The organism is Serratia sp. DFXYC6 (genome assembly GCF_057196085.1).
The window spans coordinates 397,906-455,576 of record NZ_JBXUNV010000003.1; the positions used below are offsets into that span (position 1 = coordinate 397,906).

General features: G+C 60.7%; 46 protein-coding genes and 1 riboswitch (1 of these 47 running past the window's edge). Of the genes, 24 read left to right on the plus strand and 22 right to left on the minus strand.

The annotated features are described in order from the left end of the window. Positions 1-374: 374 nt before the first annotated feature. The 4 genes from carA to kefC all read left to right on the plus strand — a co-directional run bounded on the left by carA (position 375) and on the right by kefC (position 7,339). Positions 375-1,523 carry a glutamine-hydrolyzing carbamoyl-phosphate synthase small subunit gene (carA, locus tag AC2CGQ_RS18200; RefSeq protein WP_004932920.1) on the plus strand — a complete coding sequence of 383 codons (1,149 nt, stop codon included), beginning with the start codon at positions 375-377 and terminating at the stop codon, positions 1,521-1,523. 16 nt (positions 1,524-1,539) lie between these two features. Further along, complete coding sequence (gene carB / locus AC2CGQ_RS18205) at positions 1,540-4,764, plus strand: carbamoyl-phosphate synthase large subunit (RefSeq protein ID WP_021505359.1); 3,225 nt, start codon at positions 1,540-1,542, stop codon at positions 4,762-4,764. A gap of 171 nt (positions 4,765-4,935) precedes the next feature. Further along, positions 4,936-5,493 (plus strand): glutathione-regulated potassium-efflux system oxidoreductase KefF, encoded by a 558-nt coding sequence (kefF, locus tag AC2CGQ_RS18210; RefSeq protein ID WP_004932911.1) that lies wholly within the window; start codon positions 4,936-4,938, stop codon positions 5,491-5,493. Continuing rightward, positions 5,486-7,339 (plus strand): glutathione-regulated potassium-efflux system protein KefC, encoded by a 1,854-nt coding sequence (gene kefC / locus AC2CGQ_RS18215; RefSeq protein ID WP_021505358.1) that lies wholly within the window; start codon positions 5,486-5,488, stop codon positions 7,337-7,339. The genes kefF and kefC overlap by 8 nt, the downstream gene beginning before the upstream one ends. Positions 7,340-7,374: 35 nt before the next feature. Here the strand turns inward: kefC and AC2CGQ_RS18220 are convergent, their stop codons facing one another. After that, positions 7,375-7,989 (minus strand): LysE family translocator, encoded by a 615-nt coding sequence (locus AC2CGQ_RS18220; protein WP_015376619.1) that lies wholly within the window; start codon positions 7,987-7,989, stop codon positions 7,375-7,377. 128 nt (positions 7,990-8,117) lie between these two features. On the opposite strand from AC2CGQ_RS18220, the gene AC2CGQ_RS18225 reads away from it, so the two are divergent. From AC2CGQ_RS18225 to AC2CGQ_RS18240, 4 genes are all read left to right on the plus strand, one after another. Next, on the plus strand, positions 8,118-8,918 hold the full coding sequence (locus AC2CGQ_RS18225; protein ID WP_015376620.1) for a threonine/serine exporter family protein: 801 nt from the start codon (positions 8,118-8,120) through the stop codon (positions 8,916-8,918). Next, positions 8,915-9,379, plus strand: coding sequence for a threonine/serine exporter (locus tag AC2CGQ_RS18230; RefSeq protein WP_015376621.1), 465 nt, complete (start codon positions 8,915-8,917; stop codon positions 9,377-9,379). Before AC2CGQ_RS18225 ends, AC2CGQ_RS18230 begins: the two co-directional genes overlap by 4 nt. 143 nt (positions 9,380-9,522) lie before the next feature. Beyond that, positions 9,523-10,005: a type 3 dihydrofolate reductase gene (folA, locus tag AC2CGQ_RS18235; RefSeq protein ID WP_016929122.1), complete on the plus strand. Its 483-nt coding sequence runs from the start codon at positions 9,523-9,525 to the stop codon at positions 10,003-10,005. A gap of 180 nt (positions 10,006-10,185) precedes the next feature. After that, positions 10,186-12,075 (plus strand): PhoX family protein, encoded by a 1,890-nt coding sequence (locus AC2CGQ_RS18240; RefSeq protein WP_088381233.1) that lies wholly within the window; start codon positions 10,186-10,188, stop codon positions 12,073-12,075. A gap of 48 nt (positions 12,076-12,123) precedes the next feature. On the opposite strand, the gene apaH is transcribed toward AC2CGQ_RS18240, so the two are convergent. The 6 genes from apaH to lptD all read right to left on the minus strand — a co-directional run bounded on the left by apaH (position 12,124) and on the right by lptD (position 18,885). Further along, complete coding sequence (gene apaH / locus AC2CGQ_RS18245; protein WP_021505355.1) at positions 12,124-12,975, minus strand: bis(5'-nucleosyl)-tetraphosphatase (symmetrical) ApaH; 852 nt, start codon at positions 12,973-12,975, stop codon at positions 12,124-12,126. A 2-nt stretch (positions 12,976-12,977) separates the two neighbouring features. Next, complete coding sequence (gene apaG, locus AC2CGQ_RS18250; protein ID WP_015376624.1) at positions 12,978-13,355, minus strand: Co2+/Mg2+ efflux protein ApaG; 378 nt, start codon at positions 13,353-13,355, stop codon at positions 12,978-12,980. A 12-nt stretch (positions 13,356-13,367) separates the two neighbouring features. Next, entirely contained in the window at positions 13,368-14,186 is an 819-nt protein-coding gene (rsmA, locus tag AC2CGQ_RS18255; RefSeq protein WP_004932881.1) for a 16S rRNA (adenine(1518)-N(6)/adenine(1519)-N(6))-dimethyltransferase RsmA, read from the minus strand. Next, on the minus strand, positions 14,179-15,180 hold the full coding sequence (pdxA, locus tag AC2CGQ_RS18260) for a 4-hydroxythreonine-4-phosphate dehydrogenase PdxA (RefSeq protein WP_021505353.1): 1,002 nt from the start codon (positions 15,178-15,180) through the stop codon (positions 14,179-14,181). The genes rsmA and pdxA overlap by 8 nt, the downstream gene beginning before the upstream one ends. Next, a complete protein-coding gene (gene surA, locus AC2CGQ_RS18265) occupies positions 15,158-16,459 on the minus strand; it encodes a peptidylprolyl isomerase SurA (RefSeq protein ID WP_004932876.1) in 1,302 nt (433 codons plus the stop codon). The genes pdxA and surA overlap by 23 nt, the downstream gene beginning before the upstream one ends. A gap of 65 nt (positions 16,460-16,524) precedes the next feature. Continuing rightward, positions 16,525-18,885: an LPS assembly protein LptD gene (gene lptD, locus AC2CGQ_RS18270; RefSeq protein ID WP_021505352.1), complete on the minus strand. Its 2,361-nt coding sequence runs from the start codon at positions 18,883-18,885 to the stop codon at positions 16,525-16,527. A gap of 228 nt (positions 18,886-19,113) precedes the next feature. Here lptD and djlA point away from each other — a divergent pair, with 228 nt between their 5' ends. Continuing rightward, the gene (djlA, locus tag AC2CGQ_RS18275; RefSeq protein WP_015376627.1) at positions 19,114-19,935 is read left to right on the plus strand and encodes a co-chaperone DjlA; all 822 of its coding nucleotides are present in this window, start codon (positions 19,114-19,116) and stop codon (positions 19,933-19,935) included. Positions 19,936-20,078: 143 nt separating this feature from the next. On the opposite strand, the gene rluA is transcribed toward djlA, so the two are convergent. The 3 genes from rluA to AC2CGQ_RS18290 all read right to left on the minus strand — a co-directional run bounded on the left by rluA (position 20,079) and on the right by AC2CGQ_RS18290 (position 26,304). Then, the gene (gene rluA / locus AC2CGQ_RS18280; protein ID WP_004932866.1) at positions 20,079-20,729 is read right to left on the minus strand and encodes a bifunctional tRNA pseudouridine(32) synthase/23S rRNA pseudouridine(746) synthase RluA; all 651 of its coding nucleotides are present in this window, start codon (positions 20,727-20,729) and stop codon (positions 20,079-20,081) included. A 57-nt stretch (positions 20,730-20,786) separates the two neighbouring features. Continuing rightward, positions 20,787-23,693: an RNA polymerase-associated protein RapA gene (gene rapA, locus AC2CGQ_RS18285; protein ID WP_015376629.1), complete on the minus strand. Its 2,907-nt coding sequence runs from the start codon at positions 23,691-23,693 to the stop codon at positions 20,787-20,789. A 247-nt stretch (positions 23,694-23,940) separates the two neighbouring features. Next, on the minus strand, positions 23,941-26,304 hold the full coding sequence (locus AC2CGQ_RS18290; RefSeq protein ID WP_484593808.1) for a DNA polymerase II: 2,364 nt from the start codon (positions 26,302-26,304) through the stop codon (positions 23,941-23,943). A 214-nt stretch (positions 26,305-26,518) separates the two neighbouring features. Here AC2CGQ_RS18290 and AC2CGQ_RS18295 point away from each other — a divergent pair, with 214 nt between their 5' ends. Then, positions 26,519-27,289 (plus strand): DedA family protein, encoded by a 771-nt coding sequence (locus AC2CGQ_RS18295; protein ID WP_015376631.1) that lies wholly within the window; start codon positions 26,519-26,521, stop codon positions 27,287-27,289. A gap of 28 nt (positions 27,290-27,317) precedes the next feature. Here AC2CGQ_RS18295 and ilvN (AC2CGQ_RS18300) read toward each other — a convergent pair whose 3' ends face one another. The 7 genes from ilvN (AC2CGQ_RS18300) to sgrR form a co-directional block, all read right to left on the minus strand. Further along, the gene (gene ilvN, locus AC2CGQ_RS18300; protein ID WP_016929110.1) at positions 27,318-27,611 is read right to left on the minus strand and encodes an acetolactate synthase small subunit; all 294 of its coding nucleotides are present in this window, start codon (positions 27,609-27,611) and stop codon (positions 27,318-27,320) included. Between the two features lie 3 nt (positions 27,612-27,614). Continuing rightward, positions 27,615-29,309, minus strand: a complete 1,695-nt coding sequence (gene ilvB, locus AC2CGQ_RS18305) for an acetolactate synthase large subunit (protein ID WP_082997249.1) — start codon at positions 29,307-29,309, stop codon at positions 27,615-27,617. A gap of 111 nt (positions 29,310-29,420) precedes the next feature. Beyond that, positions 29,421-29,534: an ilvB operon leader peptide IvbL gene (gene ivbL / locus AC2CGQ_RS18310; protein WP_154747116.1), complete on the minus strand. Its 114-nt coding sequence runs from the start codon at positions 29,532-29,534 to the stop codon at positions 29,421-29,423. An 88-nt stretch (positions 29,535-29,622) separates the two neighbouring features. After that, positions 29,623-30,327, minus strand: a complete 705-nt coding sequence (gene thiQ / locus AC2CGQ_RS18315) for a thiamine ABC transporter ATP-binding protein ThiQ (RefSeq protein ID WP_082997250.1) — start codon at positions 30,325-30,327, stop codon at positions 29,623-29,625. Continuing rightward, positions 30,314-31,921, minus strand: a complete 1,608-nt coding sequence (thiP, locus tag AC2CGQ_RS18320) for a thiamine/thiamine pyrophosphate ABC transporter permease ThiP (RefSeq protein ID WP_350982476.1) — start codon at positions 31,919-31,921, stop codon at positions 30,314-30,316. The genes thiQ and thiP overlap by 14 nt, the downstream gene beginning before the upstream one ends. Continuing rightward, positions 31,897-32,883, minus strand: a complete 987-nt coding sequence (thiB, locus tag AC2CGQ_RS18325; RefSeq protein WP_261237294.1) for a thiamine ABC transporter substrate binding subunit — start codon at positions 32,881-32,883, stop codon at positions 31,897-31,899. Before thiB ends, thiP begins: the two co-directional genes overlap by 25 nt. A 57-nt stretch (positions 32,884-32,940) precedes the next feature. After that, positions 32,941-33,059, minus strand: a riboswitch (TPP riboswitch). Positions 33,060-33,096: 37 nt separating this feature from the next. After that, a complete protein-coding gene (gene sgrR, locus AC2CGQ_RS18330) occupies positions 33,097-34,758 on the minus strand; it encodes an HTH-type transcriptional regulator SgrR (RefSeq protein ID WP_484593809.1) in 1,662 nt (553 codons plus the stop codon). A 90-nt stretch (positions 34,759-34,848) separates the two neighbouring features. Between sgrR and sgrT the strand changes: the two genes are divergently transcribed. The 3 genes from sgrT (at position 34,849) to AC2CGQ_RS18345 (ending at position 37,990) form a co-directional block, all read left to right on the plus strand. Further along, positions 34,849-35,022, plus strand: a complete 174-nt coding sequence (sgrT, locus tag AC2CGQ_RS18335; RefSeq protein WP_004932838.1) for a glucose uptake inhibitor SgrT — start codon at positions 34,849-34,851, stop codon at positions 35,020-35,022. 154 nt (positions 35,023-35,176) lie between these two features. Further along, positions 35,177-36,373 (plus strand): MFS transporter, encoded by a 1,197-nt coding sequence (locus tag AC2CGQ_RS18340; RefSeq protein WP_033631778.1) that lies wholly within the window; start codon positions 35,177-35,179, stop codon positions 36,371-36,373. A gap of 144 nt (positions 36,374-36,517) precedes the next feature. Beyond that, positions 36,518-37,990, plus strand: a complete 1,473-nt coding sequence (locus AC2CGQ_RS18345; RefSeq protein WP_033631779.1) for a DASS family sodium-coupled anion symporter — start codon at positions 36,518-36,520, stop codon at positions 37,988-37,990. A 37-nt stretch (positions 37,991-38,027) separates the two neighbouring features. Here AC2CGQ_RS18345 and leuD read toward each other — a convergent pair whose 3' ends face one another. From leuD to leuA, 4 genes are read right to left on the minus strand one after another with little or no spacing between them, the layout of a single operon-like run. Beyond that, positions 38,028-38,630: a 3-isopropylmalate dehydratase small subunit gene (leuD, locus tag AC2CGQ_RS18350; protein ID WP_484593810.1), complete on the minus strand. Its 603-nt coding sequence runs from the start codon at positions 38,628-38,630 to the stop codon at positions 38,028-38,030. Positions 38,631-38,639: 9 nt separating this feature from the next. Next, the gene (gene leuC / locus AC2CGQ_RS18355; RefSeq protein WP_048326158.1) at positions 38,640-40,040 is read right to left on the minus strand and encodes a 3-isopropylmalate dehydratase large subunit; all 1,401 of its coding nucleotides are present in this window, start codon (positions 40,038-40,040) and stop codon (positions 38,640-38,642) included. A gap of 1 nt (position 40,041) precedes the next feature. After that, complete coding sequence (gene leuB / locus AC2CGQ_RS18360; protein ID WP_484593811.1) at positions 40,042-41,133, minus strand: 3-isopropylmalate dehydrogenase; 1,092 nt, start codon at positions 41,131-41,133, stop codon at positions 40,042-40,044. A gap of 2 nt (positions 41,134-41,135) precedes the next feature. Next, positions 41,136-42,710: a 2-isopropylmalate synthase gene (leuA, locus tag AC2CGQ_RS18365; RefSeq protein ID WP_004932820.1), complete on the minus strand. Its 1,575-nt coding sequence runs from the start codon at positions 42,708-42,710 to the stop codon at positions 41,136-41,138. An 873-nt stretch (positions 42,711-43,583) separates the two neighbouring features. Between leuA and leuO the strand changes: the two genes are divergently transcribed. From leuO to cra, 5 genes are all read left to right on the plus strand, one after another. Beyond that, positions 43,584-44,531 (plus strand): transcriptional regulator LeuO, encoded by a 948-nt coding sequence (gene leuO / locus AC2CGQ_RS18370; RefSeq protein ID WP_484593812.1) that lies wholly within the window; start codon positions 43,584-43,586, stop codon positions 44,529-44,531. Between the two features lie 465 nt (positions 44,532-44,996). Beyond that, on the plus strand, positions 44,997-46,805 hold the full coding sequence (locus AC2CGQ_RS18375) for an AMP-dependent synthetase/ligase (RefSeq protein ID WP_484593813.1): 1,809 nt from the start codon (positions 44,997-44,999) through the stop codon (positions 46,803-46,805). A gap of 316 nt (positions 46,806-47,121) precedes the next feature. After that, complete coding sequence (gene ilvI, locus AC2CGQ_RS18380; protein ID WP_033641254.1) at positions 47,122-48,840, plus strand: acetolactate synthase 3 large subunit; 1,719 nt, start codon at positions 47,122-47,124, stop codon at positions 48,838-48,840. Between the two features lie 2 nt (positions 48,841-48,842). Further along, positions 48,843-49,334: an acetolactate synthase small subunit gene (gene ilvN, locus AC2CGQ_RS18385; protein WP_004932806.1), complete on the plus strand. Its 492-nt coding sequence runs from the start codon at positions 48,843-48,845 to the stop codon at positions 49,332-49,334. A 217-nt stretch (positions 49,335-49,551) separates the two neighbouring features. Beyond that, complete coding sequence (gene cra / locus AC2CGQ_RS18390; RefSeq protein ID WP_004932801.1) at positions 49,552-50,556, plus strand: catabolite repressor/activator; 1,005 nt, start codon at positions 49,552-49,554, stop codon at positions 50,554-50,556. Between the two features lie 37 nt (positions 50,557-50,593). On the opposite strand, the gene AC2CGQ_RS18395 is transcribed toward cra, so the two are convergent. Continuing rightward, entirely contained in the window at positions 50,594-51,034 is a 441-nt protein-coding gene (locus AC2CGQ_RS18395) for an L-alanine exporter AlaE (protein ID WP_004932798.1), read from the minus strand. Between the two features lie 862 nt (positions 51,035-51,896). Between AC2CGQ_RS18395 and mraZ the strand changes: the two genes are divergently transcribed. The 6 genes in view from mraZ to murF are tightly spaced (at most 42 nt apart) and all read left to right on the plus strand, a layout consistent with a single transcriptional unit that may run on beyond the window. After that, positions 51,897-52,355: a division/cell wall cluster transcriptional repressor MraZ gene (gene mraZ, locus AC2CGQ_RS18400; RefSeq protein WP_031300396.1), complete on the plus strand. Its 459-nt coding sequence runs from the start codon at positions 51,897-51,899 to the stop codon at positions 52,353-52,355. Positions 52,356-52,357: 2 nt separating this feature from the next. Continuing rightward, positions 52,358-53,299 carry a 16S rRNA (cytosine(1402)-N(4))-methyltransferase RsmH gene (gene rsmH, locus AC2CGQ_RS18405; RefSeq protein ID WP_004932794.1) on the plus strand — a complete coding sequence of 314 codons (942 nt, stop codon included), beginning with the start codon at positions 52,358-52,360 and terminating at the stop codon, positions 53,297-53,299. After that, the gene (ftsL, locus tag AC2CGQ_RS18410; protein ID WP_015376645.1) at positions 53,296-53,616 is read left to right on the plus strand and encodes a cell division protein FtsL; all 321 of its coding nucleotides are present in this window, start codon (positions 53,296-53,298) and stop codon (positions 53,614-53,616) included. The genes rsmH and ftsL overlap by 4 nt, the downstream gene beginning before the upstream one ends. Before the next feature lie 42 nt (positions 53,617-53,658). Continuing rightward, entirely contained in the window at positions 53,659-55,422 is a 1,764-nt protein-coding gene (locus AC2CGQ_RS18415; protein ID WP_004932790.1) for a peptidoglycan glycosyltransferase FtsI, read from the plus strand. Next, positions 55,409-56,896 (plus strand): UDP-N-acetylmuramoyl-L-alanyl-D-glutamate--2,6-diaminopimelate ligase, encoded by a 1,488-nt coding sequence (murE, locus tag AC2CGQ_RS18420; RefSeq protein ID WP_015376646.1) that lies wholly within the window; start codon positions 55,409-55,411, stop codon positions 56,894-56,896. The genes AC2CGQ_RS18415 and murE overlap by 14 nt, the downstream gene beginning before the upstream one ends. Then, positions 56,893-57,671, plus strand: partial view of a UDP-N-acetylmuramoyl-tripeptide--D-alanyl-D-alanine ligase gene (murF, locus tag AC2CGQ_RS18425; protein WP_049277355.1) — the 5' portion only. 583 nt of this gene lie beyond the right edge of the window; the window shows 779 of its 1,362 coding nt (coding positions 1-779); its start codon is at positions 56,893-56,895; its stop codon lies off the right edge, out of view. Before murE ends, murF begins: the two co-directional genes overlap by 4 nt.

The following is a 57,671-nucleotide window of genomic DNA, read 5'->3' on the forward strand; positions in this document are numbered from 1 at the left end:
CATGTTGATTTTATTTCATTGCCAAAGCTGTTATTTGTCTGTGTTTACTTTGCTAATCATCTCCTTTTTTTCCACCCTCGGCTTTTTCAGCGTCTTTTTTGTCCCATTCCGGCGCTATTTTCCGTCATTCTTCCCCGCAACCGTTTTCCAGCCCCGGTTTTCTGTGTTTTTATCGCCGCTCAAGCCGCATGAGCGCCGAGAACTGCAAAAATAAAACAAAAAACGGCAGTTTGGGTAGACAAGCCAGGCACTCATCATTAAAATGCGCCCAATTTGCCAAAAATTGGCCTCGCGGACGGTTTTTGCATTGATTTAGATCGCGATATCTGAATTAATATGCAAATATTGTGATTGATTATTCCTTGGAGGGTGTTTTGATAAAGTCAGCGCTATTGGTTCTGGAAGACGGAACCCAATTCCACGGTCGGGCCATCGGGGCAGAGGGAACGGCAGTGGGGGAAGTGGTCTTCAATACGTCGATGACCGGTTATCAAGAAATCCTCACTGATCCTTCCTATTCCCGCCAGATCGTTACTCTTACTTATCCTCATATCGGCAATGTCGGCACCAATGCTTCCGACGAAGAATCCTCCGCAGTACACGCCCAAGGCCTCGTCATTCGTGACCTCCCGCTGATCGCCAGCAACTACCGCAATGAAGAAAGCCTGTCCGACTACCTCAAGCGTCACAACATCGTGGCGATCGCCGATATTGATACCCGTAAATTGACTCGCCTGCTGCGCGAAAAAGGCGCCCAGAACGGCTGCATCATCGCCGCCGATTCGCCGGACGCCGCGCTGGCCCTGGCCAAGGCGCAAGGTTTCCCGGGGTTGAAGGGCATGGATCTGGCGAAAGAGGTCACCACCCAAGAGGCCTACAGCTGGCAGCAAGGCAGCTGGACGCTTGAAGGCGACCTGCCCGAAGCCAAAACCGCCGCGGAACTGCCGTTCCACGTGGTGGCTTACGACTACGGCGCCAAGCGCAACATCCTGCGCATGCTGGTGGATCGCGGCTGCCGCCTGACCGTGGTGCCGGCGCAGACCCCGGCCGACGAGGTGCTGAAAATGAATCCGGACGGCATCTTCCTGTCCAACGGCCCGGGCGATCCGGAGCCGTGCGACTACGCCATCACCGCCATCAAACAGTTCCTGGAAACCGACATTCCGGTGTTTGGCATCTGCCTGGGCCACCAGCTGCTGGCGCTGGCCAGCGGGGCGAAAACCATGAAGATGAAGCTCGGCCACCACGGCGGCAACCACCCGGTGAAGGATCTGGACAACAACACCGTGATGATCACCGCGCAGAACCACGGCTTTGCGGTAGATGAGAACAATCTGCCGGCGAACCTGCGTGTGACGCACAAATCGCTGTTCGACCACACGGTGCAGGGCATTCACCGCACCGACAAAGCGGCGTTCAGCTTCCAGGGCCACCCGGAAGCCAGCCCAGGCCCGCACGACGCCGCGCCGCTGTTCGATCACTTTATCGAACTGATTGAGACTTACCGTTCTAACGCCAAATAATCAGGAGCAGTAAAAAATGCCAAAACGTACAGACATAAAAAGCATCCTGATCCTCGGCGCTGGCCCGATCGTTATCGGCCAGGCGTGTGAGTTCGACTACTCGGGTGCCCAGGCGTGTAAAGCGCTGCGCGAGGAGGGTTACCGCGTCATTCTGGTCAACTCCAACCCGGCGACCATCATGACCGACCCGGAAATGGCCGATGCGACCTACATCGAGCCGATCCACTGGGAAGTGGTGCGCAAGATCATCGAAAAAGAGCGCCCGGATGCGGTGCTGCCGACCATGGGCGGCCAGACGGCGCTGAACTGCGCGCTGGAACTGGAGCGTCAGGGCGTGCTGGCAGAGTTCGGCGTTACCATGATCGGCGCCACCGCCGATGCGATTGACAAGGCCGAAGACCGTCGCCGTTTCGACGTGGCGATGAAGAAAATCGGTCTGGATACCGCGCGTTCCGGCATCGCGCACACCATGGAAGAAGCGCTGGCGGTGGCCGCTGACGTCGGCTTCCCGTGCATCATCCGTCCTTCCTTTACCATGGGCGGCACCGGCGGCGGCATCGCCTACAACCGCGAAGAGTTCGAAGAGATCTGCGAACGCGGCCTGGATCTGTCGCCGACCAACGAGCTGCTGATCGATGAATCGCTGATCGGTTGGAAAGAGTACGAGATGGAAGTGGTGCGTGATAAGAACGACAACTGCATCATCGTCTGCTCCATCGAAAACTTCGACGCCATGGGCATCCACACCGGCGACTCGATCACCGTCGCGCCGGCCCAGACCCTGACCGACAAGGAATACCAAATCATGCGCAACGCCTCGATGGCGGTGCTGCGTGAGATCGGCGTCGAAACCGGCGGCTCCAACGTGCAGTTCTCGGTCAACCCGAAAACCGGCCGCCTGATCGTTATCGAAATGAATCCGCGCGTGTCGCGCTCTTCGGCGCTGGCGTCGAAAGCCACCGGCTTCCCGATCGCCAAGATTGCCGCCAAGCTGGCGGTGGGCTACACCCTCGATGAGCTGATGAACGACATCACCGGCGGCCGCACCCCGGCGTCGTTCGAGCCGTCCATCGACTACGTCGTGACCAAGATCCCGCGCTTCAACTTCGAGAAGTTCGCCGGCGCCAACGATCGCCTGACTACCCAGATGAAGTCGGTCGGTGAAGTGATGGCCATCGGCCGCACCCAGCAGGAGTCGCTGCAGAAAGCGCTGCGCGGCCTGGAAGTGGGCGCCACCGGTTTCGACCCGAAAGTGAGCCTGGACGATCCGGAAGCGCTGACCAAAATCCGCCGCGAGCTGAAAGACGCCGGTTCCGACCGCATCTGGTACATCGCCGACGCCTTCCGCGCCGGTTTGTCGGTAGACGGCGTGTTCAACCTGACCAACGTCGACCGCTGGTTCCTGGTGCAGATTGAAGAGCTGGTGCGCCTGGAAGAGCAGGTGGCCGACGCGGGCATCAACGGCCTGAACCAAGAGTTCCTGCGCACCCTGAAGCGCAAAGGCTTCGCCGATGCGCGTCTGGCCAAGCTGGCCGGCGTCGCCGAGAGCGAAATTCGCAAGCTGCGCCACAGCTACGGCCTGCATCCGGTCTACAAGCGCGTGGATACCTGCGCGGCGGAATTCGCCACCGACACCGCCTACATGTACTCCACCTATGAAGAAGAGTGCGAATCCAACCCGACCAACGACCGGCCGAAAGTGATGGTGCTGGGCGGCGGGCCGAACCGTATCGGCCAGGGCATCGAGTTCGACTACTGCTGCGTGCACGCCTCGCTGGCGCTGCGCGAAGACGGCTACGAGACCATCATGGTCAACTGTAACCCGGAAACCGTCTCCACCGACTACGACACCTCAGACCGCCTGTACTTTGAGCCGGTAACGCTGGAAGACGTGCTGGAAATCGTGCGCATCGAGAAGCCGAAGGGCGTGATCGTGCAGTATGGCGGCCAGACTCCGCTGAAGCTGGCGCGCGAGCTGGAAGCCGCAGGCGTGCCGGTTATCGGCACCAGTCCGGACGCCATCGACCGCGCCGAAGACCGCGAGCGCTTCCAGCAGGCGGTCAACCGTCTGGGCCTGAAGCAGCCGGCCAACGCCACCGTCACCGCCATCGAACAGGCGGTGGAGAAGGCGGCGGCCATCGGCTATCCGCTGGTGGTGCGTCCTTCCTACGTGCTGGGCGGCCGGGCGATGGAAATCGTTTACGACGAAACCGACCTGCGCCGCTACTTCCAGACTGCGGTCAGCGTATCCAACGATGCGCCGGTGCTGCTGGATCGCTTCCTGGACGATGCGGTGGAAGTGGACGTCGATGCCATCTGCGACGGCGAACGCGTGCTGATTGGCGGCATCATGGAGCACATCGAGCAGGCGGGCGTGCACTCCGGCGACTCCGCGTGTTCGCTGCCGGCGTACACCCTGAGCCAGGAAATTCAGGACGTGATGCGTCGCCAGGTGGAAAAACTGGCGTTCGAGCTGCAGGTGCGCGGCCTGATGAACGTGCAGTTCGCGGTGAAAGACAACGAAGTCTACCTGATTGAAGTCAACCCGCGCGCCGCGCGCACCGTGCCGTTCGTCTCCAAAGCGACCGGCGTGCCGCTGGCCAAAGTGGCCGCGCGCGTGATGGCGGGCAAAACGCTGGCCGAGCAGGGCGTGACCGAAGAGATCATCCCGCCGTACTATTCGGTGAAAGAAGTGGTGCTGCCGTTCAACAAATTCCCGGGCGTCGACCCGATTCTGGGGCCGGAAATGCGCTCTACCGGGGAAGTGATGGGCGTGGGCCGCACCTTCGCGGAAGCCTTCTCCAAAGCGATGCTGGGCAGTAACTCGGGCATGAAGAAGCAGGGCCGCGCGCTGCTGTCGGTGCGTGAAGGCGATAAAGCCCGCGTGGTCGATTTGGCCGCCAGCCTGCTGAAGCAGGGCTTCGAGCTGGACGCCACCCACGGCACCGCGGTGGTGCTGGGCGAAGCGGGCATCAACCCGCGCCTGGTCAACAAGGTGCACGAAGGGCGTCCGCACATTCAGGACCGTATCAAGAACGGCGAGTACACCTACATCGTCAACACCACGGCAGGCCGTCAGGCGATTGAGGACTCCAAGCTGATTCGCCGCAGCGCCCTGCAGTACAAGGTGCACTACGACACCACGCTGAACGGCGGCTTCGCCACCGCGATGGCGCTGAAAGCGGATCCGACCGAGCAGGTGACGTCGGTGCAGGAAATGCACGCGCGCATCGGCAAGTAACCGCGCGATAACGCAACGTAAGGGGCGCTGCAGATGCAGCGCCCTTTTTTATTCAGTGAATTTGTAGGCTGGCGTTAAAAATTTCCGCTATCAATCAGTGGGCAAACTGTCACTCTGTGTGATTGGTATATGCTTGGTGTATTGGCAAGGAACGAAGGAACGACGATAACAATGATTCTGATAATTTATGCTCACCCGTATCCCCGGCATTCGCATGCCAATCACCGCCTGCTGCAGGCGGTGAAGGATCTCCCCGAGGTGGAGGTGCGCTCGCTGTATGAGCTGTACCCCGATTTCAATATCGACATCAACGCCGAGCAGCGGGCGGTGGAGCGCGCCGACCTGGTGGTGCTGCAACATCCGATGCAGTGGTACAGCTTCCCGCCGTTGTTGAAGCTGTGGATCGACAAAGTGCTGGAGCACGGCTGGGCCTACGGCCACGACGGCAATGCGCTGGTGGGCAAAGACTGCCTGTGGGCGGTGACCAGCGGCGGCGACGAGCACCACTTCGAGCTGGGCGACTTCCCCAACTTCGCCGCGCTGGCGCAGCCGCTGCAGGCCACGGCGATCTATTGCGGCATGACCTGGCTGCCTTATTTCGCCGTGCACAATACCTTTACCTGCAACGAGCCAGCGCTGCTTGCCGCCGGCGAAGCCTACCGCCAGCGGCTGGTCGACTACCTGATGGAACATGCCGAAGCGGAAACCCGGGAGGCCAGCCATGGATAATCACCACATGATGATCGAAGGGCTGATCTACCTCGGCTCCGCGGCGCTGTTTGTGCCGATCGCGGTGCGCCTGGGACTGGGCTCGGTGCTCGGTTACCTGATCGCCGGCTGCATCATTGGCCCCTGGGGGCTGAAGCTGGTGTCGGACGCCGAATCGATCCTGACCTTTGCCGAGATCGGCGTGGTGCTGATGCTGTTTATCATCGGCCTGGAGCTGGATCCTAAACGGCTGTGGACGCTGCGTGCCTCGGTGTTCGGCGGCGGCAGCATTCAGATGGTGGGCTGCGGCCTGGCGCTGAGCGCCTTCTGTTACTTCCTTGGCCTTAACTGGAAGGTGGCGTTGTTGATTGGCCTGACGCTGGCGCTCTCATCCACCGCCATTGCCATGCAGGCGATGAGCGAACGCAATCTGACGCCGTCGCCGATCGGCCGCAGCGCGTTTGCGGTGCTGCTGTTCCAGGATATCGCGGCGATCCCGCTGGTGGCGATGATCCCGCTGCTGGCCAGCAGCGGCGCCACCACCACGCTGGGCGCTTTCATGCTGTCGGCGGCCAAGGTGGTGGGCGCGTTGACGATGGTGGTGTTGCTCGGCCGCTACGTCACCCGCCCGCTGCTGCACTTCGTCGCCCGTTCGGGCATGCGCGAAGTGTTCAGCGCCGTGGCGTTGTTCCTGGTGTTCGGCTTCGGCATCCTGCTGGAGATGGCCGGACTGTCGATGGCGATGGGGGCGTTCCTCGCCGGGGTGCTGTTGGCGAGCTCGGAATACCGCCACGCGCTGGAGAGCGATATTCAGCCGTTCAAGGGATTGCTGCTGGGGCTGTTCTTCATCGGCGTCGGCATGTCGATCGACTTCGGCACGCTGTTCCATCATCCGTTGCTGATCGCCTCGCTGCTGCTGGGCTTTATGCTGATCAAGGCGGCGTTGCTGTGGCTGATTGGGCCGCTGCTCGGCGTGCCGAAGCGCCAGCGCGGCCTGTTCGCCATTCTGCTGGGGCAGGGCAGTGAGTTCGCCTTCGTGATTTTCAGCGCCGCACAGCTGGCCGGCGTCTTGCCGGTTGAATGGGCCAAGTCGCTGACGCTGGCGGTGGCGCTGTCGATGGCGGCCACCCCGCTGCTGTTGGTGATCGCCGCGCAGCTGGAGAAAAATGCGCCGAAAGAGGATCGCCCGGCTGACGTCATTGATGACGAGAATGCCAGCGTGATCATCGCCGGCTTCGGCCGTTTCGGCCAGATCGCCGGTCGTTTGTTATTGGCCAACGGCGTGCACACCGTGGTACTGGATCACGATCCGGACCATATCGAAACGCTGCGTAAATTCGACACCAAGGTGTTCTACGGCGACGCCACGCGCGCCGATCTGCTGGAGGCCGCCGGCGCCGCTCACGCCAAGGTGCTGATCAACGCCATCGACGACGTGGAAGACAGCCTGGCGTTAACCGAGCTGGCCAGGCAGCACTTCCCGCATCTTAAGGTGGTGGCGCGGGCGCGCGACGTCGATCACTGGTATCAGCTGCGGCAGCTGGGGGTGGAAAAACCGGAGCGCGAAACCTTCGAAAGCTCGCTGCGCGTCGGCCGTGAAACGCTGGAGTTGCTGGGGCTGGACGCCTATGAGGCGCGCGAGAAAGCGGACACGTTCCGTCGCTATAACCTGAAGATGCTGGAAGATACGCTGGATAATTACCAGGATACTGAATTCCGTATCGCCAGCCTGCAGCGGGCCAAGGAGATGCTCAGCGCGGCCATCGAGCAGGATCAGAATCGGCTGGCGCGGGTGCAGCAGACCGGCTGGCGCGGCAGTATCGACGGCAAGGCGCCGGAGGATGAAGTGGTGGAAGCCAAAGGATAAGGGGAGGGGCGCCGTGATGGCGCCCCTTTTGTTGCTTAGCTCAGCGCGACCTTGATGCCTAAGGCGATCAACATGCCGCCCAGCAATTTGTCGACGATCTTCTGCGTCTTTTCCAGCCCGCGGCGCACCGGCCCGCTCTGGATCAAAAATACCAGCAGCGGCCACCAGATGACCGACAGGCCGAGAATAATCCCCGCGTACCACAGCTTGTCACCCAGACCGGAATCGATCTGCAGCACCTGGGTGAAGACCGCCAGGAAGAACAGGGTGGCTTTCGGATTCAGCAGGTTGCACAGGTAGCCTTGCGCAAAGGCGCTCTTCAGGCTGACCTGCTGCTGCGGCAGATTGCTGACGTTCATTTTGCCGCCGCCGCGCGACAGCAGCGCCTGGATGCCGATCCACACCAGATAGACCGCCCCGGCGTATTTCAGCAGGTTGAACAGCCACGGCGTGGTGGTGATCACCACCGCCAGCCCGGCGACGCAGTAGGACATGTGGGTGGCGACGCCGCAGATCACGCCGAAGGCGGTCATCATGGCGGCCAGCCGCGGGTAGCGGGCGGCGTTTTTGATCACCAGGAAAAAATCCGGGCCGGGGGAGAGCATGCCGAGGGCGGCAATGCCGGCGACGAACAGTGAAGTTTCAAGCATGGGAGACGTCTCGCGCAAAAGGCAGCAATCTGGCGATAATAACGCCGCTTCCTCTGATGCGCATCAACCCAATGAGGTATTGTTAGGCTCTATGATAATAATTCATCTACCGCCCGCGACGGAGCACCATGCAGCAGACTACCGCCACAGACAGGCCGGAACCGCACCGGCAACAGCGTGAAATCACCCGACTGTGCATTCAATGCGCGTTGCTGCTGTTGCAGCACGGCGCCGAGAGCACGGTGGTGGAACAGTTATCAACTCGCCTGGGACTGGCGCTGGGCATGGACAGCGTGGAAAGCTCGATCTCCGCCAATGCGGTGGTATTGACCACTCTTAGCCATGGTGCCTGTCTGACCACCACCCGTAAGAACGTCGATCGCGGCATCAATATGCAGGTGGTGACCGAAGTGCAGCATATCGTGATCCTCGCCGAGCATCGCCTGGCGGATGCGCACGACGTGGCGCGCCGCTTTGAAAGGATCCGGCCGCTGCGCTACCCGCGCTGGCTGGTGGTATTGATGGTGGGGCTGTCCTGCGGGTGCTTCAGCATGCTCAACGGCGGTGGCGGCGACGCCTTCCTGGTGACCTTTATCGCCAGCGGCACGGCGATGTTGGTGCGCCAAATCCTCACCGCCCGCCAGATGAATCCGCTGATCAATTTCTGCCTGACGGCATTTGTCGCGACGTCGATCTCCGGACTGCTGCTGCGCCTGCCGGCGTTTAAAGACACCTCGAGCGTGGCGATGGCCGCCAGCGTGCTGCTGCTGGTGCCGGGCTTCCCGCTGATCAACGCGGTGGCCGACATGTTCAAGGGGCATGTGAATACCGGGCTGGCGCGCTGGGCGATGGCCAGCCTGCTGACGCTGGCGACCTGTATCGGGGTAGTGATGGCGATGTCGCTGTGGGATCTGCGGGGGTGGTCATGAATCTGCTGTGGGCCTTGTTGCAGGAGATGCTGTTGGCGGCGGTGCCGGCGCTGGGCTTTGCCATGGTGTTTAACGTGCCGCTGCGTGCGCTGCGTTATTGCGCATTGCTCGGGGCTATCGGGCGCGGTTCGCGCATGCTGATGATGCATGCCGGCATGAACATCGAGTGGGCCTCGCTGCTGGCGGCGATCCTGATCGGCATCATCGGCATCTACTGGTCGCGCTGGCTGCTGGCGCACCCGAAGGTGTTCACCGTGGCGGCGGTGATCCCGATGTTCCCCGGCATTTCCGCCTATACCGCGATGATAACTGTGGTGGAGATCTCGCATCTGGGCTACAGCGAGGCCTTGATGGAGACCATGATCACTAACTTCCTCAAGGCCAGTTTCATCGTCGGTGCCTTGTCGATCGGCCTGTCGTTACCGGGCCTGTGGCTGTACCGCAAACGCCCCGGCGTGTGAAATTTCCCGGCGGAAGAACGTTGGTTATTAGATATGCTGATAAGAGCTATCTTATATATTCATCTTGCTTGATTAGCCTATCGACGGCACTCAGGCCTTTACGTATAGTGTCACCAATTTTGCTGCCTACACAGGGTTAAACAATGATTATCAGCCTGATCGCTGCCTTGGCGGCGGATCGCGTTATTGGCATGGAAAACGCCATGCCGTGGCACCTGCCGGCGGACCTTGCGTGGTTTAAACGCAACACGTTGAATAAGCCGGTTATTATGGGCCGCAAGACCTTCGAGTCCATCGGCCGCCCGCTGCCGGGCCGCCACAATATCGTTTTGAGCAGCCGCCCGGGCAGCGAAGCCGGGGTGACCTGGGTAACCTCGCTGGATGAGGCGCTGGCCGCCGCGGGCGACGTGGAGGAAGTGATGGTGATCGGCGGTGGGCGCATCTATACCCAGTTGCTGCCGCGCGCCGACCGTCTGTACCTGACGCACATCGACGCCGAAGTCGGCGGCGATACCCACTTCCCGGATTACGAGCCGGACGAGTGGGAAACCACGTTCAGCGAGTTCCACGACGCCGACAATCTGAACTCGCACAGCTACTGTTTCGAAATCCTGCAGCGCCGCTGATCTCAGCGCGTTAGCCAGTTATCCCCGGGGGCGCAAGCAATTGCGCCCCCGGTCTTTTTACGCCGGTCATTCGTAACCTTTCCGTCACATTACCTGATTAGTATGAAGCCCAACTCCGAGCGCCACGGCAACTCTGGTGAATCTTGACCGCGGCGCCATAACTAAAAAGGTAACCACGTTATGACCAAGCAAATTGAGCAATTAGACGCCGACCGCCTGATCGATCCCACTCGCCGCAAGCTGTTGCTCGGCAGCGCCGGCGCCGTCGGCCTGGCCGGCTTTCTCGGCGGTGGCATCTGGTCGGTCTCCGCCGAGGCGTTGGCCGAGGATCTGCCACCGAACAGGCTGCTGGGCTTTCAGGGCATCGCCGCATCTATCGCCGACGAGGTGACCATCGCGCCGGGCTACCGCGCGGAGGTGCTGATCTCCTGGGGCGAGCCGCTGGTGGACGGCGCGCCGGCCTTCGATCCGCAGGGCAACAACAGCGCCGCCGATCAGGAAAAACAGTTTGGCGACAACAATGACGGCATGAGCTTCTTCCCTATTGATGACAATCACGGCGTGATGGCCATCAATAACGAATACGTCAACGAACAGTATCTGTTCGCCCACGGCGGCGCCAAAGCCACCAGCCTGGAAGAGGTGCGCAAATCGCAGGCGGCGCACGGCGTCTCCATTGTGGCGGTCAAGCGGGTTGGCGACGGCCAGCGCTGGGAGGTGGAGCGCCCGTCGCGCTATAACCGCCGCATCACCGCCAACAGCGAAATGCAGTTCAGCGGCCCGGCCGCCGGGCACTCGCTGCTGCAGACCGCCGCCGATCCGAGTGGCCGCAAGGTGTTGGGCACCTTCGGCAACTGCGCCAACGGCAAGACGCCGTGGGGCACCTATCTGACCTGCGAGGAAAACTTCGATACCTATTTCGGCACCCGTCAGGCCGATTATCGCACCACGCCGGAACAGAAGCGCTACACGCTGAAGGCCAGCGAACCGGAGCGCAACTGGCCGGACTATGATGAGCGCTTCGATGTGGCGAAGAACCCTAACGAATTCAACCGCCACGGCTGGATTGTCGAGATCGATCCGTTGAATCCGACCTCGACGCCCATCAAGCACACTGCGCTCGGCCGTTTCAAACATGAAAACGCGGCGGTGACCGTGGCCAAAGACGGCCGTCTGGTGGTGTATATGGGCGACGACGAGCGCGGCGAACATATCTATAAGTACGTCTCCAAAGGCGTGGTCGACGCCGCCAATCCGGCCAACAATCGCACGCTGTTGGACGAGGGGACGCTATACGTGGCGCAGTTCGACGGCGATGAAGCCGGCACACCGCTGAAGGGCAAAGGGCGCTGGATTGCGCTTGAGTTCGGCAAGAACGGCCTGACGCCGGAGAACGGTTTCCGCGATGAGGCCGAAGTGCTGATCTTCGCCCGCAAGGCGGCGCAGCAGGTCGGCGCCACCAAAATGGATCGCCCGGAGTGGATCGCGGTGAACCCGCATGACGGCCGCGCGTACTGCACGCTGACCAACAACAGCAAGCGCGGCGAGGAAGGGATGCCGTTGAACGCCGCCAACCCGCGACCGAACAATATCTACGGCCAAATCATTCGCTGGGACGAGGGCGGCGACGCCACCGCCGACGTCTTCGCCTGGGACATCTATGCGCTGTGCGGCAACCCGATCGCCCACCCCGAAGGCGTCAACCGCGGCACGCCGAACATCACGGCGGAAAACACCTTCAACAGCCCGGACGGGCTGGGCTTCGATCGCGCCGGTCGTCTGTGGATCCTCACCGATGGCAAATACAGCAACAAGGGCGACTACGTCGGGCAGGGCAACAACCAGATGCTGGTGGGCGATCCGGTCAGCGGCGAGATCCGCCGTTTCATGGTGGGGCCGAAGTCCTGCGAACTGACCGGCATCACTTTCACCCCGGACTACAAGACGATGTTCGTCAACGTGCAGCATCCGGGAGAAGAGGGCGATTCGCACTTCCCGAACAACAGCCCGCGCCCGCGCTCATCGGTATTGATGATCACGCGTGAAGATGGCGGGGTGATTGGGGCGTAAGGCGATAATATAGAAAACAAAGGCGGCCACGGGGCCGCCTTTGTATTTTCAGGATGCGGCTAATCTGCCGGCGTGGTCAGGCGCTTCGCCGCGATTGGCGGGTTGCGTGAAGTAACGGCGGTCTTCCCAGCGCAGCATCGTCAGATCGCCGCCCCAGCAGCAGCCGGTATCCAGCCCGATCACGCCCTCCGGCGTGCCCTTGCCTTCCAGCGAGGCCCAGTGGCCGAAGATGATGGTGTATTCCGGGTCCACCAGGCGCGGCAGCTCGAACCACGGCTTCAGCGGCGCCGGCGCGCTGCCCGGCGCATCTTTGCAGATCATGTCGAGCTGGCCGTTGGGGAAGCAGTAGCGCATGCGCGTGAACGCATTGGTGCTGAAACGCAGGCGCGCCAGGCCGCTCAGCTCCGGCGCCCAGTTGTTCGGCATGTCGCCGTACATGGCATCGAGGAACAGCGGATAGCTGTCGCTGCTCAATACCGCTTCCACTTCGCGCGCGCACATTTTCGCGGTGTCGATATCCCACTGCGGGGTGATGCCGGCGTGCGCCATCACCAGCTTTTGCTCATCATCCACCTGCAGCACCGGTTGGCGGCGCAGCCAGTTGATCAGCTCGTCGGCGTCCGGCGCTTCCAGCAGCGGGGTGATGCGATCTTTGGGTTTGTTGCGGCTGATGCCGGCGTAGACCGCCAGCAGGTGCAGATCGTGGTTGCCCAGCACCATGCGCACCGCCGGACCGAGCGAGCGCACGTAGCGCAGCACGTCCAGCGAGGCGGGGCCGCGCGCCACCAGATCGCCGGTCAGCCACAGTTGATCGCGCTCGGGATCGAACGCAACCTGAGCCAGCAGCGACTTCAGTTCATCGAAACAGCCGTGAACGTCGCCGATAAGGTATGTCGACATAATTAATGGATCAGCGTTGGAATGGCTAAGCGAAAAACGGGAATAGCGGTGCGGAACGGCTGACCCTGATGGTCAACCATTTCGTAATGGCCTTCCATGGTGCCCAGCGGCGTTTCCAGAATGGCGCCGCTGGTGTACTGAAACTCTCCACCGGGCGGAATGACGGGCTGTTCGCCGATCACGCCTTCGCCCTGGACTTCGGTTTGGCGGCCGTTACTGTTGGTGATCAGCCAGTAACGGCCCAGCAGTTGCACGTTGGTCCGCCCCAGATTGCGGATGGTGATGGTATAGGCGAAGACGTAACGCTCTTCTTCAGGGATCGACTGTGATTCCACATAGATGCTCTGAACCTGAATACACACGCGGGGCGAATCAATCATGACAACAACTCCTTATTGCTGCGGCGCCGGATTGGCTGACAGCCAGTTCGCCAGCTTGCAGTACTGCGCCACAGAAATATTTTCTGCTCTGAGCGAAGGATCGACGCCCAGCTCCGTCAGCTGCTCCGGCGTGAACAGGTCGCCCAGGCTGTTGCGGATGGTTTTCCGCCGCTGGTTGAACGCCTGCGTGGTGATGCGGCTCAGCATGCGCACGTCGCCCACCGGGTTCGGCAGCTCGGTGTGCGGGACCAGGCGCACCACGGCGGAATCGACCTTCGGCGGCGGCGCGAACGCGGTCGGCGGCACTTCCAGCACCGGAATGACGTTGCAGTAGTACTGCGCCATCACGGTCAAACGCCCGTAGGCCTTGCTGTTCGGGCCGGCCACCAGACGGTTGACCACCTCTTTTTGCAACATAAAGTGCATGTCGCGGATTGCCTGAGTATAGCTGAAAAGGTGGAACATCAGCGGCGTCGAAATATTGTACGGCAGGTTACCAAATACGCGCAGCGGTTGGCCAGCTTCCTCGGCCAGTTCGGCGAAATTCACCGTCATGGCGTCCTGCTGGCGGATGGTCAGCTTGTCTTTCAGCCGCGGATGGTTCTCCAACCGGGTGGCTAGATCGCGGTCCAGTTCGATCACCGTCATGCGGTCCATGCGCGCGCCAACCGGCTCGGTCAAGGCGCCGAGGCCGGGGCCGATCTCGACCACCGCTTCGCCCGGCTGCGGGTGAATGGCGGAGACAATGCTATCGATGACAAACTGATCGGTTAAAAAGTTTTGTCCAAAGCGTTTGCGGGCAAAGTGCCCTTGGTGGACTCTGTTATTCATTACAATTAATTATCATTTTAATGGCGAGATTCAGGGCCGTTTGGAAACTGCCGACATCGGCGGTGCCGGTGCCGGCCAGTTCCAGAGCGGTACCGTGGTCGACCGAGGTGCGTATGAAAGGCAAACCGAGGGTGATATTCACCGCGCGGCCGAACCCTTGGTATTTTAGCACCGGCAGCCCCTGATCGTGATACATCGCCAGCACCGCATCGGCATCTTGCAGATATTTGGGCTGGAACAGGGTGTCCGCCGGCAGCGGGCCGATCAGATGGATACCGTCAGCGCGCAGCGCGTCGAGCGCCGGGATGATGGTGTCTATCTCTTCGCGCCCCATATGGCCGCCTTCCCCGGCGTGGGGATTCAGACCGCAGACGTAAATGTGCGGCTGAGCGATGCCAAATTTGGTTTTCAGATCGTGGTCGAGAATGCGAATGACTTCGAACAGGCTCTGCTGCGTGATGGCGCCCGGCACCGCCAGCAGCGGCAGGTGGGTGGTCGCCAGCGCCACGCGCAGCTCTTCGGTCGCGAGCATCATCACCACGCGATCGCAGCGGCTGCGATCGGCAAAGAATTCGGTATGGCCGATAAACGGCACGCCGGCGTCGTTAATCACGCCTTTGTTCACCGGGCCGGTGATCAGCGCGGCAAATTCGCCGTTCAGGCAGCCGTCGCAGGCGCGCGCCAGGGTTTCCACCACGTAGGCGCTGTTGCCGACGTTCAGTTCACCGGCGGTGACCGGCTGAGCGAGCGACACCGGCAGCACGGTCAGCGTGCCGGCGCGTTGCGCCTCGGCCGGTTGCTGCGGTTGGTAGTCGCGCAGCGTCAGCGGCAGGCCCAAACGCCTGGCTCGTTCAAGCAGCAGGGCCGGATCGGCGCACACCACCAGCTCAACAGGCCAATCCTGTTGCGCCAGGGCAGCTACCAAATCCGGCCCCACCCCGGCGGGTTCGCCGGGGGTAATGACGACGCGTTTATTGCTGCGCATCGCTGCCATCGAGGATCTTCACGTAAGCCTGGGCGCGCTGTTCCTGCATCCAGGTCTGCGCCTCTTCGGCGAATTTACGGTTGAACAGCATGCGGTAAGCGCGATCTTTCTGCGCGGCGTCGGTTTTATCCACCTGACGGGTATCCAGCAGCTGAATCAGGTGCCAACCGAAGGAAGAGTGCACCGGTGCGCTGATTTCACCTTTGCTCAGCTTCAGCAACGCATCGCGGAAGGCCGGATCGTAGATGTCCGGGGAGGCCCAGCCCAGATCGCCGCCCTGCATGGCGGAACCCGGATCCTGCGACAGCTGTTTGGCTTCGTCGGCGAATTTGGCGCGGCCGCTCTTGATGGCTTCCGCAACGGATTGCAGCTTGGCGCGCGCCTGATCGTCAGTCAGCACCACCGAAGGCTTCAGCAGGATGTGACGGGCGTGCACTTCGGTGACCGACACCGACTGGCTGGCGCCGCGGATATCGTTCACTTTCAGGATGTGGAAGCCGACGCCGGAACGGATTGGGCCGACGACGTCGCCTTTCTTGGCGCTCACCAGACGTTCAGCGAACAGGGTCGGGATCTCTTGCAGCTTGCCCCAGCCCATGTTGCCGCCTTTCAGCGCCTGAGAGTCGGCGGAGTAAGTGATCGCCAGCTTGCCGAAGTCGGCGCCGCTGTTGATCTCACCCACCAGGCGTTTGGCCAGCTCTTCGGCTTTGTCGACCTGCTGCTGCGACGGGTTTTCCGGCAGCGGGATCAGGATGTGGCTGATGTTCATTTCGGTGTCGCTGCCGTTCTGCGCGCCCACCTGTTTGGCCAGCGCGTCCACTTCCTGCGGCAGGATGGTGACGCGGCGGCGCACTTCGTTGTTACGCACTTCGGAAATCAGCATCTCTTTACGGATCTGCGAACGGTAGGTGTTGTAGTTCAACCCTTCGTACGACAGGCGGCTGCGCAGCTGATCGACGTTCATGCGGTTCTGCGCGGCGATGTTGGCGATCGCTTTGTCCAGCTCGGCGTCGGAGACGGTGATGCCCATTTTCTTGGCCATCTGCAGCTGGATGTTATCCATGATCAGACGTTCGATGATCTGATGGCGCAGCGTCTTGTCGTCCGGCAGTTGCTGACCGGCCTGCTGGGCGTTGAGCTTCACCGACTGCAACAGTCCGTTGACGTCGCTTTCGAGTACCACGCCGTTATCCACGACGGCGGCGACTTTATCCACTTCTTGGGGTGCTGCGAACGCGGCATTGGCGCAAACCACCAATCCGAGAATAAGCGTTCTCCAGTTCTTCATACATTTCCCATTATGTAATCCGCAAATGCGGGTGAAAGTTCTCGTTTTCAAAGTGTTGCAAAGCGTCAGAATGCGCGCTGATACGGCAGAATGCCGGAGCGCAGCATTTCTGCGGAGCCGAGACTATGATCGCTGCTCAGGCCGCGCAGTTCGACGTTGAACGAAACTCTGTTGTCGTAAACGCTGGTATTGTTGCTGTTGTTCCAGTCGGTGATCTTGCGCTCATAGCCCAGCGTCACCGCCCAGCAGCAGGTGTTGTACTTCAGCCCCACCAGCTGATCGGCGGATTGTTTGGCACGGGTGTCGTAGTAGTACGCCCCGACCACTGCCCAACGATCGGCGATCGGCCAGCTGCCGGTGATACCCACCTGCGAGATGCCGTCCTGGAAGGCCGGAACCGTTTTGGTGTTCAACGCCGTCTGGATATATTCCGGCGTGGCGTAACGGTAGTTCAGCTGCACCACGCGCTCGGCATCCTGGCGGTATTCCACCACGCCGTTGCCCAGCGAGACGCTGTTCAGGCGGGTGTCATACTGCAGGCCGCCGCGCAGGCCCCAACGATCGTCGATTTTCCAATAGGTATCGCCGGCCCAGGCCACGCTGCCGGTATCGTCGTTGTTGTCGTACCCGGTTACCCGATCGCCGGTGCGCGAACGGCTGAAGTAGTAGATTTGACCCACGGAAGCGTTAAAACGTTCAACCAGCGCGTCATCATAAATGCGGGTGGTCAAACCGGTAGACACGCGGTTCTGCGAAGCGATGCGATCCAGGCCGCTGTAGGTGCGATCGCGGAACAGGCCGGAGTAGTCGGTCTGCAGCAGCGTGGTGTCGTAGGTGTAGATGTTGCTCTGGTCACGGTACGGCACGTACAGGTACTGCACGCGCGGCTCCAGCGTCTGGGTGGCGCCTTCGGCCCAGATCATCGGCCGCTCGAACACCAGCTTGCCGTCGACCTTGAACTGCGGCAGTACGCGGTTGACCGAATCATCGAGCTCCGGCGCGGCAGCGTTTTTGCGGCTCTGGTAGTTGGCGGCGAAACCGTCAGGAATATCCTGCTGGTAATGGGTCGCCATCACCTTGGCTTCGGTGTTCAGGCTGGCCCAGCCGTTGGTGAGCGGCAGGCTCAGCGTCGGCTCCATATGCAGACGGGTGGCGTCCGGGCTGTATGGGTTGACGCTGGTGAACTTGGCCGCCTGGCCGTAGATATGGAAATCGAACGGACCGAGGTCGTTCTTGTAGTAGTTCAGATCCAACTGCGGTTGGACTTTATACGAGTCCGACTGTGAGCGATCGGTATCGTCGTAAATCTGGAACTGTTTGGAGCTCAGCGTGGCGTTCCAGTTCTCGTTGGCGTAGCCGAGGCTGAATTTCTGCGTGGCGTAGCCGTCGGTGGTGGAGCCGTATTTGGAGTCCAGATCGGTGAAGTACTTGGAATCGCTGACCTTGGTGTAATCGACGTTGAAGCGCCACACCTGATCCATAACGCCGTTGTGGTTCCAGTAGAACAGCCAGCGTTTGTTGTCGTCATGATCTTTGCCGTATTCCTTGTCGTCCGGCAACCAGTCGAACTCCATCAGGCCGAGGCCCGGCTGCACCAGATAACGGAACTCGGTCTGCCACTGCAAGCCGCGCTTGGACATATAGTGCGGGGTGATGGTGGCGTCGTAGTTCGGCGCGATGTTCCAGTAGTACGGCAACATGAACTCGAAGCCGTTGTTGCTGCCGTACTTGGCGTTCGGGATCAGGAAGCCGGAACGGCGCTTGTCGCCGACCGGCAGCTGCAGGTACGGGCTGTAGAACACCGGCACGCCGCCGATGCGGAAGCGGGCGTTCCATATTTCCGCCACCTGCTCTTCGCGATCGTGGATCACTTCGGAACCGACCACGCTCCAGCTGTCGTCGCCCGGCAGACAGGAGGTAAAGGTGCCGTTTTCCAGGATGGTGTAACGGTTGGCGCCGCGCATTTTCATCTTGTCGGCGTCGCCGCGCCCCTGACGGCCGACCATCTGGTAGTCGCCTTCATAGACGTCGGTATCTTTGGTATTCAGGTTCGACCAGGCCTTCGGGCCTTTCAGTTTGATCTGATTGTCGCTGTAGTGCACGTCGCCGGTGGCGGTGACGGTACGCACCGGTTCCGTCTGGCCGGGGTTTTGCGTCTGATTCAGCTCAACTTCTTTGGCGGTCAGGGTGCTGTTGCCCTGCTCGATATGCACGTTGCCGCTGAACAGGGCGCTTTTCGGGTAGTCGGCGCGCGAGTCATCGGCATTGATGGTCACCGGCTGGCTGTTCGGATCGCCGCTGACCAAAGGCTTGTCGTAAACGGGAACGCCAAGCATGCATTGCTCGGCCAGATCAGCCAGCGCATGCTGACTGTAGAGTGCCGTCCAAATCATCGTGGCCAGCAGTGTTGGGAAACTTTTTTTCATACGCGGTTTTGGTGTTCCGTCATCAGAGGCGTCGTGTCCGGCAAACGGTCAGAGACTATATTACTCATCTGCGTTGCGCTAGTGCTAAATCCAGCCGTTTACTTGCGTCGTCGTTAGGCGCAAAGATAAATGACAGGTATGATAATCCAAATTCTAGGAAAAATCGCCTGCGCCCTTTCCTGAAGCGAAGGAGAGCGGGCGGCTTTCGGCATGATAATTGAGGAGTATATGCAGTATTGGGGAAAACTGCTCGGCGTCATCGTCGCCATCTGGTCTGGCGCGGGATTCTGGGGTGTAGTTCTGGGGCTGATTATCGGTCATATGATCGATACGGCGCGCAGCAACAAGCGCAGCCGGGGGTTTTTCACCGACCAGCAAACGCGGCAAACGCTGTTTTTCCGCACCACTTTTCAGGTGATGGGCCACCTGACCAAATCCAAAGGGCGCGTCACCGAGGCGGATATCCAGATCGCCAGCCTGTTTATGGATCGCCTGCAGCTGCACGGCGAAGCGCGCACCGCGGCGCAGCAGGCGTTCCGCGAGGGCAAACAGAGCCAGTTCCCGCTGCGTGAGACGCTGCAGCAGTTTCGCAGCATCTGTTTCGGCCGCTTCGATCTGATTCGGATGTTTCTGGAAATTCAGATTCAGGCGGCGTTTGCCGACGGCTCGCTGCACCCGAACGAACGTCAGGTGCTGTATGTCATCGCCGAAGAGCTGGGCATTTCGCGCGCGCAGTTCGATCAGTTCCTCAGCATGATGGAGGGCGGGCGTCAGTTCGGCGGCGGTCAGCAGGGCGGGTATTCGCAGGGCGGCTATCAGCAGGCTCAGCGCGGCCCGACGCTCGACGATGCGTGCAAGGTGCTCGGCGTGCGCAGCAGCGACGATGCCGCCACCATCAAACGCGCCTACCGCAAGCTGATGAGCGAACACCATCCGGATAAGCTGGTGGCGAAAGGCTTGCCGCCGCAGATGATGGAAATGGCCAAGCAGAAAGCGCAGGAGATCCAGGCGGCGTACGACCTGATCAAACGCGAGAAAGGTTTTAAATAACGATACCCGTCATACTTCGAGCTGCAGGTGTGTTGGCTGCCCGCGCTTACCCCGGTCACGTACTTTTTGTACGCTCCCGGGGCTGCGCTTAGTTGCCGCCTTCCTGCAACTCGAATTATTTAGGGTATCTCAGGGTTATGAGCTCAGAAATCCGGCTCGGCGCGAAAGTGCATCGGCGTCTGGAAGGCGGGGTGGGTGATGCGCAGCTCTTGCGCATGCAGCTGTAGCCGTGGCGCCATCGCCTTAGCCTCCGGCGGGGCGTAGAAACCGTCGCCGAGGATCGGGTGCCCCAGCGCCAGCATGTGCACCCGCAGCTGATGCGAGCGGCCGGTGATCGGCGTCAGCTTCACGCGCGTGCTGCCATCGGCGTCTCGCGACAGCACCAGATACTCGGTTTGCGCCGCTTTGCCGGTGTCAAAACACACCTTTTGCAGCGGCCGGTTCGGCCAATCGCAGATCAGCGGCAAATCCACCAGTCCTTCGTCATGTTCCATATGCCCCCAAACGCGGGCGATATAGGATTTCTTCGGCTCGCGTTCGCGGAACTGACGCTTCAGCTCACGCTCGGCGGCCTTGTTGAGCGCCACCACGATCACCCCGCTGGTGGCCATGTCCAGCCGGTGCACCGATTCGGCGGCCGGATGATCGGCCTGAATGCGGGTCATCAGGCTGTCTTTGTTTTCCGGCGCGCGGCCGGGCACCGACAGCAAGCCGCTGGGCTTGTTGACCACCATGATGTGTTCATCCTGATACAGGATGTGCAGCGGGTCCTGCGGGGGATTGTAGGGTTCCATCTTGGCTCCGCGAAAAGGGCCGACCGGGGAGACGGTGGCCTCCCCATGTCGCGCCGGTTACTGGTGGGTGACTACCACCAGACGAATGGCGTCCAGGCGCCAGCCGGCTTCATTGAGGTTGGCCAGCACCTGACGGCGGTTGAACTCCAGCGCTTCGACTTCGTCGTCGCGGATGTTCGGGTTGACCGCCTTCAGCGCTTCCAGACGCGCCAGCTCGGCGCTCAGCTTGTCGTCCGCCTCTTGCTTCGCTTGTTCGATAAGCGTGCGCGCCTGCGCTTCCACCAGGCTTTCCGCCTGCTGCAGCATGGCGTGCACGTCTTGCTGCACGGCGTTGACCAGCTTACTGGAAGTGTGACGGTTGACCGCGTTCAACTGGCGGTTGAAGCTTTCGAACTCGACCTGCGCCGCCAGGTTGGTGCCCTTGCGGTCCATCAGCATGCGGATCGGCGTCGGCGGCAGGAAGCGGGTCAGCTGCAGGTGCTTCGGCGCCTGGGCTTCCACCACGTACACCAGCTCAACCAGCAAGGTGCCGACCGGCAACGCTTTGTTTTTCAACAGGGACACCGCGCAGCTGCCGGTATCGCCGGATAGGATAAGATCCAGACCGTTGCGGATGATCGGGTGTTCCCAGCTGACGAACTGCGCGTCTTCACGCGACAGCGCCCGATCGCGATCGAAGGTGACGGTGCAGCCGTCCTGCGGCAGGCCCGGGAAGTCCGGCACCAGCATATGGTCGGACGGCGTGAGCACGATCAGGTTGTCGCTGCGGTCTTCCTGATTGATGCCGACGATGTCGAACAGGTTGAGCGCGAAGCCCACCAGGTTGACGTCGTTATCCTGCTCGGCGATGGCGGCGGCCAGCGCCTGGGCTTTGTCGCCGCCGTTGGAGTGCATCTCCAGCAGGCGATCGCGGCCCTGTTCCAGCTGCGCTTTCAACTGGTCATGCTGCTGGCGGCAGGCGTGGATGAATTCGTCCAGGCCCTCCTGCTCGGTCGGCGCGGCCAGATAGCCGATCAACTGCTCGTAGCAGCTGTCGTAGATGGTGCGGCCGGTCGGGCAGGTGTGTTCGAAGGCGTCGAGCCCTTCGTGGAACCAGCGGCCCAGCACCGCCTGCGCGGTGTGCTCCAGGTAAGGCACCATGATTTGGATATCGTGCATCTGGCCGATACGGTCCAGACGGCCGATACGCTGCTCCAGCAGATCCGGGTTGAACGGCAGATCGAACATCACCAGCTGGCTGGCGAACTGGAAGTTGCGGCCTTCGGAACCGATCTCGGAACACAGCAGCACCTGCGCGCCTTCTTCTTCGGAGGCGAAGTAGGCGGCGGCGCGGTCGCGCTCGATGATCGACAGCCCTTCGTGGAACACCGCGGCGCGGATCGCTTCACGCTCGCGCAGCACCTGCTCCAGCTGCAGCGCGGTGTCGGCTTTGGCGCAGATCACCAGCACTTTTTCGTTGCGGTTGGCCAGCAGGTAATCCAGCAGCCACTCGACGCGCGGATCGAAGTTCCACCAGGTGGCGTTTTCGCCTTCGAATTCCTGATAGATCTGCTCCGGGTACAGCATGTCGCGCGCGCGGGCTTCGACGGATTTTTTGGCGCCCATGATGCCGGAAACTTTGATCGCGGTCTGATATTGGGTTGGCAACGGCAGCTTGATCTGGTGCAGGTTGCGGTGCGGGAAGCCCTTCACGCCGTTACGGGTGTTGCGGAACAGCACGCGGCTGGTGCCGTGACGATCCATCAGCATCGAAACCAGCTCCTGACGCGCCTGCTCGGCGTTGTCGCCTTCGCTGTTGGCGGCTTTGAGCAGCGGCTCGATGTCCTGCTCGTCGATCAGCTCGCCCAGCAGGTTAAGCTTGTCGTCGGCCAGGCGTTCACCGCTCAGCAGCAGGGTGACGGCGTCGGCCACCGGACGGTATTTCTGCTGCTCGGCGACGAACTCGCCGTAGTCGTGGAAACGGTTCGGGTCGAGCAGGCGCAGGCGCGCAAAGTGGCTCTGTTGACCGAGCTGTTCCGGGGTGGCGGTCAGCAGCAGCACGCCGGGGATATGCTCGGCCAGCTGTTCGATCACCTGATATTCGCGGCTTGGCGCCTCTTCGCTCCAGGCCAGGTGGTGCGCTTCATCGACCACCAGCAGATCCCACTGGGCGTCCGCCAGCTCTTCCAGGCGCTGCTTGTTGCGGCGCACGAAGTCCAGCGAGCAGATCACCAACTGTTCGGTCTCAAACGGGTTGCTGCTGTCGAGCTTGGCTTCGGCGTAGCGGCTGTCGTCGAACAGCGAGAAGTAGAGGTTGAAGCGGCGCATCATCTCCACCAGCCACTGGTGCTGCAGCGTTTCCGGCACCACAATCAGCACGCGCTCGGCGCGTCCCGCCAGCAGTTGCTGGTGGATGATCATGCCGGCTTCGATGGTTTTGCCGAGGCCGACTTCGTCCGCCAGCAGAACGCGCGGCGCATGGCGCTGGCCGACTTCATGAGCGATGTGCAGCTGGTGCGGGATCAGGCTGGCGCGCATGCCGCGCAGGCCGGCGAACGGCAGGCGATACTGCTCGCTCTGGTATTTGCGGGCGCGAAAACGCAGCGCGAAACGGTCCATGCGGTCGATTTGGCCGGCGAACAGGCGATCCTGTGGTTTGCTGAAGGTCAGCTTACTGTCCAGCAGCACCTCGCGCATCGCCACGCCGCTTTCCTGAGTGTCCAGGCGGGTGCCGATATAGGTCAACAGACCGTTTTCCTCTTTCACCTCTTCCACCTGCAGCTGCCAGCCCTCGTGGCTGCTGACGGTATCGCCCGGGTTGAACATTACGCGGGTGATCGGCGAATCGTTTCTGGCATAGAGGCGGTTTTCACCGGTGGCGGGGAAAAGCAGGGTAATCATGCGCGCATCCAGCGCCACGACGGTTCCCAATCCTAATTCGCTTTCCGTGTCGCTGATCCAGCGTTGACCAAGAGTAAAAGGCATATATTGTCGGCTCGATTCTTTGTAAGTAAGTCTTGTTACCGGGCGGGAAGGGCCGCGGCACCTGTACTGAACGTCAGCTAATCCCGGTTTGTTTTAAATTTGGCGGGCAATAGCCGTTCACGCCATGCAGACGTCGCGAGACGGCAGGGCTAAGCGTGGTTCAGTTTTGGGAAGGGCGCTATGGTAATGGAAGGCGGCGCGTTCGTCACCTGCAAAACCCGATGATTTTTCTTAACCTGGCGCAATCTCAAAACAGCCCCATTTGCCCGGTGACCAGCGTGGTGAAATCGTCGTGCAAGAAAGGGAGTATAGCGTCTGCCACCGGTTGCAGCTGGCGTTCGAGGTAATGCTGATAGTCGATGGGCGAATGGCGGGTTTCCAGCGGTTCCGGCCCGGCCACGGTCATCACGTAGCTGATCCAGCCGCCGTTCTGATACTGCAGCGGCCGCCCCTGTTGGCGGTTGTAGTCGTCGGCGATGCGCGCGGCGCGGGCGTGCGGCGGCACATTGCGCTGATAGTCATCGAGCTTTCTGCGCAGCCGCTTGCGGTACACCAGTTGATCGTCGAGGTCGCCGCTCAGGGTTTTACCGACGTAATCGCGCACATAGTCTTGATAAGGTTGCCGTTTGAAGATGCGCTGATAGAGCTGCTGCTGGAACTGCTGCGCCAGCGGCGTCCAGTCGGTGCGCACCGTTTCCAGCCCTTTGTACACCATCTCTTCCTCGCCGTCGGCGCGCGCGATCAGGCCGGCGTAGCGTTTTTTGCTGCCCTGTTCGGCGCCGCGAATGGTCGGCATCAGGAAGCGGGAATAGTGGGTTTCGAACTCCAGTTCCAGCGCGTTCTCCAGCCCGAACTGCTGCAGATGCTGTTGCCACCAGGCGTTGACCCGCTGCACCAGCGCCCGGCCGATCTGCGCCGCCTGCTGCTCGTCATGCGGCTGTTTCAGCCACACGAAGGTGGAGTCGGTGTCGCCGTAAATCACCTGATAGCCTTCGGCTTCGATCAGCTCGCGGGTTTGGCGCATGATCTCGTGGCCGCGCAGGGTGATCGACGACGCCAGCCGCGGATCGAAGAAGCGGCAGCCGCTCGATCCCAGCACGCCGTACAGCGCGTTCATGATGATCTTCAGCGCCTGCGACAGCGGCTTATTGTGCTGGCGTTTGGCGGCCTCGCGCCCCTGCCAGATCTGTTCGACGATCGCCGGCAGGCAGTGTTTACTGCGCGAGAAGCGGGCGTTGCGAAAGCCGGGCACCGAGTCGGCGTCGCTTGGGTGGCGCATGCCTTCCACCAGCCCGACCGGATCGATCAGGAAGGTGCGGATGATCGACGGGTACAGGCTTTTATAGTCCAGCACCAACACCGAATCGTACAGGCCGGGCCGGGAATCCATCACAAAGCCGCCGGGGCTGTGTTCCTCCGGCTGTTCGCCGAGGTTGGGGGCGACAAAGCCCAGGCGATGCATGCGCGGCATATAGAGGTGGCTGAAGGCCGCCACCGATCCGCCGCTGCGGTCGGCCGCCAGCCCGGTGACGGTGGCGCGCTCCAGCAGGAAGTTGAGCAGGTCGGCCTTGGCGAAGATGCGCGTCACCAGCTCACAGTCCTTCAGGTTGTAGCGAGCCAGCGCCGGCTTGTCTTCGGCGAAGCGCCGGTCGATCTCCGCCATGCGTTGATAAGGATTGTCGATCGCCTTGCCTTCGCCCAGCAGTTCCTGCGAAACGTATTCCAGGCTGAAGGAGGGAAAGTTCCAGGTGGCGGATTTCAGCGCCTCGATGCCATCGATGATCAGGCGGCCGGCGGCGGCGGCGAAAAAGTGATTCTGCTTGAAGCCGTGCTCGCGCCACTCCAGCAGGTTGCCGCCGCGCCCCAGCCGCAGCGGGATTTGGTAGCGCTCGGCGTGCTTTTGCAGCACCCGCAGATCGAACTGCACCAGGTTCCAGCCGATGATGGCGTCAGGATCGTGGCGCTCCAGCCAGGCGTTCAACCGTTCCAGCAGCTGGGGGCGGCTGGCGCAGTATTCCAGATCGAAATCCAGCGGCTCATCGCCGCCGTTGGCCGGTCCCAGCATGTAGACCTGCCGCTGGCCGCAGCCTTCCAGCGCGATGGAGTAAAGCTCGCCGTGGGCGGTGGTTTCGATATCCAGCGACACCAGTTTTAGCGTTGGGCGGTACTCCGGCGCCGGCTTCATTTGGCCGCTGAGCAACGGCCCATTGCCGTCGCCCTGGCCGTTGAACCACACCGGCGCGGTGATGAAGCGTTCCATCAGGTAGCGCTCCGGCGGGCGAATGTCGGCCTCGTAGACCGCAACGCCGCCTTCCCGCAGCAGTTTTTCCAGCTTGATGAGCTGACGGTGCTGGCGGCAGTACAGCCCCAGCATCGGGCGATGGTGAAAATCCGTCAGCGCCAGCGGTTTCAGTTCGACTTGCCGCTCTTCCCGCAGCAGCAGTTCCGCGCGCTGCCTTTGTTCGGCGGGGATAAACGCCACCGAGGTTTGCGGCGGCAGGCGTAGCTGACGCGGGCCGGCGTCGGTCGCCAGCCAGAATTCGACCTCGGTGCCGGCGGGCGTGTCGCGCCAGTGGCGAGTGAGCAGGAAACCCTGTTGCAGTGCTGTCATAACCCCTTCGTCTTCCGCCGGGCGGCGGGCGTGACATTCAGCGAGATGTCGGTTTTGGCGCTAATATAGATAAATTATAGTATGGGTTTTTATACAGTGATTGTCCATCGCCGCGCGGCGTTGCCAAATACGCATACAATTGATCGATTGACTCGTCTGCGGCGGCACAGGAAAATCCTCCGCCCGTTTGGCCCGAATAATCCACAGAGGTGTAATGGAAGCCTATTTACAAGATTTGATCACCCAGTCACTGGCTTTCACCCTGATGGTCGTTCTGCTGGTCGCTTTTCTGGAGTCGCTGGCGCTGGTGGGGCTGCTGTTGCCCGGCACGGTGATGATGGCCAGCATCGGCGCGTTGATCGGCAGCGGCAAGGTGGACTTTTACTACGCCTGGGCGGCGGGCATCGTCGGTTGCCTGCTCGGTGACTGGATCTCCTATTTCGTCGGCCGCGCGTTCAAGGGGCCTTTGCATCGCTGGTCGTTTCTGAAGAAAAACAAGGCGCTGCTAGACAAAACCGAACATGCCTTGCACCAGCACAGCATGGCGACCATTTTGATTGGCCGCTTCGTTGGCCCGACGCGCCCGTTGGTGCCGATGGTGGCTGGCATGCTCGATCTGCCGCCGTACAAGTTCGCGCTGCCGAACATCATCGGTTGCCTGACCTGGCCGCCGGTTTATTTCTTCCCCGGCATTCTGGCGGGCGTGGCGATCGATATTCCCGCCGGCGCCGACAGCGCGATGTTCAAGTGGCTGCTGCTTGCGGCGGCGCTGCTGGTCTGGCTGGCGGTATGGTTGAGCTGGCGCTGGTGGCGCGAGGGCAAGCGCAGCGCCGATCGGCTGAGCCGTTGGCTGACACCGCTGCGGCTGCGCGTGGTGTGCGGATTGAGTTGGCTGGCGGCACTGGCGGCCGGTTATGCGCTGAGCCAGCAGCCTCTGATGCCGGTGTATCGCCACCTGCTGTGGCAGGTGTTGTCCGGGCAATGACAAAAGGGGGCGAAAGCCCCCGTTCGCCTTACTGGAAGAACGCTTCCAGCTGTTCAAATACCCGCACGTCTTCGCTGTGGCGCTTCACCTGCAGCACATCCTCCAGCTTTTCCACCTGGCTTATCATCTGCTCCAGCCGCTGATCGTCGGCGACCAATAGCCAAATGCGGCTTTGCTGGCCGTCTTTCAATGGCAGGCACAAAATGCCTTCGACGTTGAACGCGCGGCGGGCGAACAGCCCGCAAACGTGCGACATCACGCCGGGATGGTTGCGCACCGCCAGCTCCAGGATCACCTGGGGTTTATCTTGTGGTTGCAGCATGGCTTATTCTCCAATCATGTCGATGTTGGCGGCGCCCGGCGGCACCATCGGGAATACTTTTTCGTTGATATCGATCAGCGCGTGGATCAGGCAGGGACCCGGGCGTTGGATCGCCTCGGCCAGCGCCGCCTGCGGATCTTCCGCGGCGTTCAGATCGCAGGTATCCAACCCGAATCCGGCGGCGATCTTCAGGAAGTCGGTGCGCTTCGGATAGGCGGCGGCGAAGATGCGCTGTTGGTAGAACAGGGTTTGCTGCTGGTGCACCAGCCCCAGCGCCTGGTTGTTCATCAAAATGATTTTCACGTCCAGATCGTGCTCGACCGCGGTGGCCATTTCCTGAATGTTCATCATCAGGCTGCCGTCGCCGGAGAAGCACAGCACTTTGCGCTCGGGCTCCGCCAGCGCCGCGCCGATCGCCGCCGGCAGACCGAAGCCCATGGTGCCCAGACCGCCCGACGTCAGCCACTGGCGCGGCCGGCTCAGCGGATAGGCTTGCGCCACCCACATCTGATGCTGGCCTACGTCGGTGGTGATGATGGCGCTGTCGTCCACACAGCGCGCGGCGGCCAGCACCAGGCCGTAATGGCTCAGCGGATCGTCGGCGTTCGGCATGTTGAACGGGAATTCGCGCTTCAGGTCATTGACGGTGTTCAGCCATGCGCTGCGCGGCTGCGTGTCGATCTGCGGCAGCAGCTGGCGCAGCACCTGGCCGACGTCGGCATGGATCGCCACGTTGGCCTGTTTGACCTTGCCCAGCTCGGCGCGGTCGATATCCACATGAATGATGGCGGCGTTAGGGCAGAACTGCTCGGTTTTGCCGATCGCCCGATCGTCGAAGCGCGCGCCCAGCACGATCAGCAGATCGGCTTCCTGCAGAATGAAGTTGGTGCTGCGCGCCGCGTGCATGCCCAGCATGCCCAGCGACAGCGGGTGTTCCACCGGCATCGCGCCCAGCGCCATCAGCGTCATGGTGGTGGGCAGACCGGCGCGTTCGGCCAGTTCCACCGCTTGCCGGTGGGCGTCGGCGCAGATGATGCCGCCGCCCAGGTAGAGGATCGGGCGTTTCGCCTGATTGATCATCGCGGCCGCTTGCGAAACCAGCGCCGGATCGAAGCTTGGAGCGGCGTCCGGCACGGCGATCGGCGGCAGCTCTTCCAGCGTGATGGTGGCGGTTTGCACGTCTTTCGGCACATCGATCCAGACCGGGCCGGGGCGGCCGGACTCGGCGATACGGAAGGCGTCGCCAATCACCTGCGGCAGTTCACGGATATCGCGCACCAGATGGTTGTGCTTGGTGATCGGGATGGAAATGCCGTAGGTATCCACTTCCTGGAAGGCGTCGGTGCCGATCATCGAGGAGGGCACCTGACCGGTGATGCACACCAGCGGAATGGAGTCGAGCTTGGCGTCGGCGATGGCGGTGACCAGGTTGGTGGCGCCCGGCCCGCTGGAGGCGATGCACACCGCCGCCTTGCCGTTGGCGCGCGCCATGCCTTGCGCCATAAAGCCCGCGCCCTGTTCGTGGCGCGCTAGCACGTGGTGAATGCGGGTGCTTTGGCTCAGCGCGTCATACAGCGGCAGCGCGGCGCCGCCGGGAATGCCGGCGACGGTGGTGATGCCCTGACGCTCCAGCAGATGAACGATCAATTGTGCGCCGGTGAAGCTGGTGCCCGGTTGAGGCGTGCCCGAAGTTGCCATGTTCCTGTCCTTTCTCAAGGCCGGTGAGCTTTGCTGGGCAGGGTGCTAAAACAAGAAACCCCGCCCGGTTTGCGCCGGCGGGGTTTGGGAATCGATGCGTTGATTCGGACCCTACGGCGCATTGCCGACGACCACCACCACACGCACGACGACCACCGCGGCTGGTAGCGCGGTAACTAGTAGGGTCGAAGTCAGCGAGGATGCGATCACAGGGAACCTTATCATCAGTAAAAAAAGTCAGGTTTTTATAAAAACACAGGCGCAAAATTCGCACAACAGGTTTATTGGCGCAGCATAAAAAACGCGCGTCAGATCACGCTTTGCCCGAAATGCCCAGCACGCGCGCTTCGGGCGCGCTGCCGTCCAGCAGGGCCTGCGTCGGGCCATCGTAATAGATGCGGCCGTCGACCACCAGCAGCGTGCGCGGCGCGATGCGTGCGGCGTCGTCGAGGTTGTGCGACACCATCAGCAGCGTCAGGTTGCGCTGTTCGCATACCGTCTGCAGCAGTTGCAACATCTCGTTGCGCAGCGCCGGATCGAGCGCCGAGAAGGGTTCGTCGAGCAGCAGGATCGGCCGTTGGCGAATCAAACAGCGCGCCAGCGCGGCGCGCTGACGCTGGCCGCCGGAAAGTTGCGACGGCAGGCGCTCCAGATGCTCTTCCAGACCGACCTGACGGGCGATGTGCGCCCGCTGTTGGCGCTGCTGTTCAGTCAAGCGCAGTCCGGGATCCAACCCCAGCCCGATGTTCTGCGCCACCGTCAGATGCGCGAACAGGTTGTTTTCCTGAAACAGCATCGACACCGGCCGCTTGGCCGGCGGCGTGGCGGTATGGTCTTCGCCGTTCAGCAGCAGCCGGCCGCTGGCCGCCGGCAGAAAACCGGCGATCAGGCTCAGCAAGGTGCTTTTACCGGCGCCGCTGGGGCCGAGCACCGCGACGCGCTCGCCCGGCTGGATGCGCAGATCAAAGCGCATCGGCAGGTGGTCATACAGGTAGGTCAGTTTTTCAAGCGTCAGCATGGCGGCCCGGTAAGCGTTCAATCAGGGTAAACAACAGGAAGCACAGCAGCAGCAACAGCAGCGCGGTCACCGCCCCGTCGTTGCTGCGGTAGGCGCCAATCTGCTGATACAGGTAAAAAGGCAGGGTACGGAAATGCTCGTTGCCAAACAAGGCGACCACGCCGAAGTCGCCGATCGACAGCACGCAGGCGAAGGCCAGCGCCTGTGCCAGCGGGCGGCGCAGGGCGCGCAGCTCAATCAGCCGCAGCCGTCGCCAGCCGCGGATATCCAGCGACAGGCACAGCGGGTTGTAACGTTCGGCGAGGTCGCGCATCGGGTTCTCCAATACCTTCAGCGCATAGGGCACCGCCATCAGCGCATTGGTGAGGATCACCAGCGCATAGGGCGACTGCGGCAACCCCACGGTATCGCTCAGCAGCAGGAAGAAGCCGGTGGCCAGCACGATGCCCGGCATCGCCAGGATCACCATGCCGCTGAGCTCCAGCGCCTGGCCGCCGCGCAGCTGTTGCCGCAGTTTTAGCTCACGGCTGCTCCACAGCAGCATCATCGTGAGCGCCACGCACAGCAGCCCTGCGCCGAGGGCGATGCGCAGCGACGTGAACAGCGCCTGCCACAGCACCGGCTGGCGCAGCACGCTGACCATGGCCTGGTTGGCGCCATCGGCGATCACCGCCAGCAGAGGCGGCAGCAACAGCAACAGCGCGGCGGCGATCAGCAGAAAATCGCCGACGCGTCGCCACAGGCTGTCATCCGGATTGCGCCAGCGCTGGGCGTGGGTATGCCCCACCGGCAATGCCTGGCTCAGGCGCTGACTGATCAACACCAGCCCGAGACAACAGCCCAGCTGGATCAGCGCCAGCATGGCGGCACGCCCCAGATCGTAGTCGTAACTCAGCGCCTGGTAGATCGCCAGTTCGATGGTGGTGGCCTGCGGCCCGCCGCCCAGCGACAGCACGGTGGCGAAGCTGGCGAAGCACAGCATGAAGATCAGTGCGCCGCTCGGCAGGATTTGGCGGCGCAGCGCCGGCCATTCGACGAAGCGGAACTGCTGCCAGCCGTTCATGCCCAATTGGGCGGCCAACTGGCGCTGCTCCACCGGAATGTTCTCCAGTGCCTGCAGCAACAGGCGGGTGGCCAGCGGCAGGTTAAAGAACAGGTGCGCCAGCAGAATGCCCTGCAGACCGTAGGGCGAGAAACCATACTCGACGCCCAGCCAGCCGCACAGCGTCGCCAGCCAGCCCTGGCGCCCATAGACGCTGAGCAGGCCGAACACCGCCACCAGCACCGGCAGCACCAGCGTCATGGCGCACAGCCGCAGCAACAACTGCCGGCCGGGGAAACGGCGGCGATAGAGCGCGCGCGCCAGCAGAATGGCGGGCAGCACCGAAATCAGCGCCGACAGCAGCGCCTGCAGGAAGGTGAAACGCACCACGTGCCACAGATAGCTGTCCTGCCACAGGCTGCGCCAGTCGCTGTCCGGCGCGTGACGCCACAGCGAACCCAGCGCCAGCGCGGCGACGAGCAGGATCAGGCCGGCGGCCAGCAGCCCCGGCCAGAGCCAGCGGGGGATCAGCGGCTGACGGCGGTTTGCCATGCCCGGATCCAGCCGCCGCGTTGTGTGGCCACCTCTTCGGCGCTGTATTGCAGCGCGGTCTGCGGCACGTTCATCTGCTCAAAACCGACGGGCAGCGGGGTGTTGATCACCGGGTACATCCAGTTGCCGGTCGGGATAGTGTTCTGGAATGCCGGCGTCACCATGAACCGCATGAAACGCTCGGCCAGTTCAGGCTGTTTGGTGGCTTTCAGCTTGCCGGCCACTTCCACCTGCAGGTAGTGGCCTTCGCTGAACGTGGCGGCGGCGTAAAGGTCTTTTTTTTCTTCGATCAGGTGGTAGGCGGGAGAGGTGGTATAGCTGAGCACCAGATCGCCTTCGCCTTTCAGGAACAGGCCGTAGGCTTCGCTCCAGCCTTTGGTGACGGTCACGGTCTTTTTCGCCAACTGCTGCCAGGCGGCCGGCGCCTTGTCGCCATACACTTTTTGCATCCACAGCAGCAGGCCGAGCCCCGGCGTGCTGGTGCGCGGATCTTCGTAGATCACTTTCCAGTTGCGGTCGCTGCTGACCAGTTCCTGCAGGCTTTTCGGCGGGTTCTTCAGTTTTTCTTTGTTGTAGACGAAGGCGAAGTACCCGTAGTCGTAAGGCACGAAGGTCGCGTCCTGCCAGCCGCCCGGCACCGTCAGCCTGGCGGTATCGACGCCGCTCGGCGCGAACAGGCCAGTTTGCTGCGCCGCCTGCAACAGGTTGTTGTCCAGCCCCAGCACCACATCGGCGGCGCTGTTCTTGCCCTCCATGCGCAGGCGGTTCAGCAGCGAAACGCCGTCTTCCAGCGCCACGAACTTCAGTTCACAGTCGCATTCGGCCTCGAAGGTTTTTTTCACCGCCGGGCCTGGGCCCCAGTCGGCGGCGAAGGAATCGTAGGTGTAAACCGTCAGCGTCGGCTTGGCGAACGCCGGCGCGGCGCACAGCAGCAATAAGCAGGGCAGATATTTTTTGACCACGTTGCACTCCTGAAAAATAAGGGGGCAAGGGCATCTGAGGGGGCGAGGCGGCGTCGCCGGTTCGCTGGGCTCAAATCCCTCCGCCGGTATTGACCGGATCAGGTTCGACGGGTGTGCTCTCAGCGGAAAATCAGGCTTATTACGCGGCCCGGTTCTCCGCACCCCGTTGAGACGGCGCTATTGTAAAGATTAACCGACTTGGGCGAAAGGCGCTTATGTCTCCGGCGGGGCAAACCAGGCGGACTTGAAGTCGAACCAGCCGAGGGTGTTCATCCGCACGCCGCGCATGCTGCGCTGGCCGTGCAGCTGCAGCCAGTGGTGGAACAGCGGATGCAGCTGGTGGTTGCTGACCAGTCGCTGGCAGAACTCCGCCAGCGGCAGGCGGTTGGCGCGCCACAGCGCCGCGTCCTGCGCCAGATCTTCGTTCATACAATGCTGCATCAGCGGCAGTTCGTACAGCGTGGCGAACAGCGAAAACTCCAGCGGCAGATAGAAGTTGGCGCTGCCAAGCCACAGATCGCTGCGCGCGTCGCCCTGGTGCCAGGTGGCGTAATCCACGCTTTGCACGATCAGGCGGATGCCGTGCTGCGCCAGCAGCGGCTCGATCGCCTGACGGATGGCGTGAAACTCCGAATGCTCATTGAAGTGGGTCATCGTCAGTTCGGTCAGCCCCGCCGGTTTGGGCTGCTGCGCCAGCGCGCGGTTGTGGTGCCAACGGGGCAGCAGGCCGTACGCCGGCGACCAGTAGCGCTGGTAGAGCGGCCCGGCGTGGCTCAGCAGCAAAATGGGGTTGATCAATTCGCACAGCCAGCTGCGAATGGCGGGATCGGCGGCCAGCGGGGAGCGCCGGTCGAACAGCAGGAAATAGCAGCCCTCTTCCAGCCGGCTTTCCAGTTCGTTGTTGCCGGTTTCATCGCCCTGCAGCTGTACGCCGGAATGCACCAGTTCTTCGGAGAACTCCGGCAGCACCCAGATATTCACCTCGTCGATCAGCGCCCGGTAGCCAAAATAGTCGTCGAAGGCGTGGATCTTCATCTGGCTGGGGAGATTGCGCACTACGCGATAGGGGCCGGTGCCGATCGGATGGCGGGCGAAATCCGGCAGTTCGCGCCATTCGCGCGGCAGGATCATGGCGTGCACGCTGCCCAGCAGCCAGGGCAGCCAGTGGTCGGGGCTGCGCAGATGCACATCAATCACGAATGGCGTCGGCGAGGTGACGCTCTCGATATGCGAGAACAGCGGTTGCGAGGTCAGACGCGAGAGAGAAGTAATGACGTCCGCCATCTCCAGCTCGCGGCCGTGATGAAAATGGATCGCCGGGCGCAGGTAAAAACGCCAGTGCAGTGGCGTCAACGCCTGCCAATGGTGAGACAGATCGGACTCCAGTTCCCCGTTTTCCTCATTTATGCGTGTCAGGCCGTTGAAGATCTGGCGCGCCAGATGGGTTTCCGAACGCCGCAGCGCCGAGCCGGGCAGCAGGTTGTACAACTGCCGGTAGTAGAGCACCCGCAGGATGTGTTTCCCCTGGCGGAAGCTACGCCCCAGCTGCGACAGCAGCATCTGGCGCACCACGTTTTTGTCGCCCACCAGTTGCACCAGTTGATCGATGCGATCCTGTTCCAGCAGCTCCTCGGCCCGCTGTTGCTGCAGCGCCAGGCCGGTGTAGTGGAAGGTTAGCCGCGAACGCTTGCCGCGCCCCGACTCCGCCTGCCAGGTGAGCCAGCCTTCCCGCTGCATGGCGCTCAGCAGGGAGCGCACGTGGCGCCGCGAGCAGCTGAGCACCTCCGCCAGATCCTGCAGCGTGGTGTCGGTGGTTTCACCGTGGCAGCGCTGCCACAGGCGGATGAACTGCTGCTGCAATCTGGACGTGGACATAAAAGAGGAACGCTCCCGCTTCAACTCGTCAATTTTTCTTTCCCTATATTACGCCGATAATTTTCATCAATGAAAGGGGAGGGCGTAATCATGAAAGCTTTCTTATCCAGGCAGTTCTATCAGCGCTATTTCAGCGCGGTGCGCCGCCAGCGAGCCGACTGGCTGAGCGTGGTGCCCGAACAGGCGCGGCTGGCGATGCTGGCGCACCTGACGCAATGGGACATTAAAGAGATGACCGATAAGCAGTATCGCGAGCACCTGTAGGGGCTGCGGCAACAAGTTTCTGAGTAATGGTGCTGTTTCACCAGCCAGTGGGGCGACCCACTGGTTTTTTTATGCGCGGTCATGGCGATGCGCTTGCATTTTTCTCGCCGTGGCCTAAGGTTCTTTCTTCTGCTTTGAGGTCAGGGAAGACGATATGCAACGCCTGAGCCGGTTGTCACTGCGTATTAACCCCATCTTTGCCGCATTCCTGCTGATCGCTTTTCTCTCCGGCATCGCCGGCGCGTTGCTGACGCCGACGCTCAGTCTGTTTCTGACCACCGAGGTCAAAGTGCGGCCGCTGTGGGTAGGGCTGTTTTACACCGCCAACGCCGTGGCCGGCATCGTGGTCAGTTTTCTGCTCGCCAAGCGCTCCGATACCCGCGGCGATCGGCGCAGGCTGATCCTGCTGTGCTGCCTGATGGCGGTCGGCAACTGCCTGCTGTTCGCCTTTAACCGCGACTACCTGACGCTGATCACCGCCGGGGTGCTGATGTCCGCCGTTGCCAACACCGCCATGCCGCAGATTTTCGCGTTGGCGCGGGAATACGCCGACAGCGAGGCGCGTGAGGTGGTGATGTTCAGCTCGGTGATGCGCGCCCAGCTTTCGCTGGCGTGGGTGATCGGCCCGCCGCTGTCGTTTGCGCTGGCGCTAAACTATGGGTTCACCGTGATGTTCCTGATCGCCGCCGCCACCTTCGCGGTTTGCGTGCTGCTGGTAGGGGTTATGCTGCCTTCGGTGCCGCGTGCGGCAGAGAATGGGGAGCTGCAGGGCGGGATGTCTGCGCCGATCGCGCCCGCCAGCGCCTGGCGCAATCGCGATGTGCGGCTGCTGTTCATCGCTTCGATGCTGATGTGGACCTGCAATACCTTGTATATCATCGATATGCCGCTGTATATCACCGCCGATCTCGGGCTGCCGGAAGGGCTGGCCGGGGTGCTGATGGGCACCGCCGCCGGGTTGGAAATCCCGGCAATGCTGCTGGCCGGTTATTACGTCAAACGCTTCGGCAAACGCAACATGATGCTGCTGGCGGTGGCGGCGGGCGTGCTGTTTTATCTCGGGCTGACGGTGTTGGCGGCCAAGCCGGCCCTGATCGCGCTGCAGCTGCTCAACGCGGTGTTTATCGGCATCGTCGCCGGTATCGGCATGCTCTATTTTCAGGATTTGATGCCGGGCCGGCCGGGCGCCGCCACCACGCTGTTCACCAACAGCATCTCTACCGGGGTGATCCTGGCCGGGGTGCTGCAGGGCGCGCTGGTGGAGAATTTCGGTCATGGTTCGGTGTATTGGATGGCGGCGCTGTTGGCGCTGGCGGCGCTCGGGATGAGCGCCAAAGTGCGTGAAGTGTGAGGTTAAACGACGGCATTCTTGATGCAAGTCATTGAGAAGGCTAAGCCGGGCGCTCAAGCTGAAGGCATATGGCGCGCGATCGTTGCGCCCACGCCCGTCTCGCTATTGAGATGCCGCCCTGTCGTTTAGAACAGTGGGAACGTTATGGATAAACTCACACCGCTCAAACCGCTTCCTTCCCTGTGCGCCCTTGGCGCCACGCTGATTATCTGGTTCCTCATTCCCGTGCCGGAGGGCGTTGCGCCCAATGCCTGGCAGCTGCTGGCGCTGTTTATCGGCACCATCATCGCCATCATCGGCAAGGCGATGCCGATCGGTGCGGTCTCGGTGATCGCCATCGCTCTGGTGGCGGTGACCGGCGTCACCAACCCCGGCAAGCCGGGCGCCGCGCTGGACGACGCGCTCAGCGGCTTTTCCAACCAACTGATCTGGCTGATCGGCTTTTCTATCATGATCTCCCTCAGCCTGAACAAAACCGGGCTGGGCGCGCGCATCGGCTACTACTTTATTTCGCTGTTCGGCAAGAAGACGCTGGGCATCGCCTACGCGCTGACGCTGGCGGAAACCACGCTGGCGCCGGTGACGCCGAGCAATACCGCGCGCGGCGGCGGCATCATTCACCCGATCATGAAGTCGATCGCCGACAGCTTCGGCTCCAAACCCGAGCTCAATACCTCCGGCAAGATTGGCCGCTACCTGTCGCTGGTGAACTACAACATCAACCCGGTCACCTCGGCGATGTTTATCACCGCCACCGCGCCTAACCCGCTGATCGTCAGCCTGATCGCCAAAGGCACCCACGGCAGCTTCGAGCTGTCCTGGTCGATGTGGGCGGTCGCCGCCCTGGTACCGGGGCTGTGCTCGTTGATCGTGATGCCGCTGGTCATCTACCTGCTGTATCCGCCTGAGGTGAAAAGTACCCCGGACGCGCCGCGCTTCGCGCGCGAAAAGCTGCAGGCGCTGGGGCCGGTGACGCTGCCGGAGAAAATTACTCTCGGGGTATTTGCGCTGCTGCTGGTGCTGTGGGCCGGCATTCCGGCGATGATCTTCGGCCCGTCGCTGGCGGTCAATCCCACCACCGCGGCGCTGATCGGCCTGGCAGTGCTGTTGGCCACCGGGGTGCTGAGCTGGGAGGACGTGCTGAAACATAAAGGCGCCTGGGACACCGTGGTGTGGTTCTCGGCGCTGGTGATGATGGCCAGCTTCCTCGGCAAGCTGGGGCTGATCGGCTGGCTGTCGCAAACCGTCGGCAACGGCATCGACCGTATGGGCATGAGCTGGGTGGGCGGCACGATCTTGCTGACTCTTATCTATTTGTATTCACACTATTTCTTCGCCAGCACCACCGCGCACGTGACGGCGATGTTCGCCGCCTTCTTCGCTGCCGGCATCGCGCTTGGCGCGCCACCGGCGCTGCTGGGCCTGATCCTGGCGTTCTCTTCTTCGCTGATGATGTCGCTGACCCATTATGGCACCGGCACCGCGCCAATCGTCTTTGGCTCCGGCTACGTGACGCTGGGGGAATGGTGGAAAGCGGGGTGGGTGATGAGCGTGGTTAACCTGCTGATTTGGATGCTGATCGGCGGGGCGTGGTGGAAGCTGCTGGGCTACTGGTGAGGAAAAAATTCACCCGCCGGGCGGCGGGTGAAGGGGATTAATTCAGAAACGCCGGCTGCTGCGCTTCGTAGCGGGAGATGTCCGCTTCGTGCTGCAGCGTCAGGCCGATGCTGTCCAGCCCGTTGATCATGCAGTGGCGGCGGAAACTGTCTATTTCGAACGGATAGCTTTTGCCGCCGGCGTTGACCGTCTGGTTCTCCAGATCCACCACGAACTCCGTCCCTTCGTTGGCGTCCACCAGCTTGAACAGCTCATCCACCTGCTGCTCGCTCAGCGTCACCGGCAACAGCTGGTTGTTGAACGAGTTGCCGTAGAAGATATCGGCAAAGCTCGGCGCAATCACCACTTTGAACCCGTAGTCGGTCAGCGCCCAGGGGGCGTGTTCGCGCGAGGAGCCGCAGCCGAAGTTTTCGCGCGCCAACAGGATGCTGGCGCCTTTATAGCGCGGTTTGTTCAGCACGAACGCCGGGTTCGGTTGCAGGCCGGCGTCGTCGAGGAAGCGCCAGTCGTTGAACAGGTGCTGGCCGAAACCGGTGCGGGTCACCTTCTGTAAAAACTGCTTGGGAATAATGGCGTCGGTGTCGACGTTGGCCGCATCCAAAGGCACCACTAAGCCGGTATGTTGAGTAAATTTAGCCACGTTAGCCCCTTAGTGAATATCACGGATGTCAGCGAAGTGACCGGCGACGGCGGCCGCGGCGGCCATTGCCGGGCTGACCAGGTGGGTGCGCCCACCGCGGCCCTGGCGCCCTTCGAAGTTACGGTTGCTGGTGGACGCGCAGCGCTCGCCCGGATTCAGACGGTCGTTGTTCATCGCCAGGCACATCGAGCAACCCGGCAAGCGCCATTCGAAACCGGCTTCAATAAAGATTTTGTCCAACCCTTCGGCTTCCGCCTGGGCCTTCACCGGGCCGGAGCCCGGCACCACGATGGCCTGCACGCCGTTGGCGACCTTGCGCCCCTTGGCGATCGCCGCCGCCGCGCGCAGATCTTCGATGCGCGAGTTGGTGCAGGAACCGATGAACACCTTGTCGATCGGCACTTCGGTCAATTTGATACCCGGCTTCAAATCCATGTAGGCCAGCGCTTTTTCGGCGGAGGCGCGCTCAACCGGATCGCTGAACGATTCCGGCGCCGGGATCGCCTGATTGACGGCGATCACCTGGCCAGGGTTGGTGCCCCAGGTGACCTGCGGCGCGATCTCTTCGGCGCGCAGCGTCACCACGGTATCGAACTGGGCGTCGGCGTCGGACTTCAGCGTGCGCCAGTAAGCGACCGCCTGCTCCCAGTTTTCGCCGGTCGGTGCGAACTGACGCCCCTTCAGGTAGGCGAAGGTGGTGTCGTCCGGCGCGACCAACCCGGCTTTGGCGCCCATTTCGATCGCCATGTTGCACAGGGTCATACGCCCTTCCATGCTCAATGCCTCGATCGCCTTGCCGCAGAACTCCACCACGTGGCCGGTGCCGCCTGCGCTGCCGGTTTTGCCGATCACCGCCAGCACGATGTCTTTGGCGGTAATGCCCTCGGCGGCGTCGCCGGTGACTTCAATCTTCATGGTTTTGGCCCGGCCCTGTTTCAGGGTCTGGGTCGCCAGCACGTGTTCCACTTCGGAGGTGCCGATGCCGAACGCCAATGAGCCGAAAGCGCCGTGGGTGGCGGTGTGTGAGTCGCCGCAGACGATGGTCATGCCCGGCAGCGTCATGCCTTGCTCAGGCCCAATTACGTGCACGATGCCCTGGAACGGGTGATTCAGGTCATACAGCGAAACGCCGAATTCCGCGCAGTTCTTGATCAGCTCCTGCATCTGGATGCGCGCCATTTCGCCGCTGGCGTTGATGTCTTTGGTCTGGGTCGACACGTTGTGATCCATGGTGGCGAAGGTTTTGCCGGGTTGGCGCACCTTACGGCCCATGGCGCGCAGGCCGTCGAACGCCTGCGGCGAGGTGACTTCGTGCACCAGGTGACGGTCGATATACAGCAACGGCGTTTCGTTCGGCGCTTCGTGCACCACGTGGGCGTCGTACAGCTTCTGGTATAAGGTCTTGGCCATGTTATGCCCCCTGAGCTACAAAGCGGGCGATGATGTCGCCCATTTCATCGGTGCTGACGGCTTTGCCGTCACCGGCCAGATCGGCGGTGCGGTAGCCCTGTTCCAACGCCTGGTTGATGGCGCGCTCCACGGCGGCGGCCGCTTCATCGGCGCCCAGGCTGTAACGCAGTAGCAGGGTGGCGGACAGGATCTGTGCAATCGGGTTGGCGATGCCTTTGCCGGCGATATCCGGCGCGGAACCGCCCGCCGGTTCGTACAGGCCGAAGCCTTGCTCATTCAGGCTGGCGGACGGCAGCATGCCCATCGAACCGGTGATCATCGCGCACTCGTCGGACAGGATGTCGCCGAACAGATTGGAGCACAGCAGCACGTCGAACTGGGACGGATCCTTGATCAACTGCATGGTGGCGTTGTCGATATACATGTGCGACAGCGACACGTCCGGGTAATCCCTGGCGACCTGATTGACCACTTCACGCCACAGGATGGAGCTTTGCAGCACGTTGGCCTTGTCGATCGACGTCACCTTGTGGCGGCGCTTGCGGGCGGATTCGAAGGCGATGCGCGCGATGCGTTCAATCTCGAAACGGTGATACACCTCGGTATCGAAGGCGCGTTCCTGCATGCCCTGGCCTTCGCGGCCTTTCGGCTGGCCGAAGTAGATGCCGCCGGTCAATTCGCGCACGCACAGAATGTCGAAGCCGCGGGCGGCGATGTCGGCGCGCAGCGGGCAGAACGCCTCCAACCCTTGATACAGGCGCGCCGGGCGCAGGTTGCTGAACAGTTTGAAGTGCTTGCGCAGCGGCAACAGCGCGCCGCGTTCCGGCTGCTCGGCCGGCGGCAGATGTTCCCATTTCGGGCCGCCCACCGATCCGAACAGGATGGCGTCGGCCTGCTCGCAGCCGGCGACGGTCGCCGCCGGCAGCGGGCTGCCGTGGCGATCGATGGCGATGCCGCCGACGTCGTATTCGGCGGTGGTGATGCGAATGTCAAAGCGTTGACGCACCGCGTCCAACACTTTGCGCGCCTGAGCCATTACTTCCGGGCCGATGCCGTCTCCGGGCAAGACGGCAATGTGATAAGTCTTCGTCATGTTCACACCGTTTCCTGATTATTTTGATGTTTGTTTTGCTGCAGGCGCTGCTTTTCTTTTTCTACCTGCTGTGAGCGCCAAATATTGTTCAACACGTGCACCATCGCCTTGGCGGAGGATTCGACGATATCGGTCGCCAGACCCACGCCGTGGAAGCGGCGGCCGTTGTAAGAGACCACGATATCCACCTGGCCCAGCGCGTCGCGGCCATGGCCCTTGGCGGTCAATTGGTACTTCACCAGCTCGATCGGGTAGTCGGTGATGCGATTGATCGCCTGATAAACCGCATCGACCGGGCCGTTGCCGGTGGCGGCTTCGGCTTTCTCTTCGCCGCCGCAGATCAGTTTCACCGAGGCGGTGGCCATGATGCTGCTGCCGGATTGCACGCTGAAGTAACCCAGGCTGAAGTGCTCCGGCTCTTCCTGCTGTTTGTTGATGAAGGCCAGCGCCTCCAGATCGTAGTCGAACACCTGGCCCTTTTTGTCGGCCAGCTTCAGGAAGGCGGCGTACAGGGTATCCAGGTTGTAATCCTGCTCCTGGTAGCCCATCTCTTCCATGCGGTGTTTCACCGCCGCGCGGCCGGAGCGGGAGGTCAGGTTTAACTGCACGTCTTTCAGGCCGATCGACTGCGGGGTCATGATTTCGTAGTTTTCGCGGTTCTTCAGCACGCCGTCCTGGTGAATGCCAGAGGAGTGGGCGAAGGCGTTGGAGCCGACGATCGCCTTGTTGGCCGGGATCGGCATGTTGCACAGCTGGCTGACGATCTGGCTGGTGCGGAAGATTTCCTGGTGGTTGATGTTGGTGTGCACGTTCATGATGTCCTGGCGCACTTTAATCGCCATGATCACTTCCTCCAGCGAACAGTTGCCGGCGCGTTCACCAATGCCGTTCAGGGTGCCTTCCACCTGGCGGGCTCCGGCTTGCACTGCGGCGATGGAGTTGCCGACCGCCATGCCCAAATCGTCGTGGCAGTGCACGGAGATGATGGCTTTGTCGATGTTCGGCACGCGGTCATACAGGGTAGTGATGATGCCGCCGAACTGGTTCGGGGTGGTGTAGCCGACGGTGTCCGGGATATTGATGGTGGTGGCGCCGGCGTTGATGGCGGCTTCGACCACGCGACACAGATTGTCGATCGGCGTGCGGCCGGCGTCTTCACAGGAGAACTCCACGTCGTCGGTGTAGTTGCGGGCGCGTTTTACCGATCGTACCGCCATCTCCAGCACTTCGTCGAACGAGCGCTTCAGCTTCGATTCGATGTGCAGGGTTGAGGTGGCCAGGAATACGTGGATGCGGAACGCTTCGGCGACGCGCAGCGCTTCGGCGGCCACGTCGATGTCTTTGTCCACGCAGCGGGCCAGGCCACAGACGCGGCTGTTCTTGATCTGGCGCGCGATGGTTTGCACCGACTCGAAGTCGCCCGGCGAAGAGACCGGGAAGCCGACTTCCATCACGTCAACGCCCATTCTTTCCAGCGCCAGCGCAATCTGAATCTTCTCTTTTACGCTCAGGCTGGCCTGCAGCGCCTGCTCGCCATCACGCAGCGTGGTATCGAAAATAATGACTTGTTGGCTCATCGGTGCATTCCTTATCGTGTTGATTTCACGCTAAGCGGGCAAAAAAAAACCCGCGCAGTAGCGCGGGTTTCTTATGGGTGATCGGCTGAGTCAGCTCCGAACGTCGTCCACAGGCATACCGCGCAAACAAGATGCGTTGAGTAGTAGGCCTAGTAGACGGTGAGTACGGATCATAAGGGTTCAGCTTCTCTTAAATTGGGTGTCTGCCTAATTTGATACGTGATTGGCCTGGCGATGTCAACACCTGATTGAATGCGGGGACAATGCATCAGCTCATTAGCTAAACAGAGGATCATTCGGCAAAAAAACGACGCCTTAGAGAAAAAAATGGGGCCAGTTTGCGTGCTGCTTAGCATAAACGAATCGAATATATACTGCGCTAATTGCTTCTGGATTTCGTTGCGTTAAGATTTGTGATGAAAAAAACAAGGGGATTAATCACGGGGAGCAATAAAATAACATTTTCAATGCAAATGGTTTAAATTGAACTCATATGAATAATTGATTGTTTTAGTCATAATATAACAAAATAATGCGTTTTTATACAAAGTGAGCGGTGTTTTTAGATGGTTTGATTGCTTATGATGTGTTTTTATAGTTTGTCTCATACAGTGCGGCGACGTTGTTCAATTGTATTAATCATTATTGATACCTAATTATTAGTACTACCCAGGTGGCATTCTTCTCGCTGACGGGGAAAGCTGCTGACATGTATTCCATATACGACTTATATCGTGTCGATAACACGAGGTTTTTTATCGGTTGATGACGGTAATGGCAGGATTTGTCGTGCAAAGATAAGACAATGCGGCGTTTCATTGTTTGTCGAGCATAAGGATTAGATTATCTACACAGGATTTAGTGGAGTGAAATATGGCTGAATATGATTCAGAAATCGCCATGGTCAAAGAACCGGCGGACATCCATTTGCGCAGCGTCGATCTTAATTTACTGACGGTGTTTGACGCCGTGATGCAAATGCAAAATATTACGCGAGCCGCTAATTCGTTAGGGATGTCGCAGCCGGCGGTGAGCAACGCGGTAGCGCGCCTGAAGGTGATGTTCAACGACGAACTGTTCGTGCGCTGCGGCCGCGGGATCCAGCCCACCATGCGGGCCAGGCAGCTGTTCGGGCCGGTGCGGCAAGCGCTGCAGCTGGTGCAGAATGAGTTGCCGGGATCTGAGTTTGAGCCGCTGACCAGCACGCGAGCGTTCTCCCTGTCGCTGTGCAGCCCGCTCGATTTGCGTCTGGGCGCCGGGATAATCAATCACGTCAAACAGATAGCGCCGCAGCTTAACCTGCAAATAAAGTCATACATTAACAATAATATTGAACGTCAATTGCGTTATCAGGACGTGGAGTTTGTCATCGGCTACAGCCGTTTCGAGTCGGCGGAGTTTCGCAGCCTGGCGATGTTCGACGACGAATTAGTGCTGGCGGTTGCGCAGGCGCACCCGAGAATAGGCGAGGAGGTGACGCCGGAGCATATGCTGGCCGAGCAGCATGCTGCGGTTTCCCTGGAAAGCTTTGGATCGTTCAGTAAACCTTTTTATTTAGACGAGCCGATGCTGCGCGCCGTGACGCAGCAGTGCACGGATCTTTACAGCGTGTTGAATATGGTGTCGCAAACGGAAATGGTAGCGATTGCGCCCGCCTGGTTGGTGCGACAGCAGACGGAGGCGTTGAAAATAAAGGCGGTTCCTTTATGTGGCAACGATAATAAAGCCACCTGCTACCTCTCCTGGCATGAATCCTCAGAGCGGGATAAAGGCCACCAGTGGATGAAATCTGTCCTGATTGAGGCGGGTAACCAAAAGTAAAGCGATAAAGATGGGAACCATATTAAGATAATATTCAACTGAGCGTTTTTTTCTCATGATAAAAACTAAGAACTATCTGTGTTTTTATTAAGATGTTTCTTGGTTTTGCGGCGATAGAATAACTTATTCTCAGGATAAATTTGTTCATTTAGCGAAAACAATTAATATAAATTAATATTCTGATTTTTACTTTCCAGCTGGAATTTTAAACTAACTCGATGTGGCGGCCCGAACGGGCCGCGTTTTATGGCCGCCATCAAACCTTTTCCTTCCCGTTTTGTCCAACCCATGAAAGCGCGAAAGCCGGCCTGAGTTTTGGCTCACACTTCTACGCTGAAATCGCTTTTCCCCCTGCCTGAGAGTAGGTAGACTGCGCGGAAAAAAGTAAACACGTGTAAGCTGAGATGAGGGCCGCAAGGCATCGTTCAGGCTTAACTGTATGATTCATTTCAGGCTTAGAGCACTATGATCACTAATCTGCTGCAATACCATTTGATCCATCGTATACAGCATCAAATCACCCACCGAGCCGATCGCACAGCATTTCGCCAATGGTCGCCCAACGGCGAGTTTCAACTGACCTGGGGAGCGGCGGCTGCCCGCATTGATCGCATTGCCGCCGGGCTGCTGGCGCTGGGCGCCGAAGTGCAAGAACGTATCGGTATCTTCGCCAATAACACGATGGCCTGGTCGTTGACCGATCTCGCGATCCTGCACCTGCGTGGCGTCAGCGTACCGCTCTATTCCACCAATACGCCGGCGCAGGCGGCCTTCGTCATCAACGACGCTGACATTCGCATCCTGTTCGTCGGCGAGCAGGCGCAGCTGGATGCCGCCATCGCACTGCGTGGCGTCTGCCCACAGCTGGGTCATATCATCGTGTTCGACGAGGGCACCGATCTGCGCGGCTGCGAGATCGCACAACACCTGGGCGCCTTCGAGCGCGCTGCCGATCCGGCGGCTTTTGTCGCTCAACGTCGGCAGCGCATTGAAGAGTGCGACCTGCAGGATCTCTTTACCCTGATCTATACCTCGGGCACCACCGGCGAACCGAAAGGGGTAATGCTGGACTACCGCAACCTGGCGGCGCAGCTCTACCTGCATGATGAGAGACTGACGGTCGGCGAAGAGGATGTGTCGCTCAGTTTCCTGCCGCTGTCGCACGTGTTCGAGCGTGCCTGGAGCTTCTTTGTCATGCATTCCGGCGCGCAGAATGTTTTCCTGCCGAACACCGACTGGGTACGGGAAGCGATGGGGCAGGTGCGGCCGACGTTAATGTGCGCGGTACCGCGTTTCTACGAGAAGATTTTCAGCGCGGTGCATGAAAAAGTGGCGCGTGCCCCTTGGTTGCGCCGTGCGCTGTTCCACTGGGCGATCGTCTGCGGGGAGCGCAAGTTCCTGCAAGAGCGGGCCGGCAAACCGTTGGGCAAACTGTTCGAACTCTCTCACCGCTGGGCCGACAAGCTGGTATTGAGCAAGCTGCGCGGCATTCTCGGTGGCCGGGTGCGTTTCTTGCCGGCAGCGGGTGCCAAGCTGGATGACAATGTGATCCTGTTTTTCCAGGCGATGGGCGTCAACATCAAGTACGGCTACGGCATGACCGAAACCTGTGCGACCGTGTCCTGCTGGGAAGAGGGGCATTTCCGCTTCGGCTCTATCGGTAAACCGCTGCCGGAGGTCGAGGTGCGCATCGGTGAAGAAAATGAAATTCAGGTGCGCGGGCCGATCGTGATGCGCGGCTATTTCAACAAACCGTTGGAAACCGCCGCGACCTTTACCGCCGATGGCTGGCTGAAAACCGGCGACGCCGGGGCGATCGATGAAGAGGGCAATCTGTTCATCACCGAGCGCCTGAAAGATTTGATGAAAACCTCCGGCGGCAAATACATAGCGCCGCAGATGCTGGAAGGCACGCTGGCGCAGGACCGCTTTATCGAGCAGGTGGCGATCATCGCCGATGCGCGCAAGTTCGTTTCCGCGCTGATCGTGCCGTGCTTTGAGTCGTTGGAAGAGTACGCGAAGTCAGTCAACCTGAAGTATCAGGATCGCCTGGAGCTGCTGCGCAACGGCGAGATCCTCGCGATGTTCGAAAAGCGTCTGCGCGAGATGCAAAAGGAGCTGGCGCGTTTCGAGCAGGTGAAGAAGTTCACGCTGCTGCCGGCGGCTTTTTCCATGGAGTTGGGGGAGCTGACGCCAACGCTGAAGCTGCGCCGCAAAGTGATCCTGCAGCGCTATCAGCGCGAAATCGACTCGATGTACCAGGAACAGGCCTGACGCCGCCGCCGGGCCATGTGCCCGGCGAAAAAAGCGGCATATCCATCACCTGATTTAGTTCTGTAATTTCCCTCCTGTTCGAAACAATGCCTAGCCCGACAACCCTGAGGCTAGCGCATTGTTTTTATAAAGCTGCGATCTCCAGCCGCTTGGCAATAACCCCGCCACCGTTAAGCCATTTTGCCGTTTGCCTGCCCCAAATTCTGACGTTATGTTAATTCGATAGCGACAACCCATAAAAACTTTGGGGCATTGCCCCGCAGCAGGCGCTACGTTCCGGCGCCAGAGAAGAATAAGCAAGCCTGGAGGCAAACCCATGGAGATGTTGTCAGGAGCCGAGATGGTCGTCCGATCGTTGATCGATCAGGGCGTTAAACATGTATTCGGCTACCCCGGCGGGGCGGTGCTCGATATCTACGACGCCCTGCATACGGTCGGAGGGATCGATCATATTCTGGTGCGCCACGAGCAAGGTGCGGTGCACATGGCCGACGGCTACGCGCGCGCCACCGGCGAAGTGGGCGTGGTGCTGGTGACCTCCGGCCCCGGTGCCACCAATGCCATTACCGGTATTGCCACCGCCTATATGGACTCGATCCCGATGGTCGTCCTGTCGGGGCAGGTGCCCAGCTCGCTGATCGGCTACGACGCCTTCCAGGAGTGCGATATGGTGGGGATTTCTCGGCCGGTGGTGAAACACAGTTTCCTGGTGAAACGTACCGAAGACATCCCGGCGGTGTTGAAGAAGGCCTTTTACCTGGCTTCCAGCGGCCGCCCCGGCCCGGTGGTGATCGATCTGCCGAAAGACATCGTTGGCCCGGCGGTGCGGATGCCTTATGCCTATCCGCAGGACGTGAGCATGCGTTCTTACAACCCGACGGTGCAGGGCCACCGCGGGCAAATCAAACGCGCGTTGCAAACCATCCTGGCGGCCAAAAAGCCGGTGATGTACGTCGGCGGCGGCGCGATCAACGCCGGTTGCGAAGCCGAACTGCTGGCGTTGGCGGAGCAGCTGAACCTGCCGGTGACCAGCAGCCTGATGGGGCTGGGCGCTTTCCCCGGCACCCATCGCCAGAGTGTCGGCATGCTCGGCATGCACGGCACCTATGAAGCCAATAAAACCATGCACCATGCCGACGTGATCTTCGCCGTCGGCGTGCGTTTCGACGATCGTACGACCAACAATCTGGCCAAATACTGCCCGGATGCCACCGTGCTGCACATCGATATCGATCCGACCTCGATCTCCAAAACGGTGGACGCCGATATCCCGATCGTCGGCGATGCCAAACAGGTGCTGGTGCAGATGCTGGAGCTGTTGGCGCAGGATGACAAGGCGCAGGATCACGATGCGCTGCGCGACTGGTGGCAGTCTATCGAACAGTGGCGCGCCCGCGACTGTTTGGGGTACGACAAAAACAGCGGCACCATCAAGCCGCAGGCGGTGATTGAAACCTTGCATCGCCTGACCAAAGGCGACGCCTATGTGACCTCCGACGTGGGGCAGCACCAGATGTTCGCCGCGCTCTATTATCCGTTCGACAAACCGCGCCGTTGGATCAACTCCGGCGGCCTCGGCACCATGGGCTTCGGCCTGCCGGCGGCATTGGGCGTCAAGCTGGCGCTGCCGGAGGAAACCGTGGTGTGCGTGACCGGCGACGGCAGCATTCAGATGAATATTCAGGAGCTGTCCACCGCGCTGCAATATAACCTGCCGGTGGTGGTGGTGAACCTCAACAACCGCTATCTGGGCATGGTCAAGCAGTGGCAGGACATGATTTATTCCGGCCGTCATTCGCAGTCTTACATGGATTCGCTGCCGGACTTCGTCAAGCTGGCCGAGGCTTACGGCCATGTCGGCATCGCCATCCGCACGCCGGATGAGCTGGAAAGCAAGCTGGCGCAGGCGCTGGCGGAAAAAGAGCGGCTGGTGTTCGTCGATGTGACCGTCGATGAAACCGAACATGTCTACCCGATGCAGATCCGCGGCGGAAGCATGGACGAAATGTGGCTTAGCAAAACGGAGAGGACCTGATCATGCGCCGTATTTTATCTGTCTTGCTGGAAAACGAATCCGGCGCCCTGTCGCGCGTGGTGGGGCTGTTCTCCCAGCGCGGTTACAACATCGAGAGCCTGACGGTGGCGCCGACCGACGATCCGACGCTGTCGCGCATGACTATCCAGACCGTCGGCGATGAGAAAGTGCTGGAGCAGATTGAGAAGCAGTTGCACAAGCTGGTGGACGTGCTGCGCGTCAGCGAACTGGTGCAGGGCGCCCACGTCGAGCGCGAGATCATGCTGGTGAAGCTGCAGGCCAGCGGCTACGGCCGTGAAGAGGTGAAGCGCTGCGCCGACATTTTCCGCGGCCAGATCGTCGATGTGACGGCGACGCTGTATACGGTGCAGCTGGCCGGCACCAGCGACAAGCTCGACGCCTTCCTGAGCGCGGTGCGTGAAGTGGCGGAGATCGTGGAAGTGGCGCGTTCCGGCGTGGTCGGCGTGTCGCGCGGCGACAAAATCATGCGCTGAGCGCGGTTTGGCGGCGAATAATCGGGGCGCGGCGTGGCTGCGCCCTTTGTTTTTCGGTATTTTTTGCCCGATTGCTGGCACCTTTCGGCAAAAGCGGTTGCTAGGTAGTGTTTTCTGCTGTTAGATCGCAGAGGCTGGATTGAATAACCGTACGGGATGCCATGGTTAATCCGAGCACAGCCTTCACTTCTATTTTCAGCGTCATTAAGGGGTTAATGTGAAACTGGATGAAATCGCGCGTCTCGCGGGCGTTTCGCGCACGACGGCCAGTTATGTCATCAACGGCAAGGCGAAGCAGTATCGTGTCAGCGATAAAACCGTCGAGAAAGTGATGGCCGTGGTCAGGGAGCATAACTATCACCCGAATGCCGTCGCGGCGGGGCTGCGCGCCGGGCGCACCCGTTCTATCGGCCTGGTGATCCCGGATCTGGAAAATACCAGCTATACCCGCATCGCCAACTACCTGGAGCGCCAGGCGCGCCAGCGGGGTTACCAATTGCTGATCGCCTGTTCCGAAGATCAGCCGGACAACGAAATGCGCTGCATTGAGCACCTGCTGCAGCGCCAGGTGGATGCCATTATCGTCTCCACCGCCTTGCCGCCGGAACATCCTTTCTATCAACGCTGGGCCAACGATCCGCTGCCGATCATCGCGCTGGACCGCGCGCTGGATCGCGAGCATTTCATCAGCGTTGTGGGCGCCGATCAGGAAGATGCCTTTGCGTTGGCGCAGGAGCTGCGCACCTTCCCGGCTGAATCGGTGCTGTATCTGGGCGCCTTGCCGGAGCTTTCGGTGAGCTTCCTGCGTGAGCAGGGCTTCCGTCAGGCCTGGCAAGAGGATCCCCGCCACGTCGATTACCTGTACGCCAACAGCTATGAACGCGAAGCCGCCGGCGCGTTGTTTGCCGAATGGCTGAAAACGCACCCGATGCCGCAGGCGCTGTTTACCACGTCGTTCTCTTTATTGCAGGGCGTGATGGACGTGACGCTGAAGCAACGCGGCCGCTTGCCGACCGATCTGGCGATTGCCACCTTCGGCGATCATGAACTGTTGGATTTCCTGGAGTGCCCGGTATTGGCGGTAGCGCAGCGCCATCGCGACGTGGCCGAGCGCGTGCTGGAGCTGGTGCTGGCCAGCCTGGACGAACCGCGTAAACCCAAGCCGGGGCTGACGCGCATTCGCCGCAATCTGTTCCGCCGCGGCAGCCTGAGCCGCAAGTAGTTTGCCTGACAGAGGCCCGCGTTGGCGGGCTCCTGGTTTAGACGTAGTCCGCCACCCGGAACAGCCGCCGGCAGTATTCCAGGAAATAGCCATACACCACGCCCATCGCCATGGAGACCAGCGCATTGCTGGTTACCGCCGCCAGCATTTGTTGGCCGTCGGCGCCTACGCTCCATAGAATGGCGGCATAAACCGGCGACTGGAAGCTGACGTAGGCCAGCAGATCGGCGAGGTTGCGCAGCAGGAACTGGCCGCGCGGGCAGCGGCGCGCCGTGCGGATAAACAGATCGCGATAGCGGCCGTAAGGCCAGGCGATCAGGATGTTGACCGGGATCGACAACAGGCGTGAAGAGAGGGATTGCTGGAAGCTCATGCCTGAGATCAACACTTCTATCGCCATGCCGGCGATAAAGCAATACACCACCAGTGCGAACGTATCGGCAGCGGCGCTACGCCAGTGAGTCGCGGGCGAAAGCATGTGTCACCCCTTATAGTTAAAATTCTGTTAAATCATTCATTGTTGGATGTTAAGGCTGGTTTTTTGCCTTTTTTATAGTGTACTAATCTGGATTGTGTTTTTTAACTAGGTTTATATTTTTATTTTTAACATTTGTTCGCTTTTTGTCCCGCAGAACAGGGGCGTAGGATGGGGCGGAGAGATTAAAATCGGCGTTTTTAAATAAATCGATTAAAAACATAAGGTTGCGATTTTTCGTTTTTGAAGAGGATTTTTTCCGGCAAAAATTGTGGAAATAAAGGTGTAAGAAAATGAAACCATAATTGTAAACAGGTATTTTGGGAATAATCTTACCAAGTTGATTTGAATCGAAATTACTTCTGCTCGTAATATCCGAGCCATTTATTTTTATCGCGGCCTCATCACGGCGGTGCAAATTGAAGTAAAATAGCGCCCGGTTTTACGGTGAATAACGATTGAGCGTTATTAACTCAAGGAGTTATGGCCTTATTCCGCGATCGGTTCGCCTGGCGCCGAGCCTTGGCGGGCGCGGCTCGCCAGCGGTTACAGCCCTGAGATTGCCGAGCTGAAAAATGAGACATGGCTTGCAGAAGGAAGTAATGAGTTAATTAATCGCCAGTTCGTCAGGTTTTTAATCAGATTCTTTCCGCTTAGAAAATTCTCTCCGTTTATCATGGTGTTAATTTTTAATCGTCGAATAATCAGAGTTTCTTTCGCGAGTCAGCTCCCAAAATGACCAGAGAAATATTGCCAAAGCGCTGGCGCTCTGGCTTGACAAGGTTTTCATACCCTCCGTAAACTCCATTGTGTGGGAATTTGTGGGGTAAAGTGGTGAAAACGGTCACTAAGGGGTAGCTCAGGAATGTTCCGTGGAGCGACGATGGTCAACCTCGACAGCAAAGGGCGGCTCGCCGTACCTACCCGATATCGGGAATTGCTCAACGAGGAATCGCAAGGCCAAATGGTCTGTACCATTGACCTCCATCAGCCCTGTCTGCTGCTTTATCCTTTGCCCGAATGGGAAATTATTGAACAAAAATTATCACGTCTGTCGAGCATGAATCCCGCCGAGCGCCGCGTTCAGCGCCTGCTGTTGGGGCATGCCAGTGAGTGTCAGATGGATAGTGCCGGTCGTTTGCTGTTAGCCAGTACGCTGCGGCAACACGCCGGGCTCACGAAAGAAGTGATGCTGGTCGGTCAGTTCAACAAGTTTGAACTGTGGGATGAACAGACCTGGTATCAACAAGTCAAGGATGATATTGACGCTGAACAGTCGGCTCAGGAACCGTTGTCTGAGCGGCTACAGGACTTGTCGCTATAAGCATGTTGGAAAACTATAAACACACCACCGTCCTGCTGGACGAAGCCGTCAATGGCCTCAACATCCGCAGTAACGGCATATATATCGACGGTACTTTTGGTCGCGGTGGCCATTCTCGTCTGATTCTGTCCCAGCTGGGGCCGGAAGGGCGTTTGCTGGCGATTGACCGTGACCCTCAGGCGATTGCAGCCGCCAAATCTATTGAAGATCCTCGTTTTACCATCGTACACGGCCCATTTTCCGAGTTGTCGCACTATGTGCGGGAGCGCGAGCTGGTGGGCAAGATCGACGGCGTTCTGCTCGATCTGGGCGTTTCCTCGCCGCAGCTTGACGACGCGGAGCGCGGGTTCTCCTTTATGCGCGATGGCCCGCTGGACATGCGCATGGATCCGTCCACCGGCCTGTCCGCCGCGGAATGGCTGATGAAGGCCGAAGCGGACGACATCGCCTGGGTGCTGAAAACCTTTGGCGAGGAGCGTTTCGCCAAGCGCATCGCGCGCGCCATCGTGGAAAGAAACCGCGTGGAGCCGATGACGCGCACCAAAGAGCTGGCGGATCTGATCGCCGATGCCAGTCCGTTCCGGGAAAAGCACAAGCACCCGGCGACGCGCAGCTTCCAGGCGATCCGCATCTATATCAACAGCGAGCTGGAAGAGATCGAGCGTGCGCTCGACGGCGCGCTGGAAGTGCTGGCCCCGCAGGGCCGTTTGTCGATCATCAGCTTCCACTCGCTGGAAGACCGCATCGTCAAACGTTTTATGCGTCACCACAGCCGCGGCGCCCAGGTGCCGGCCGGCATTCCGTTGACCGAAGAGCAGCTGCGCGGCATGGGCGGCCGGACGCTGAAAGCGCTGGGCAAAATGATGCCGTCGGAAGCGGAAGTGGCGGACAACCCGCGTGCGCGCAGCTCGGTGCTGCGTATTGCTGAGAGGATGCCCGCGTGATTGGCAACGAACGTCACGGCCTGGTCGGGGTGATTGGCGGCGATCTGCTGCGCAACGCCAAGATCCCCCTGATTTTACTGATTGCGTCACTGGTCTCCGCGATTTTCGTGGTGACTACCGCGCACCGCACCCGCCTGCTGACCGCCGAGCGTGAACAGCTGGTTCTGGAGCGCGATGCGCTGGATATCGAGTGGCGCAACCTGATTTTAGAAGAGAACGCCCTCGGCGATCACAGCCGGGTTGAACGTATCGCGACAGAAAAACTGCAGATGCAACACGTTGATCCATCGCAGGAAAATATCATCGTTAAACAATGAATGGTTTAACCGGAATAATGACACGGAGTAGAAAGGAAACGCATGAAAGCAGCGCGCCCCGGTAAGTTGAGACGCCAGGAAGATCAGGCCAGCTTTGTCAGCTGGCGTTTTGCGTTGCTGTGCGGCTGCATTTTGCTGGCGATGGTTGGCCTGATGTTGCGCGTCGCGTACCTGCAGGTCATCAACCCCGATCGTCTGGTGAAAGAAGGCGACATGCGTTCGCTGCGCGTGCAGGAAGTGCCGACCGCGCGCGGCATGATCAGCGATCGCGCCGGCCGTCCGTTGGCGGTCAGCGTGCCGGTCAATGCGGTGTGGGCCGATCCGAAAGAGCTGAACGAGCGCGGCGGCATCACGCTGGACAGCCGTTGGAAAGCGCTTTCCGATGCGCTGAACATCCCGCTGGACCAACTCTCCAACCGCATCAACGCCAACCCGAAAGGGCGCTTCGTTTATCTGGCGCGCCAGGTTAACCCGGCGATCGGCGACTACATCCACAAACTCAAGCTGCCGGGGATCTACCTGCGGCAGGAGTCGCGCCGTTACTATCCGGCGGGGCAGGTGACGTCGCACATCATCGGCGTGACCAACATCGACGGGCAAGGCATCGAAGGCGTCGAGAAGAGCTTCGACCGCTGGCTGACCGGGCAACCGGGCGAGAGAACGGTGCGTAAGGATCGTTTCGGCCGGGTGATCGAAGACATCTCCTCCGTCGACAGCCAGGCGGCGCACAACCTGGTGCTGAGCGTCGATGAGCGCCTGCAGGCGCTGGTGTATCGCGAGCTGAACAACGCCGTGGCGTTCAACAAGGCCGAATCGGGCACTGCGGTGCTGATCGACGTGAACACCGGCGAAGTGCTGGCGATGGCCAACAGCCCGTCTTACAACCCGAACAACATGGCCGGTACGCCGAAAGAAACCATGCGTAACCGTGCTATCACCGATATTTTTGAACCTGGTTCAACCGTGAAGCCAATGGTGGTGATGACCGCGCTGCAAAACGGCGTGGTGAGAGAAAACAGCGTGCTGAACACCATCCCGTATCGCATTCAGGGCCACGAGATCAAAGACGTGGCGCGGTACTCGGAGCTGTCATTGACCGGGATCTTGCAGAAGTCGAGTAACGTCGGTGTTTCAAAGCTGGCGTTAGCGATGCCGTCCTCAGCGTTAGTAGATACTTACTCTCGCTTTGGGCTGGGAAAAGCGACCAATTTGGGGCTGGTCGGAGAAAGCAGTGGCATATACCCAAAAAAACAACGGTGGTCTGACATAGAGAGGGCCACCTTCTCTTTCGGCTACGGGCTGATGGTAACTCCGTTACAGTTGGCGCGAGTCTATGCAACGATCGGCAGCCTGGGCGTGTATCGCCCATTGTCGATCACCAAGGTTGACCCTCCGGTCGCCGGCGAGCGCGTTTTCCCTGAACCTCTGGTGCGCACCGTAGTGCACATGATGGAAAGCGTGGCCTTGCCGGGCGGCGGCGGCGTAAAAGCCGCCATCAAGGGATACCGTATCGCCATCAAAACCGGTACCGCGAAAAAAGTGGGCCCGGACGGCAAATACGTCAACCGATACATCGCTTATACCGCCGGCGTCGCGCCGGCAAGTAACCCCCGTTTTGCCCTGGTGGTCGTCATCAACGACCCGCAGGGTGGGAAATACTATGGTGGCGCAATCTCCGCGCCGGTGTTCGGCGCCATCATGGGCGGCGTATTGCGCACCATGAACGTCGAGCCTGACGCATTGCCCACCGGTGACAAAAGCGAATTAGTGATTAACAAGAAAGAGGGTTCAGGTGGCAGATCGTAATTTGCGCGACTTACTCGCCCCGTGGGTGCCGACGGCACCCGGGCGCGCGCTGCGGGAAATGACATTAGACAGCCGTGTGGCGGCTGCCGGGGATCTGTTTGTCGCCGTGGTCGGCCATCAAACGGATGGGCGCCGCTATATTCCGCAGGCCATCGCGCAGGGCGTCGCCGCTGTGATCGCCGAGGCTGACGGTCAGGCCGAAGACGGCGCCATCGTTGAGATGCACGGCGTGCCGGTGATCTACCTGAGCCAACTGAACCAGCGCCTTTCCGCGCTGGCCGGGCGTTTTTACCATCAGCCGGGCGAGCGCTTGCGCCTGGTCGGCGTGACCGGCACCAACGGCAAAACCACCACCACGCAGCTGCTGGCGCAGTGGAGCCAACTGCTGGGCGAAACCAGCGCGGTGATGGGCACCGTCGGCAACGGCCTGCTGGGCCAGGTGTGTCCGACCGAGAATACCACCGGTTCTGCGGTGGATGTTCAACACGTATTAAACGAGTTGGCGGAACAGGGCGCGACCTTCGCCGCCATGGAAGTTTCTTCCCACGGTTTGGTGCAACACCGGGTAGCGGCGCTGCCGTTCGCTGCGGCGGTCTTCACCAACCTGAGTCGCGATCACCTGGATTACCACGGTGATATGGCCAATTACGAAGCGGCCAAATGGTCGCTGTTCGCCGCCCACAACGTGGGGCAGGCGATCATCAACGCCGACGATGAAGTCGGTCAGCGCTGGCTCGGCAAATTGCCGGATGCGGTAGCGGTGACGATGCAGGACAACCTGCAGCCGGGCTGCCACGGCCGCTGGCTGAAAACCACGGCGGTCGACTATCACGACAACGGCGCGACTGTTCGTTTCAGCTCCAGCTGGGGCGACGGCGAGATCGAAAGCCGCCTGATGGGCGCGTTCAACGTCAGCAATCTGCTGTTGGCATTGGCGACGCTGCTGTCGTTGGGCTACCCGCTGGAGGCGCTGGTGGAAACCGGCAGCCGTCTGCAGCCGGTCTGCGGCCGCATGGAAGTGTTTAACGCGCCGGGCAAACCGACGGTAGTGGTGGATTACGCCCATACGCCGGATGCGCTGGAGAAAGCGCTGGAAGCCGCGCGTCTGCACTGCCAGGGGCAGCTGTGGTGTGTGTTCGGCTGCGGCGGCGATCGCGACAAGGGCAAGCGTCCGCTGATGGGCGGCATCGCCGAGCAGTTCGCCGATCGCGTGGTGATCACCGATGACAACCCGCGCACCGAAGAGCCGCGCGCGATTATCAACGACATCCTGACCGGATTGCTGGACGCCGGGCAGGCGCTGGTGATCCACGGCCGCGCCGAAGCGGTGACCAGCGCCATCATGCAGGCGCAGGAGCAGGATGTGGTGCTGGTGGCGGGCAAAGGCCACGAAGATTATCAGCTGGTGGGCAACCGCCGCCTGGATTACTCCGACCGCACGACGGTCGCCCGACTGCTGGGGGTGCTGGCATGATCCCTGTCTCTCTTCAGACACTGGCTGAGGTATTGAGCGCTGAACTGGTGGGCGCCGATTGCCAAATTGTCGAGGTGACGACAGACACCCGCAAGGTGACCGCCGGTTGCCTGTTTGTGGCGCTGAAAGGCGAGCGTTTCGACGCGCACGACTTCGCGGCGGATGCCGTAGCCGCAGGCGCCGGGGCACTGCTGGTCAGTAAGCGCTTATCAGTGGACGCGCCGCAGCTGGTGGTGCAAGACACCCGTCTGGCGCTGGGCCAGCTTGGCGCCTGGGTGCGTCAACAGGTGCCGGCGCGCGTGGTAGCGCTGACCGGTTCCTCGGGCAAGACATCGGTGAAAGAAATGACCGCCGCCATTCTGCGTGAATGCGGCGAAGTGCTGTATACCGCCGGCAACTTCAATAACGACATCGGCGTGCCGCTGACGCTGTTGCGTCTGGAGCCGCAGCATGATTTTGCCGTGATAGAGCTGGGCGCTAACCACATTGGCGAAATTGCTTACACCACCGCATTGACGCGTCCGCAGACCGCTTTGGTGAACAACCTGGCGGCCGCGCACCTGGAAGGCTTCGGCTCGCTGGCCGGCGTCGCCCAGGCGAAAGGTGAAATCTTTACCGGCCTGCCGGCCGACGGCGTGGCGATCATCAACGCCGATAACAACGACTGGCCGCACTGGCAGAGCATGCTGGGCGGCAAAACCGTCTGGCGCTTCTCGCCACAGGCCGCCGAAGGCGTGGACTTCTTCGCGGACGACGTGCGGGTGAACGGCGCAGG

Excerpts from the sequence above, each read along its gene's own strand:
- sgrR (WP_484593809.1), bottom strand. The coding sequence starts at position 34,758 with ATGTCCACGTCCAGATTGCAGCAGCAGTTCATCCGCCTGTGGCAGCGC.
- AC2CGQ_RS18240 (WP_088381233.1), top strand. The coding sequence starts at position 10,186 with ATGACCAAGCAAATTGAGCAATTAGACGCCGACCGCCTGATCGATCCC.
- thiQ (WP_082997250.1), bottom strand. The coding sequence starts at position 30,327 with ATGCTGACGCTTGAAAAACTGACCTACCTGTATGACCACCTGCCGATG.
- rluA (WP_004932866.1), bottom strand. The coding sequence starts at position 20,729 with ATGGAACCCTACAATCCCCCGCAGGACCCGCTGCACATCCTGTATCAG.
- AC2CGQ_RS18220 (WP_015376619.1), bottom strand. The coding sequence starts at position 7,989 with ATGCTTGAAACTTCACTGTTCGTCGCCGGCATTGCCGCCCTCGGCATG.
- surA (WP_004932876.1), bottom strand. The coding sequence starts at position 16,459 with ATGAAGAACTGGAGAACGCTTATTCTCGGATTGGTGGTTTGCGCCAAT.
- thiP (WP_350982476.1), bottom strand. The coding sequence starts at position 31,921 with ATGGCAAACCGCCGTCAGCCGCTGATCCCCCGCTGGCTCTGGCCGGGG.
- leuA (WP_004932820.1), bottom strand. The coding sequence starts at position 42,710 with ATGAGCCAACAAGTCATTATTTTCGATACCACGCTGCGTGATGGCGAG.
- rsmA (WP_004932881.1), bottom strand. The coding sequence starts at position 14,186 with ATGAATAACAGAGTCCACCAAGGGCACTTTGCCCGCAAACGCTTTGGA.
- kefC (WP_021505358.1), top strand. The coding sequence starts at position 5,486 with ATGGATAATCACCACATGATGATCGAAGGGCTGATCTACCTCGGCTCC.
- ilvN (WP_016929110.1), bottom strand. The coding sequence starts at position 27,611 with ATGCTGCAACCACAAGATAAACCCCAGGTGATCCTGGAGCTGGCGGTG.
- kefF (WP_004932911.1), top strand. The coding sequence starts at position 4,936 with ATGATTCTGATAATTTATGCTCACCCGTATCCCCGGCATTCGCATGCC.
- AC2CGQ_RS18415 (WP_004932790.1), top strand. The coding sequence starts at position 53,659 with ATGAAAGCAGCGCGCCCCGGTAAGTTGAGACGCCAGGAAGATCAGGCC.
- AC2CGQ_RS18395 (WP_004932798.1), bottom strand. The coding sequence starts at position 51,034 with ATGCTTTCGCCCGCGACTCACTGGCGTAGCGCCGCTGCCGATACGTTC.
- lptD (WP_021505352.1), bottom strand. The coding sequence starts at position 18,885 with ATGAAAAAAAGTTTCCCAACACTGCTGGCCACGATGATTTGGACGGCA.
- leuC (WP_048326158.1), bottom strand. The coding sequence starts at position 40,040 with ATGGCCAAGACCTTATACCAGAAGCTGTACGACGCCCACGTGGTGCAC.
- AC2CGQ_RS18230 (WP_015376621.1), top strand. The coding sequence starts at position 8,915 with ATGAATCTGCTGTGGGCCTTGTTGCAGGAGATGCTGTTGGCGGCGGTG.
- AC2CGQ_RS18375 (WP_484593813.1), top strand. The coding sequence starts at position 44,997 with ATGATCACTAATCTGCTGCAATACCATTTGATCCATCGTATACAGCAT.
- ilvB (WP_082997249.1), bottom strand. The coding sequence starts at position 29,309 with ATGGCAACTTCGGGCACGCCTCAACCGGGCACCAGCTTCACCGGCGCA.
- leuO (WP_484593812.1), top strand. The coding sequence starts at position 43,584 with ATGGCTGAATATGATTCAGAAATCGCCATGGTCAAAGAACCGGCGGAC.
- djlA (WP_015376627.1), top strand. The coding sequence starts at position 19,114 with ATGCAGTATTGGGGAAAACTGCTCGGCGTCATCGTCGCCATCTGGTCT.
- sgrT (WP_004932838.1), top strand. The coding sequence starts at position 34,849 with ATGAAAGCTTTCTTATCCAGGCAGTTCTATCAGCGCTATTTCAGCGCG.
- folA (WP_016929122.1), top strand. The coding sequence starts at position 9,523 with ATGATTATCAGCCTGATCGCTGCCTTGGCGGCGGATCGCGTTATTGGC.
- rapA (WP_015376629.1), bottom strand. The coding sequence starts at position 23,693 with ATGCCTTTTACTCTTGGTCAACGCTGGATCAGCGACACGGAAAGCGAA.
- ilvI (WP_033641254.1), top strand. The coding sequence starts at position 47,122 with ATGGAGATGTTGTCAGGAGCCGAGATGGTCGTCCGATCGTTGATCGAT.
- AC2CGQ_RS18290 (WP_484593808.1), bottom strand. The coding sequence starts at position 26,304 with ATGACAGCACTGCAACAGGGTTTCCTGCTCACTCGCCACTGGCGCGAC.
- ivbL (WP_154747116.1), bottom strand. The coding sequence starts at position 29,534 with ATGATAAGGTTCCCTGTGATCGCATCCTCGCTGACTTCGACCCTACTA.
- ilvN (WP_004932806.1), top strand. The coding sequence starts at position 48,843 with ATGCGCCGTATTTTATCTGTCTTGCTGGAAAACGAATCCGGCGCCCTG.
- apaG (WP_015376624.1), bottom strand. The coding sequence starts at position 13,355 with ATGATTGATTCGCCCCGCGTGTGTATTCAGGTTCAGAGCATCTATGTG.
- AC2CGQ_RS18225 (WP_015376620.1), top strand. The coding sequence starts at position 8,118 with ATGCAGCAGACTACCGCCACAGACAGGCCGGAACCGCACCGGCAACAG.
- AC2CGQ_RS18295 (WP_015376631.1), top strand. The coding sequence starts at position 26,519 with ATGGAAGCCTATTTACAAGATTTGATCACCCAGTCACTGGCTTTCACC.
- pdxA (WP_021505353.1), bottom strand. The coding sequence starts at position 15,180 with ATGGCAGCGATGCGCAGCAATAAACGCGTCGTCATTACCCCCGGCGAA.
- leuB (WP_484593811.1), bottom strand. The coding sequence starts at position 41,133 with ATGACGAAGACTTATCACATTGCCGTCTTGCCCGGAGACGGCATCGGC.
- apaH (WP_021505355.1), bottom strand. The coding sequence starts at position 12,975 with ATGTCGACATACCTTATCGGCGACGTTCACGGCTGTTTCGATGAACTG.
- AC2CGQ_RS18345 (WP_033631779.1), top strand. The coding sequence starts at position 36,518 with ATGGATAAACTCACACCGCTCAAACCGCTTCCTTCCCTGTGCGCCCTT.
- AC2CGQ_RS18340 (WP_033631778.1), top strand. The coding sequence starts at position 35,177 with ATGCAACGCCTGAGCCGGTTGTCACTGCGTATTAACCCCATCTTTGCC.
- rsmH (WP_004932794.1), top strand. The coding sequence starts at position 52,358 with ATGTTGGAAAACTATAAACACACCACCGTCCTGCTGGACGAAGCCGTC.
- mraZ (WP_031300396.1), top strand. The coding sequence starts at position 51,897 with ATGTTCCGTGGAGCGACGATGGTCAACCTCGACAGCAAAGGGCGGCTC.
- carB (WP_021505359.1), top strand. The coding sequence starts at position 1,540 with ATGCCAAAACGTACAGACATAAAAAGCATCCTGATCCTCGGCGCTGGC.